Annotated in this window: 45 protein-coding genes and 2 pseudogenes (2 of these 47 cut by a window edge); 19 read left to right on the top strand and 28 right to left on the bottom strand. The window is 72.3% G+C overall.

What is annotated here, in order from left to right:
* From ACZ6WH_RS05965 to ACZ6WH_RS05945, 5 genes and pseudogenes are all read left to right on the top strand, one after another.
* Window positions 1-284, top strand: partial view of a GNAT family N-acetyltransferase gene (locus ACZ6WH_RS05965; protein ID WP_469726406.1) — the final stretch only. The gene continues 859 nt to the left of window position 1, outside the view; 284 of the gene's 1,143 nt are visible here — the last part of the coding sequence; its start codon lies beyond the left edge, outside the window; its stop codon occupies window positions 282-284.
* Between the two features lie 315 nt (window positions 285-599).
* The gene (locus tag ACZ6WH_RS05960; RefSeq protein WP_432852318.1) at window positions 600-1,421 is read left to right on the top strand and encodes a glycosyltransferase family 2 protein; all 822 of its coding nucleotides are present in this window, start codon (window positions 600-602) and stop codon (window positions 1,419-1,421) included.
* Window positions 1,418-2,389, top strand: a pseudogene (locus tag ACZ6WH_RS05955) (glycosyltransferase family 2 protein); the annotation flags it as partial. The gene ACZ6WH_RS05960 and the pseudogene ACZ6WH_RS05955, both read left to right, overlap by 4 nt.
* Window positions 2,390-2,706: 317 nt before the next feature.
* Entirely contained in the window at window positions 2,707-3,477 is a 771-nt protein-coding gene (locus ACZ6WH_RS05950; RefSeq protein ID WP_469727188.1) for a polysaccharide deacetylase family protein, read from the top strand.
* An 83-nt stretch (window positions 3,478-3,560) separates the two neighbouring features.
* Window positions 3,561-7,616 carry a lipopolysaccharide biosynthesis protein gene (locus ACZ6WH_RS05945; RefSeq protein WP_469726405.1) on the top strand — a complete coding sequence of 1,352 codons (4,056 nt, stop codon included), beginning with the start codon at window positions 3,561-3,563 and terminating at the stop codon, window positions 7,614-7,616.
* A 121-nt stretch (window positions 7,617-7,737) separates the two neighbouring features.
* Here ACZ6WH_RS05945 and ACZ6WH_RS05940 read toward each other — a convergent pair whose 3' ends face one another.
* Window positions 7,738-9,045, bottom strand: coding sequence for a GH39 family glycosyl hydrolase (locus ACZ6WH_RS05940; protein WP_469726403.1), 1,308 nt, complete (start codon window positions 9,043-9,045; stop codon window positions 7,738-7,740).
* Between the two features lie 262 nt (window positions 9,046-9,307).
* Here ACZ6WH_RS05940 and ACZ6WH_RS05935 point away from each other — a divergent pair, with 262 nt between their 5' ends.
* Window positions 9,308-10,420: a DUF5925 domain-containing protein gene (locus ACZ6WH_RS05935; protein ID WP_361563404.1), complete on the top strand. Its 1,113-nt coding sequence runs from the start codon at window positions 9,308-9,310 to the stop codon at window positions 10,418-10,420.
* 46 nt (window positions 10,421-10,466) lie between these two features.
* Here ACZ6WH_RS05935 and ACZ6WH_RS05930 read toward each other — a convergent pair whose 3' ends face one another.
* The 4 genes from ACZ6WH_RS05930 to ACZ6WH_RS05915 all read right to left on the bottom strand — a co-directional run bounded on the left by ACZ6WH_RS05930 (window position 10,467) and on the right by ACZ6WH_RS05915 (window position 14,060).
* Window positions 10,467-11,030 (bottom strand): MSMEG_1061 family FMN-dependent PPOX-type flavoprotein, encoded by a 564-nt coding sequence (locus ACZ6WH_RS05930; RefSeq protein ID WP_469726402.1) that lies wholly within the window; start codon window positions 11,028-11,030, stop codon window positions 10,467-10,469.
* 204 nt (window positions 11,031-11,234) lie between these two features.
* A complete protein-coding gene (locus ACZ6WH_RS05925) occupies window positions 11,235-12,215 on the bottom strand; it encodes a pirin family protein (protein ID WP_469726400.1) in 981 nt (326 codons plus the stop codon).
* 18 nt (window positions 12,216-12,233) lie between these two features.
* Complete coding sequence (gene ddaH / locus ACZ6WH_RS05920; protein WP_469727186.1) at window positions 12,234-13,016, bottom strand: dimethylargininase; 783 nt, start codon at window positions 13,014-13,016, stop codon at window positions 12,234-12,236.
* A 633-nt stretch (window positions 13,017-13,649) separates the two neighbouring features.
* A complete protein-coding gene (locus ACZ6WH_RS05915; protein ID WP_432852335.1) occupies window positions 13,650-14,060 on the bottom strand; it encodes a GntR family transcriptional regulator in 411 nt (136 codons plus the stop codon).
* 642 nt (window positions 14,061-14,702) lie between these two features.
* Between ACZ6WH_RS05915 and ACZ6WH_RS05910 the strand changes: the two genes are divergently transcribed.
* A complete protein-coding gene (locus tag ACZ6WH_RS05910; protein WP_469726399.1) occupies window positions 14,703-15,647 on the top strand; it encodes a GNAT family N-acetyltransferase in 945 nt (314 codons plus the stop codon).
* A gap of 51 nt (window positions 15,648-15,698) precedes the next feature.
* Here the strand turns inward: ACZ6WH_RS05910 and ACZ6WH_RS05905 are convergent, their stop codons facing one another.
* The 4 genes from ACZ6WH_RS05905 to ACZ6WH_RS05890 all read right to left on the bottom strand — a co-directional run bounded on the left by ACZ6WH_RS05905 (window position 15,699) and on the right by ACZ6WH_RS05890 (window position 20,079).
* Complete coding sequence (locus ACZ6WH_RS05905; protein WP_469726398.1) at window positions 15,699-16,919, bottom strand: methyltransferase domain-containing protein; 1,221 nt, start codon at window positions 16,917-16,919, stop codon at window positions 15,699-15,701.
* A 131-nt stretch (window positions 16,920-17,050) separates the two neighbouring features.
* On the bottom strand, window positions 17,051-18,553 hold the full coding sequence (locus ACZ6WH_RS05900; RefSeq protein ID WP_469726397.1) for a tripartite tricarboxylate transporter permease: 1,503 nt from the start codon (window positions 18,551-18,553) through the stop codon (window positions 17,051-17,053).
* A gap of 3 nt (window positions 18,554-18,556) precedes the next feature.
* A complete protein-coding gene (locus ACZ6WH_RS05895) occupies window positions 18,557-19,099 on the bottom strand; it encodes a tripartite tricarboxylate transporter TctB family protein (RefSeq protein ID WP_469726396.1) in 543 nt (180 codons plus the stop codon).
* Entirely contained in the window at window positions 19,096-20,079 is a 984-nt protein-coding gene (locus ACZ6WH_RS05890) for a Bug family tripartite tricarboxylate transporter substrate binding protein (RefSeq protein ID WP_361563607.1), read from the bottom strand. Before ACZ6WH_RS05890 ends, ACZ6WH_RS05895 begins: the two co-directional genes overlap by 4 nt.
* A gap of 154 nt (window positions 20,080-20,233) precedes the next feature.
* On the opposite strand from ACZ6WH_RS05890, the gene ACZ6WH_RS05885 reads away from it, so the two are divergent.
* Both ACZ6WH_RS05885 and ACZ6WH_RS05880 read left to right on the top strand, forming a co-directional pair.
* Window positions 20,234-20,908, top strand: coding sequence for a response regulator (locus ACZ6WH_RS05885; RefSeq protein WP_469726394.1), 675 nt, complete (start codon window positions 20,234-20,236; stop codon window positions 20,906-20,908).
* 314 nt (window positions 20,909-21,222) lie between these two features.
* Entirely contained in the window at window positions 21,223-22,263 is a 1,041-nt protein-coding gene (locus ACZ6WH_RS05880; RefSeq protein ID WP_469726393.1) for a lytic polysaccharide monooxygenase, read from the top strand.
* A 104-nt stretch (window positions 22,264-22,367) separates the two neighbouring features.
* Here ACZ6WH_RS05880 and ACZ6WH_RS05875 read toward each other — a convergent pair whose 3' ends face one another.
* The gene (locus ACZ6WH_RS05875; protein WP_469726391.1) at window positions 22,368-23,267 is read right to left on the bottom strand and encodes an esterase/lipase family protein; all 900 of its coding nucleotides are present in this window, start codon (window positions 23,265-23,267) and stop codon (window positions 22,368-22,370) included.
* 421 nt (window positions 23,268-23,688) lie between these two features.
* Between ACZ6WH_RS05875 and ACZ6WH_RS05870 the strand changes: the two genes are divergently transcribed.
* Complete coding sequence (locus tag ACZ6WH_RS05870) at window positions 23,689-24,303, top strand: pyridoxamine 5'-phosphate oxidase family protein (protein WP_469727184.1); 615 nt, start codon at window positions 23,689-23,691, stop codon at window positions 24,301-24,303.
* Here ACZ6WH_RS05870 and ACZ6WH_RS05865 read toward each other — a convergent pair.
* Window positions 24,267-25,250: a DNA polymerase Y family protein gene (locus tag ACZ6WH_RS05865; RefSeq protein ID WP_469727183.1), complete on the bottom strand. Its 984-nt coding sequence runs from the start codon at window positions 25,248-25,250 to the stop codon at window positions 24,267-24,269. The two genes, ACZ6WH_RS05870 and ACZ6WH_RS05865, sit on opposite strands and share 37 nt — an antisense overlap.
* 359 nt (window positions 25,251-25,609) lie before the next feature.
* Window positions 25,610-29,833, bottom strand: a complete 4,224-nt coding sequence (locus ACZ6WH_RS05860; protein ID WP_469726389.1) for a DNA polymerase III subunit alpha — start codon at window positions 29,831-29,833, stop codon at window positions 25,610-25,612.
* A 175-nt stretch (window positions 29,834-30,008) separates the two neighbouring features.
* Between ACZ6WH_RS05860 and ACZ6WH_RS05855 the strand changes: the two genes are divergently transcribed.
* Window positions 30,009-31,160 carry an ABC transporter permease gene (locus ACZ6WH_RS05855; protein ID WP_469726387.1) on the top strand — a complete coding sequence of 384 codons (1,152 nt, stop codon included), beginning with the start codon at window positions 30,009-30,011 and terminating at the stop codon, window positions 31,158-31,160.
* 45 nt (window positions 31,161-31,205) lie between these two features.
* Here the strand turns inward: ACZ6WH_RS05855 and ACZ6WH_RS05850 are convergent, their stop codons facing one another.
* The gene (locus ACZ6WH_RS05850; protein WP_469727181.1) at window positions 31,206-31,976 is read right to left on the bottom strand and encodes an SDR family NAD(P)-dependent oxidoreductase; all 771 of its coding nucleotides are present in this window, start codon (window positions 31,974-31,976) and stop codon (window positions 31,206-31,208) included.
* Window positions 31,977-32,112: 136 nt separating this feature from the next.
* On the opposite strand from ACZ6WH_RS05850, the gene ACZ6WH_RS05845 reads away from it, so the two are divergent.
* Window positions 32,113-32,760 (top strand): TetR family transcriptional regulator, encoded by a 648-nt coding sequence (locus tag ACZ6WH_RS05845; protein ID WP_469726386.1) that lies wholly within the window; start codon window positions 32,113-32,115, stop codon window positions 32,758-32,760.
* Between the two features lie 62 nt (window positions 32,761-32,822).
* On the opposite strand, the gene ACZ6WH_RS05840 is transcribed toward ACZ6WH_RS05845, so the two are convergent.
* Window positions 32,823-34,478, bottom strand: a complete 1,656-nt coding sequence (locus ACZ6WH_RS05840) for an amidohydrolase (protein ID WP_469726384.1) — start codon at window positions 34,476-34,478, stop codon at window positions 32,823-32,825.
* Window positions 34,479-34,572: 94 nt separating this feature from the next.
* Window positions 34,573-35,973 (bottom strand): purine-cytosine permease family protein, encoded by a 1,401-nt coding sequence (locus ACZ6WH_RS05835; protein ID WP_469726382.1) that lies wholly within the window; start codon window positions 35,971-35,973, stop codon window positions 34,573-34,575.
* Window positions 35,974-36,155: 182 nt separating this feature from the next.
* Here ACZ6WH_RS05835 and ACZ6WH_RS05830 point away from each other — a divergent pair, with 182 nt between their 5' ends.
* The gene (locus ACZ6WH_RS05830; RefSeq protein WP_399706189.1) at window positions 36,156-36,749 is read left to right on the top strand and encodes a TetR/AcrR family transcriptional regulator; all 594 of its coding nucleotides are present in this window, start codon (window positions 36,156-36,158) and stop codon (window positions 36,747-36,749) included.
* A 153-nt stretch (window positions 36,750-36,902) separates the two neighbouring features.
* Here the strand turns inward: ACZ6WH_RS05830 and ACZ6WH_RS05825 are convergent, their stop codons facing one another.
* Window positions 36,903-37,412, bottom strand: a complete 510-nt coding sequence (locus tag ACZ6WH_RS05825) for a hypothetical protein (protein ID WP_469726380.1) — start codon at window positions 37,410-37,412, stop codon at window positions 36,903-36,905.
* Window positions 37,413-37,653: 241 nt separating this feature from the next.
* Here ACZ6WH_RS05825 and ACZ6WH_RS05820 point away from each other — a divergent pair, with 241 nt between their 5' ends.
* Window positions 37,654-38,418: a metallophosphoesterase family protein gene (locus ACZ6WH_RS05820; protein ID WP_469726379.1), complete on the top strand. Its 765-nt coding sequence runs from the start codon at window positions 37,654-37,656 to the stop codon at window positions 38,416-38,418.
* A gap of 171 nt (window positions 38,419-38,589) precedes the next feature.
* Here ACZ6WH_RS05820 and ACZ6WH_RS05815 read toward each other — a convergent pair whose 3' ends face one another.
* The 10 genes and pseudogenes from ACZ6WH_RS05815 to ACZ6WH_RS05770 form a co-directional block, all read right to left on the bottom strand.
* Window positions 38,590-39,657, bottom strand: a complete 1,068-nt coding sequence (locus ACZ6WH_RS05815; RefSeq protein WP_469726377.1) for a S1 family peptidase — start codon at window positions 39,655-39,657, stop codon at window positions 38,590-38,592.
* Window positions 39,658-40,112: 455 nt separating this feature from the next.
* Window positions 40,113-41,168, bottom strand: coding sequence for a slipin family protein (locus tag ACZ6WH_RS05810; RefSeq protein ID WP_469726376.1), 1,056 nt, complete (start codon window positions 41,166-41,168; stop codon window positions 40,113-40,115).
* Between the two features lie 284 nt (window positions 41,169-41,452).
* Window positions 41,453-42,352, bottom strand: a complete 900-nt coding sequence (locus ACZ6WH_RS05805) for a S1 family peptidase (RefSeq protein ID WP_361563343.1) — start codon at window positions 42,350-42,352, stop codon at window positions 41,453-41,455.
* Between the two features lie 272 nt (window positions 42,353-42,624).
* Window positions 42,625-43,413: a DUF1684 domain-containing protein gene (locus ACZ6WH_RS05800; RefSeq protein ID WP_469726374.1), complete on the bottom strand. Its 789-nt coding sequence runs from the start codon at window positions 43,411-43,413 to the stop codon at window positions 42,625-42,627.
* Between the two features lie 149 nt (window positions 43,414-43,562).
* Window positions 43,563-43,955: pseudogene (locus ACZ6WH_RS05795) on the bottom strand (LLM class flavin-dependent oxidoreductase); the annotation flags it as partial.
* 122 nt (window positions 43,956-44,077) lie between these two features.
* A complete protein-coding gene (locus ACZ6WH_RS05790) occupies window positions 44,078-45,055 on the bottom strand; it encodes an ABC transporter substrate-binding protein (RefSeq protein ID WP_469726372.1) in 978 nt (325 codons plus the stop codon).
* A 28-nt stretch (window positions 45,056-45,083) separates the two neighbouring features.
* A complete protein-coding gene (locus ACZ6WH_RS05785) occupies window positions 45,084-45,845 on the bottom strand; it encodes an amino acid ABC transporter ATP-binding protein (RefSeq protein ID WP_469726370.1) in 762 nt (253 codons plus the stop codon).
* Window positions 45,842-46,735 (bottom strand): amino acid ABC transporter permease, encoded by an 894-nt coding sequence (locus ACZ6WH_RS05780; RefSeq protein ID WP_469726368.1) that lies wholly within the window; start codon window positions 46,733-46,735, stop codon window positions 45,842-45,844. Before ACZ6WH_RS05780 ends, ACZ6WH_RS05785 begins: the two co-directional genes overlap by 4 nt.
* Window positions 46,719-48,575 carry an FAD/NAD(P)-binding protein gene (locus ACZ6WH_RS05775; RefSeq protein ID WP_469726367.1) on the bottom strand — a complete coding sequence of 619 codons (1,857 nt, stop codon included), beginning with the start codon at window positions 48,573-48,575 and terminating at the stop codon, window positions 46,719-46,721. Before ACZ6WH_RS05775 ends, ACZ6WH_RS05780 begins: the two co-directional genes overlap by 17 nt.
* Window positions 48,572-49,450, bottom strand: coding sequence for an amino acid ABC transporter permease (locus ACZ6WH_RS05770; protein WP_469726365.1), 879 nt, complete (start codon window positions 49,448-49,450; stop codon window positions 48,572-48,574). Before ACZ6WH_RS05770 ends, ACZ6WH_RS05775 begins: the two co-directional genes overlap by 4 nt.
* Window positions 49,451-50,013: 563 nt before the next feature.
* Here ACZ6WH_RS05770 and ACZ6WH_RS05765 point away from each other — a divergent pair.
* The 3 genes from ACZ6WH_RS05765 (at window position 50,014) to ACZ6WH_RS05755 (ending at window position 52,225) form a co-directional block, all read left to right on the top strand.
* Entirely contained in the window at window positions 50,014-50,532 is a 519-nt protein-coding gene (locus ACZ6WH_RS05765; protein WP_469726363.1) for a GNAT family N-acetyltransferase, read from the top strand.
* The gene (locus ACZ6WH_RS05760) at window positions 50,529-51,500 is read left to right on the top strand and encodes an ABC transporter substrate-binding protein (RefSeq protein ID WP_469726362.1); all 972 of its coding nucleotides are present in this window, start codon (window positions 50,529-50,531) and stop codon (window positions 51,498-51,500) included. The genes ACZ6WH_RS05765 and ACZ6WH_RS05760 overlap by 4 nt, the downstream gene beginning before the upstream one ends.
* A 269-nt stretch (window positions 51,501-51,769) precedes the next feature.
* Window positions 51,770-52,225 (top strand): cell division protein SepF, encoded by a 456-nt coding sequence (locus ACZ6WH_RS05755; protein WP_361563313.1) that lies wholly within the window; start codon window positions 51,770-51,772, stop codon window positions 52,223-52,225.
* A gap of 52 nt (window positions 52,226-52,277) precedes the next feature.
* Here the strand turns inward: ACZ6WH_RS05755 and ACZ6WH_RS05750 are convergent, their stop codons facing one another.
* Entirely contained in the window at window positions 52,278-53,465 is a 1,188-nt protein-coding gene (locus ACZ6WH_RS05750; protein WP_469726359.1) for an acyl-CoA dehydrogenase family protein, read from the bottom strand.
* Between the two features lie 122 nt (window positions 53,466-53,587).
* The gene (locus tag ACZ6WH_RS05745) at window positions 53,588-55,213 is read right to left on the bottom strand and encodes an MFS transporter (RefSeq protein WP_432852406.1); all 1,626 of its coding nucleotides are present in this window, start codon (window positions 55,211-55,213) and stop codon (window positions 53,588-53,590) included.
* 318 nt (window positions 55,214-55,531) lie between these two features.
* Here ACZ6WH_RS05745 and ACZ6WH_RS05740 point away from each other — a divergent pair, with 318 nt between their 5' ends.
* On the top strand, window positions 55,532-56,716 hold the full coding sequence (locus ACZ6WH_RS05740; RefSeq protein ID WP_469726358.1) for a hypothetical protein: 1,185 nt from the start codon (window positions 55,532-55,534) through the stop codon (window positions 56,714-56,716).
* A 296-nt stretch (window positions 56,717-57,012) separates the two neighbouring features.
* Window positions 57,013-57,413: the 5' portion of a phosphatase PAP2 family protein gene (locus tag ACZ6WH_RS05735; protein ID WP_469726357.1), read on the top strand. It continues 625 nt past the right edge of the window; the window shows 401 of its 1,026 coding nt (coding positions 1-401); it begins with the start codon at window positions 57,013-57,015; the stop codon falls past the right edge of the window.

Here is a 57,413-nt window from a genome sequence, read left to right as displayed (position 1 = left end):
GGATGAGCCATCTCGACCTCGGGCGCGGCGAGAAGGAATACAAGGACTCCTTCAAGACACGCGAAATCCAGGTGTCGGAAGGGTGGGTGACCCGGCGCCATCCGGTGGCGATCGGGCACCGCGCGCGACGGGCCCCGGTGAAAGCACTGCGGAACACCGTGGTGACCCGGCCGGAATTATTCGAACCGGCCGACCGACTGCTCAAACGGATGGGCCGGATCCGTGCCGGAAACCACGGAGCGGCCCGCTCCATTTCCATCGGAAAGACAAAAGGGGATATGTAGTTCCAGCTCTTGCCATAGAGTGTCATTCATCAATACCGTCGTACAATCCATCCGCACCGGATCGTCACGCAGCGGCTCCAGGGGAGGGCTCAGAAGCCGCGACGAGGACCGGGGCGGAGCGCGGTAGGGGGGTGCCGTGCTCGACGCGCTTGCCGGCGTCGGGTGACGAGCCGCGGAATCACGCATGCCAGCTCGCTCTGTTCGTCCGGTGTTCCATGCCGCGCTGAACAGGGTGCGAACCCCCTTTTCGAACCGGATACACATCCGGGCCGCCCGGGGGTGGGCGGTCCACCGGACGAGAGGGAAAACAGACTCATGAGCGCGTTCCTTCGCCCTGCGAAAACGGAACCGGACCCGGAAACCGCCCTCGCGCGGATACCCGCACAGGCGCAGTACCGGCCCGTTTCATCACACCTGGCGATTGCCCCGCCGGTCAGCGTCGTCATTCCGGCGATGAACGAGGCGGAAAATCTCCCGTACGTATTCAAGACACTTCCGGACTGGATCCATGAAGTGGTCCTGGTGGACGGGAATTCCACCGACGACACGGTGCGGGTGGCCCAGGACCTGCGCCCCGACGTCACGGTCGTCAAGCAGCGCGGCAAGGGCAAGGGGGATGCCCTCATCAGCGGCTTCGCGGCGTGCACCGGCGAGATCATCGTCATGATCGACGCGGACGGCTCGGCCGACGGCGGCGAGATCGTCTCGTACGTCTCGGCGCTGGTCGGCGGCGCCGACTTCGCCAAGGGCTCCCGCTTCGCCAACGGCGGCGGCACCGACGACATGACGCCGGTACGCAAGCTCGGCAACCGCGTGCTGACCACCCTGGTCAACACCAAGTTCGGCGCCCGCTACACCGACCTGTGCTACGGCTACAACGCCTTCTGGCGGCACTGCCTGGACGAGATCGCGCTGGACTGCGCGGGCTTCGAGGTCGAGACGCTGATGAACATCCGCGTCGTCAAGGCCGGGTTACGCGTCCAGGAGATCCCCAGCCACGAGTACAACCGCATCCACGGCGTCAGCAACCTGCGCGCGGTCCGCGACGGCATCCGCGTCCTGAAGGTCATCCTGCGCGAACGGGGCACCCGCAAGCGCGCGGTGCGCCCCGCGATGATCACGGGAGAGGTGTCTTGAGCATCCGCGTCTCCGTGGTGATCTGCGTGTACACCGAGGACCGCTGGGGCGACATTCTCGCCGCGGCGGCCTCGGTGCGTGACCAGCTCCACCCGGCACACGAGATCCTGCTCGTCGTCGACCACAACCCGGCCCTGCTCGCACGGCTGCGCACGCAGTTCGCCGGGGCCACCGACATCAGCGTGCTGCCGAACGCCGGTCCAAGAGGCCTCTCGGCGGGCCGCAACACCGGCGTCGCGGAGTCCACCGGCGAGGTCATCGCCTTCCTCGACGACGACGCGGTCGCCGAACGCGAATGGCTGCTGCACTTCGCCGAGGGCTACGCCGACCCCGACGTGATGGCCATTGGCGGCCGTACCGAGCCGGTCTGGGCCTCCGGACGCCGCCCCGACTGGTTCCCCCGGGAGTTCGACTGGGTCGTCGGCTGCACGTACCAGGGCCTGCCGCCGGGCCGGACGCGGGTGCGCAACGTCCTCGGCGGCAACGCCTCGTTCCGCCGCGAGGCGTTCGAGATCGCCGGCGGGTTCGCCACCGGCATCGGCCGGGACGGCGACAAGCGGCCGCTGGGCTGCGAGGAGACCGAGATGTGCATCCGGCTCACCCGCGCCTGCCCGGACGCCGTCCTGCTCATCGACGACCGCTCGGTCATCCACCACCGGGTCCCGGCGGGGCGCGAGCGCTTCGCCTACTTCCGTACCCGCACGTACGCCGAGGGCCTGTCCAAGGCCCTGGTCGCGCGCAGCGTCGGCGCGCAGGAGGGGCTGGCCACGGAGCGCCGCTACACCACCCGCGTGCTGCCGGCGGGGGTGGCGCGCGGCCTGCGCGACGCGCTGCTGCGCAGGCCGGGCGGCGCGGGCCGCGCCGCCGCGATCGTGGCGGGCGTGGCGGCGGCGGCCGGCGGCTATCTGGTCGGCACGGCCCGTACCCGCCGCTCGGGCGGCACGTTCGTGATCGCCGCGGTGCCGGGGCCGACGGCCGTACCGGACGGCACCCCGGCACGGGGCACGGCCCCCGGGGCGGCGGAGCGCCCGCCCGTGGCACCCGTCCCCGCCGGCCGTCCTCCCGTGACACCCGTGGCCGGGGACCGTCCGCCTGTCGAGCCGGTGGCCGCCGAGCGTCCCCCGGTGGAGCCCGTACGGCTGGCCGCGCGGACCGAGAAGCCGGTGCGCGGCGACGGCGGCCTGCCCGGCGAGACGGTGCTGCACGGCAAAGACGTGCTGCACGGCGGCGAGGGGGCGGTCGCGTGAACACCGCCGCCTACCCCCCGGAGCCCGTGCCGATCCTGATGTACCACGCGGTGGCCCACAAGCCGGCCCCCGCGACGCACGGCCTGTCCGTCTCCCCCGGCGCGTTCGCCGAGCAGATGGCGGTCCTGCACGACGAGGGCTACCACCCGCTGACCACCGCGGCCCTGGCCGCAGCCTGGCGGGAGGGCGCCCCACTGCCCGGCCGCCCCGTCCTCATCACCTTCGACGACGGCTACGAGGGCGTGCACCGCTACGCCCTGCCCGTGCTGGCCAAGTACGCCTTCCCGGCCACCCTGTTCGTGTCGACCGGCTGGCTGCCCGGCCCGTACGACGCCGGCGGCGCGCTGGACACCATGCTCGGCTGGGACCAGGTACGGGAACTGGCCGCCGCCGGAGTGGAGATCGGCGGCCACAGCCACACCCACCCCGAGCTGGACCAGCTCGCCGACGACGCGCTCTGGTCCGAGGTGCTGCGCTGCAAGGGGATCGTCGCCGAGCAGCTGGGCGCGGCCCCGGTGTCCTTCGCCTACCCCTACGGCTACTCCGACCGCCGGGTGCGGCGGACGGTGCGCGCCGCCGGCTTCCGGCAGTCGCTGGCCGTCGGCAACGGCCTGGCCGGATTCCGGCAGGGCCCGTACGCGCTGCGCAGGCTGACCGTACGGCGCAGCACGGAACTTGCGGAGTTCCGGCGGATCGTCGCCGGTGAGGCCATCGGGCGCGCCTTCGCCAAGGACCGTGCCCTCACCAAGGGTTACGCCGTGCTCCGCAGATCGCGCCAGGCGATCAGGCGCTGCGCTCCGGGGGACTGACCCCGCGCGCGCAGCGCCGATGAAAGGCCGTCAGTGGGGCCCGGTGACACAGTGCCGGGCCTCAGGAAAGGGAACCCGAGCCAGTGTCTGACACGACCACCCGGACCGAGGAACGTACCCAGGACGAGCGGGCGACGGGCGGGCGCAAGCTGCGGTTCCCCGGAAGCGGGGACGGTGGCACGCCCCTCTTCCGCAACGCCTACGCCCTGATGCTCAACACGGGCATCTCCGGGCTGCTGGGCCTCGGATTCTGGCTGGTCGCCGCGCGGTACTACACCGAGTCCGCAGTCGGCCAGGGCTCGGCGGCGATCGCCGCGATGAAGCTGCTGGCAGGGCTGACCGCGGTGACCCTGACCGGTGCGCTGGCGCGCTTCATCCCGGTCGCCGGGAGACGCACCGGCCGGCTGGTGCTGCGCACGTACGCGGGCAGTTCGGTGATCGTCGCGCTGGCCGCGTGCGTGTTCCTGCTGACGCTGGACCTGTGGGGCCCGTCCTACCGTTTCCTGCACGGCACCCTCAACGGCCTGGGCTTCATCGTGGCGGTGATCGCGTGGTCGCTGCTGACGCTCCAGGACGGGGTGCTGACCGGGCTGCGCAGCGCGGTGTGGGTGCCGCTGGGCAACCTCGCCTTCTCCGCCGTGAAGCTGGGCCTCCTGATCGTCATGGCGGCGGCGATCCCCACCGCGGGCGTCTTCGTGTCCTGGGTCGCGGCCATCGCGGTGTCCGTGGTCCCGCTGGGGTGGCTGGTGTTCCGGCGGCTGGTGCCCCGGCACGAGGCGGCCACCGCGCACACCGCACGGCCGCCCTCCCTGCACGAGATGGGCCGCTTCCTGGCCGGCGACTACACCGGCTCGCTCTTCTCGCTCGCGGTGGTCTACCTCGTACCCGTACTGGTCGCCTCCCAGGTCAGCGCGGCAGACAACGCGTACTTCTACATCACCACCACGATCGGCGGCACGGTCAACCTGCTCGCCATCAACATGGGCGCCTCGCTGACCGTGGAGGGCTCGCACGACCCGGCCCGGCTGGCGGAGAACACCCGCGCCGCGCTGCGCCGGATGGCCCGCATCATGCTGCCGGTGTGTCTCTTCCTCTTCGTGTGCGCGCCGTACGTCCTCGGCGTCTTCGGCAAGGGGTACGCGGACGCCGCGACACCGCTGCTGCGCTGGTTCGCGGTCGGCGCCGCGCTGCGCGTGGTGATGGAGACCTACTTCGCGGTGCTGCGCGCGCAGAGCCGGACCTCGGGACTGGCGTACCTCCAGGGCCTGCTCTGCGTCCTCGTGCTGGGCCTGACGCTGCTCCTGCTGCCGCGGATGGGGCTGACCGGCGCGGGTGTCGCGGAGCTCTGCAGCCTGGCGGTGATCGCGTCGATCGCCACCGTCAAGCTGTACGGCGTGGTCCGGGGGCGGCCGGTGGCGCCGCTGGCCAAGGCGCCGGCCGACGGGGTCGCCCCGGACGGCGACCTGGCGGACCTGGCCGTCCACGGCGACCTGGGGGACGCCGTGCGCGCGCTCCCGGACGACCGGGCGGCGCCGGAGGGGGACGGCGCGCACCGGCCCACGTGGGCACAGCGGGCCCTCCTCGACGTGGACACGATGCCGCTGGGCGTGCACGTGGACTTCGACCACATGGAACGGCGGCCCGATGTGCGGCCGCCACTGACGGAGGAACAGGTGGCGGACGCGTACCGGGAACCGGAGGCGAAGGGCGGCGGTGCCGGCGCGGACGCGGCACCGCCCGCCGCCGGGAAGCCGTCCTGGGCGACGGATCGGCCGGCGACCGGGACGTCGGCACCCGGCCCGGCGCGCGACGGCGCGTCGGGCGCCGGGCCGGACGGCGCCGATCCGGCGGAGGCACACACCCTCCGGCTGCCGGCCGTCGCTCCGGCGGCCGCGCCGGAGGCGCACACGGTGCGGCTGCCGGCCGTCACGCCGTCGGACGCGCCGGAGGCACACACCGTGCGGCTGCCCGCCGTCACACCGTCGGACGCGCCGGACGCGCACACGGTACGGCTGCCGGTCGTCCCCGCGGCACCCGGCGGCACCGCGGCGGGCGGCGGAACGGCCTTCGGCGGTACGGCCGTCAAGGGCACGGCCGCCGGGGGCGCGGCCGGTGCCGCTCCGGGCCGCGGCAGAGCCGGCGCCTTCCTCGCCGGCCGTCCCGACATCGGCGTCTGGGCGCTGCTAGGCGTCGCGCTCGCGCTCTTCTGGCTGCCGCTGCGCGGGATGGGCGACGCCGATCTGGACCGGATGGGCGGGCTCGGCCTGATCTCCGTCCTGCCCGTCGCGACGCTGACCGGCGCCGCCCTCCTCGCCGTGGCCTTCGCCGCGGCGCTGTGGCTCTCCCGGCCGCGCCGGGTCCTGCTGGCGGTGACGCTGGTACTGACGGTCGTGGCGCTGCACTCGCTGCCCGCCCTGCTGGAGGCCGAGCCGCGTTTCGCCACCGCCTGGCAGCACCTGGGCTTCCTGGACTACATCGGCCGGACCGGCACCGCCGTACCGGACCTGGACGCGCGCTGGAGCTGGCCGGGCTTCTTCGCCGGGGCGCAGTTCCTCGCCGAGGCCTGCGGCCTCACCGACTTCGACACGCTGCTCCGCTGGTGGCCGCTGACCATCCAACTCCTCTACCTCGCACCGGTGTTCCTGCTGCTGCGCTCCGTACGCGCGGACTGGCGCGCGAAGTGGAGCGCGGCATGGCTGTTCGCGCTGTGCGGCTGGGTCGGCCAGGACTACTTCTCGCCGCAGGGCTTCACGTACCTGCTCTACCTGGCCTTCGTGGCGGTCCTGCTGGTGTGGTTCCGCGATCCGCGGGTGCTGCCCGGCAAGCTGCGCCCCGGCGAGACCGAGGTGCGGCCGGCGGACCGCAGGCAGCGCGCCGTCCTGCTCTGCGTGCTGATCGCGCTGTTCGCGGCGTCCGTGGCCGGCCACCAGCTCACGCCGTTCGTGATGCTCGGCGTACTGATCTTCCTGGTGCTGGTCCGCCGCTCGACGCTGCGTGGCCTGCCGCTGCTGCTCGGCATCATGGTCGTCTTCTGGATCGGCTTCCTCGCCGAGCCCTACTGGTCGGGCCACTTCGACGAGCTGTTCGGCGGCATCGGCGGCCTGGGCTCCAACGTCACCTCCTCCGTCTCGGGCCGTATCGAGGGCGGCAGCAGCACCCACAAGCTCGTCCTGTACACCCGGGTCCTGCTGGCCGGTTCGGTGCTCGCGCTCGCGTGCTGGGGCGTGCTGCGGCGCCGTAGGGCGGGCTTCGCCGAACGGTCCCTGCTCGTCCTCGCGTTCGTGCCGTTCCTCGCGTTCGGCATGCAGTCCTACGGGGGCGAGATGGCGCTGCGCGTCTTCATGTTCGCGCTGCCGGGCGCCTGCGTCCTCGGGGCGCTCGCGCTCTTCCCGCGCCCCGCCGGCGGGCGCCGCGGCTTCGGGCCGCTCGCCGCCCTGCTGGCGGGCCTGGTGCTGGTCTTCGGCTTCCTCGTGGCCCGCTGGGGCAATGAGCCGTTCGAGCGGACCCGGCCGGGCGAGGTCGCGGCGATGGAGTACGTCTACGCGCACGACCGGCCGACCGCGCGCCTGCTGTGGCTGACCGACGACCCGGTCGAGAACGTCACCCCGGACATGCCGTGGGGCGCCCGCGACATGGAACGCGTCCAGTACGAGCCGACGCTCGCACCGCGCGACCCGGCACGCGTCGGCCCGCTCGTGAAGGCGCTGGAGGAGGCCGGTCCGCAGTCGTACCTGATCGTCAACCGCGGCCAGTCCGAGGCGCTGCGGCTGGACGGCGGCTACCCGGACGGCTGGGAGCAGCGGCTGCGGGCCGCCCTGGACCGCCGTGCCGACCTGCGGCAGGTGCTCGTCAACGACGACGCCGTGCTGTACGCGCCGGCGGACCCGCCGGCGGGCGAGGTGCGGCGGCCGGCTCCGGGGCCGGCCGGCCCGCTGGTCACCTGGACGCCGTGGTCGGTGGCGGGCGGTCTGGCGGCGGTGGCGCTGCTCCTGCTGCTGGGCACCCGGGAGATCGTCCGGGTGGCGCTCCCGACGAGCGTCGGCAAGCAGCGCTGGGTGCAGGGCACGTTCTGGTTCGCGATGCCGTTCCTCGTGGTGTTCCTCGCGGCCCTGGTCCAGCGGTTCGTGACGATGTCGTAGGGCGTGGGGCGAGGGGCGAGGATTCGTGACGATGTCGTAGGGCGTGGGGCGGCGTCCCGGCAGAAGCGCGCAGTGCGCCCCCGGCCGCGCCCGGCCCGCCCGGCCGCGCCGGACCCTGCGGTCAGCCGCGCTCGAGCCAGCGCAGCCCGTAGGCCGGCAGGTCGAAGGTGCGGCCGTCGACCTTGGCCTGGATGGGCCTGCCGAGGGTGTTGACCACCAGTACGGCCGCGTCGTCGGCGAGCACCCGTACGTTCGGCCGGTCGTCCGGCGCGACGGAGACGGAACGGAATTCCGTGCCCGGCGGGAATTCCTTGCCGAACCGGGCGAGCAGCTTCATCATCGGCAGTTCCGCGCCGCCGTCGTCCAGTTCGGTGCTGCGCCACAGACAGCCGGGGCAGTCCGCGTCCTCGTTCTGCGGATTCCAGTACAGCGCGGTGGCGACGCCGGCCTCCGCCATTTCCATCATGGCGGTGGCCTGCACCGCGGTCCGGTGCGATTCGCTCCAGCCGTGCCGGTCGTCGTTCTCGTCGGCGACCTCGACGTACCACTCCGTCCACCACACCGGCAGCCCGGTCTCCTCGCGGAGCCATCGCGTGACGTCGCCGAATTTCTTCGTCGCCCCGAATTCGTCCGGCGCGTAGGAGTTGTCGCGGGTGTAGCTGGAGCCGTCGACGGCCAGGAAATCGGCCCCCGCCTTGTGCTCGTTCCAGTAGGAGATGGCGTCCAGAACCCGCTGGTCGACGGAGCCCCAGTCCCCCGCGAGATCGGACGCGTAGGAGTCCTCGCCCGGCCGGTAGCTGTCCATCACGATGTACGGGCCGCCGACCTGGATCGCCGGATCGACCTTCTTCAGCTCCTTGTAGACGAGGTTGTACAGCCGGGTGTAGCCCTCGTGGTCCCAGCGGTTCCGGTCCTCGTCGAAGAAACCCTTGAGTTCGTTCCAGACGATGAAGTGCCGGACCTCCGGATAGCGTTTCGCTATCTTTCCCGCCAGCTTCGCGAAGTCCTCGTAGTGGTCGGCGTCGGGCGCCTTCTCCAGCTCGCCCCAGTCGGTTTTGCCGGCCTTTCCGCCCTTCATCCAGTCCGGCGAACAGCACAGGGTGAGGACGGGTGTGCCGCCGGTGCTGCGCATGAGGGCCAGCCGCCGGTCCAGATCGTGGAAGTCGTATCTGCCGGGACTCGGTTCCGGATTGCGCGCGCCCCAGCCCATGATGTGCTGGTTCTGCGGCATCGGGTCGTCGGTGAGCAGCCGGTCGGCCGCCACCTCGGCGGCGGGCTCGCCACGGTCGGCGCTGAACTCGGTGTGCGTGAACCCCCAGCCCAGCTGCTCCATGGCCTCGGAGCCGCCGAGCGCCCCGTTGTCCGCTCCCCCGCCCCGCTGCCCGCCCGGCGACATCCCGCACATGACCAGCAGCAGCGCCAGAACCATCGCCCCCGTTCCGAGAAGCGCGGCGATCACCCACCGCGCTCGCCCCCGTATCGGCACCCGTAACCCCCCATGACGTCCCACAACGGGCAAGCCTAGCCACATTCCTGCCTGTTGAGCCGCAATCCCGTGTAACGGGTACGTCCTGGACACACCCCCGGCCGCCGCCTGTCAAGTGCCCGTCAAGAGCGTGTCCGGTTCCTGACCGGCCGGGCAATCGCGTAATTCCGTGTACGGCGTGCGGGTCATGCCCGATCATGGCCCCATGTGTGCCGATCACCTTCCGCCGGCCGCCGCCGAGGAGTCGCTGCCGATCCGTCTGACGATGGACGACAGCGACTCTCCGTCCGATGTGGTGGACGCCCTGTTCCTGGGGCGGTTCGCCAACGGACGGCAGCCGTACGCCCGCAGCCGCTCCGTGGAGCGGGTCAAGCCGGGCCTGACGCTGCTGCCGCCCGGCGCCGAGGTGCTGCGCTCGGCCCGTGACGACGACCGCAGCGCCACCCTCGCCGAGGGCGACGGCTGGACGCTGCTGATCTCGCGCTGGAGCCGCGGCGCCGACATCACGGTCACGGCCGTCAGCGACGAGCTGGCGGAGAAGGTGCTGGAGCAGTCCGCCGACGGCGCCGAGGACGAGCCGGAGCCGCAGCCCGCCAACGTCTCGATGGGCTTCTGGTACTACTCCCCGCGCCGCGGTCCGTACCGCACCACCCGGCAGATCTCCGCCGGCACCTGGGACGAGATCCGGCCCAACTACACCGCGCCGGTCGCCGAGGCGCTGGACGGCCTGATGAAGGTCACCCCCGAGGAGATCGCCGGCCGGCTGCTGCTCCTGCACGGCCCGCCCGGCACCGGCAAGACCTCGGCGCTGCGCACCCTCGCCCGGTCCTGGCGCGACTGGTGCCAGGTGGACTGCGTCCTGGACCCGGAGCGGCTCTTCAACGACGTCGGCTATCTGATGGACATCGCCATCGGCGAGGACGACGCGTCGGGCCGGGGCCGCTGGCGGCTGCTGCTCCTGGAGGACTGCGACGAGCTGATCCGCGGCGAGGCCCGGCACACCGCCGGACAGGCCCTCTCCCGGCTGCTGAACCTCACGGACGGCCTCCTGGGCCAGGGCCGCAACGTCCTCGTCGGCGTCACGACCAACGAGGACCTGGAGCGGATGCACCCGGCGGTGGTCCGGCCGGGCCGCTGCCTGGCCCGTATCGAGGTCGGCCCGCTCACCCGTACCGAAGCGGTCGGCTGGCTGGGCACGGACGAGGGCGTCGGCCGCGAGGGCGCGAGCCTCGCCGAGCTGTACGCGCTCCGCCGGGGCACCCGCCCCGCCGCCGTCCCCGCCCAGGACACGGGCGCCGACGCGGGGCTGTACCTGTGACCCGCGCCGCCGCCGTCAGCCGCGCGGTATCCATGAACCACTGAGGTCAGGTCAGTTCGGGCCAGGTCTCCGGTTCCCATATGCCGGCCCGGCGCAGCGACTGGGGGCAGTGCCGGAACACCTCGTCGATCTCGACCAGCAGCGCCAGCCGCGGCCGCTGCCCCATGACCGTCATCCGGTCGAAGAACGGCGCGTCGGTCAGGACGCGGGCCCGCCCGTTGATCCGCAGGATCTCCTTGCTGCCGGGGACGAAGTGGACGAGGCCGACGTGCGGGTTCTCCAGGATGTTGAGGAAGCTGTCCGCGCGCCGGTTCCCCGGCCGGTCCGGCAGGGCGATCGTCGCCTCGTCCAGTACGTGGATGAAGCCCGGCCCGTCGCCGCGCGGCGAGGCGTCGCAGTTGCCCGCCGCGTCGGCCGTGGCGAGCAGGCAGAACGGGGAGCGCGCCAGCAGCTCCCGATCCTCGGGCGAGAGCCTCGGCTTGACCTTCTCGATCACCACCGGGTGCGGGGTACCGAGCAGTTCGCGCAGCTCCTCGGCGGACCGCAGCTCGGTGTGGCCCGCTCTGCCGCGGAGCGGCCTCTCGGGGGCGGACGACGTGCTGTGCGGCATGTGTACTCCAGGGCGGAGGTGGCGGAGGCGGCGGCCGACGCCGGGCTGAACGGGCACGCCGGACCGACCCTTCCGGAGATCGAGTAAGGTAAGACTTACCTTACTAATCGGGTTGCCGCGCCGACGAAAAGAAGGCCGGCGCAGGCTCTCCGGCTCTCCGCCTCGGTCCGCCCTCGCGGCTCTCCGGCTCTCCCGCTCTCCGGCTTACCTCCGCGGGCTGGGCGACCGCTGCCGTCCGCGCGGCTTGAGCGGTACCGGCGGCAGGGGCGGCGCCGGCAGCGGCGGTCCGTCGTAACCGTGCACCGTCCCGAACCGCTCCCCCGCCATCCACGCCTCCCGCGCCGCGGCCACCTCGTCACCACTGCGCGCGACGAAGTTCCACCACATGACGATCTGCTCCTCGAACGGTTCGCCGCCCAGCAGCATCAGGCTGCTGTCGACATCTGCCCGCACCGGCAGCTCACCCCGCCCGCACCCCAGGTACAGCAGCGAACCGGGCGCCAGCCGTACCCCGTCCACCTCGCTCTCGCCCTCGATCGTCAGCACGGCGTACTCGAAGTCGCTCTCCAGCGGCAGCCGTACGTACGTCCCCGCGCGGCACGTGATGTCCGCACCGACCAGCGGCGAGTAGGTCGTACCGGGCGACCGCGCGCCCGCCAGCTCCCCGAGGATCACGGTCGCGCTCAGCCCGCCGCCCCCCGTGATCACCGGCAGGTCGGAGTGGTGCTCGAACGCCGGTACCTTCCCCCGGTGCTCGTTCGGCAGCGCGACCCACAGCTGCGCGCCGTGCAGCACCCGGCCGTGGTCGCGCGGCGACTCCTCCGAGTGCGCGATCGCCCGCCCCGAAGTCATCAGTCCCAGCTCGCGCGGCCGTACGGTCTGCAGCGAACCGAGGCTGTCGCGGTGCAGCACCTCGCCCTCACGCAGCCAACTGACGGTCTGCAGGCCCATGTGCGGGTGCGGCGGCACCTGCATCCCGGGCTCCCCCGCGATGTCGTCGGGACCGTAGTGGTCCACGAAGCACCAGGCCCCGACCATCCTGCGGCCGAGGTTCGGCAGCAGTCTGCGGACCAGTGTGGACTCCCCCAGCGGCACCTGCTTGCCCGGCTGGACGTCCCGGACCGGTCCGGTCCGGCCGCCACCCCCGCAGAGACTGGCCGCGGGCTTGAGATCGAGGTTGCTCATACCGTCACGATATGGCGGTCATGCGGGCAGCTCCCGCAGGCGTACGGACAGACACGTCACGCACCCCTCCAGCTTCTCGAACTCTCCGATGTCGACGGGCACGGGCATGTACCCGAGATCGGCGAACAGCTCGGCGCTCTTGGGCGCACTGGCCGCCATCAGCAGTTTTCCCCCGCCCAGCAGGACGACGTGAGAGCCGGACTCCTCCGGGACGGCCAGGAAGCGGGGGAAGAGCGCCCGCGCCTCGTCGTCGACGAGCGGGGGGTATCCGATGACGGTGCCGTCGGGAAGTGCGGTAACGGCCGACTTCAGGTGCAGGACCCTGCTGACCGGCACGGCGACGACCCGCGCCCCCAATGGCTCGAATGCTGCACGGATTTGGCGCACTCCATCGGCATTGGTGCGGCCGCCCCGGCCCACGTACACCGTGTCGCCGGTTTTCAGTACGTCCCCGCCGTCCAGCGTCCCCGGCTCACGCACCCGGCCCACGAAGCAGCCGAGGGCCGCCACGGTCTCGGCGGCCGCCGCGGTCTCCGGCTTCCGCTCGTCCGCGCCGGGCCGCGAGATCAGCGCGGCGTTGCGGTACACCACCATGGTGTCCTCGACGAAGACGCCGTCCGGGCAGTCGTCGGCGGGCGGCACCTCGACCGTCTCCCAGCCGTGCGCCCGCAACGTCCCGACGTACGTCTCCCACTGCCGCACCGCGAGCCCGGCATCGACCGGCTGCCGGTCGATGTGTGTGACCAGCCCGTCGGCGAGCCCCGGGCTCGGCCGACGCACAAGGGCCTTCTTGCTGGTCATCACGCGGGCCGTCCTGCTGGTCATATCGCCTCCGCCTTCCTGCGGCCCGAGCCGCACGGCACGGCCCGCCGACCGTTACTGAACGACGAGTTAGCAGAGGCACCCTACGCGCCCCACCCCCCACCGAAAACCCACCTCACCCCGCTCACCCCACTACCGCCACACGACCCAACTTCCCCTGTCTCCCGGAGACTCGGGGTGCAGTTCCCCCCCCGCCTTCCAGAGGCTCAGGGTGCAGTTCCCGGTCCGACTTCCAGAGGCCCGGGGTGCAGTTCCCGGCCCGACTTCCAGAGGCCCGGGGTACAGTTCCCGGCCCGTCCTCCAGAGGCCCGGGGTACAGTTCCCGGCCCGTCCTCCAGAAGCCCGGGGTACAGTTCCCGGCCCGTCCTCCAGAAGCCCGGGGTACAGTTCCCGGCCCGTCCTCCAGAAGCCCGGGGTGCAGTTCCCCGGCGCCTCTTCCGGAGATCTCGGGGGTGGCAGCCCGGTGGCAGCCCCTCCCTCTTCCGGAGAGCTTGGGGGGACGGCTCCCGCTCCCCCTTCCGGAGACCTTGGGGGAGGTGCGGCTCCCGCACCCCTTCCGGACTTGGAGAGGTGCGGCTCCCGCTCCCCCTTCCGGAACCCGGGGAGGTGCGGCTACCGCCCGCCTCCCGCCCCCTTCTCAGGGTCGCCGTAGGTGGCGCGCAGGGCGGTCACCGCGGCGGACAACGCGGCCTGATGATCGAGCCCGAGGCGCTGGGCCCGCTGCGCAAACGCCAGGGCGGCCTCGGCGGCCTGCTGGGCCCCCGCGTCCCCGGCAGCCGCGACGAACGTACCGTTGCGGCCGCGCGTCTCGATCACACCGTCACTCTCCAGCGCCCGGTACGCCTTGGCCACGGTGTTCGCCGCCAGCCCCAGCTCCCCCGCCAGCCCGCGCACCGTCGGCAGCCGGAACCCGGCGGGCAACCGCCCACTCCGCGCCTGTTCGGCGATCTGGGTGCGGACCTGCTCGTACGGCGCATCCGCCGCATCCTGATCGACAACGAGCTGCAGCGGGTCCAGGACCACAGTGACACTCCCAATAGGCCGAGGCGACAGAACCTTTGTCCCACCCATTGTGCTCCGCCTCCACCCCAATCCAACGCCACCACACCCAAAGCCCGGCGCCGCGAACCGCCCACCCCGGCTTTCCTCATGGAACCGAGCACCCCGGCTTCCCTCATGGAACCGAGCACCCCGGCTTCCCTCATGGAACCGAGCACCCCGACTTCCCCAGGGACCACGCACCCCGGCTTCCCCAGGGACCGAGCACCCCGGCTTCCCCTTCGGGAGGCACACCCCGACTTCGTACCTCGCCGGGCGCCCACCCCGGCCCGCACTCGTCGAGGCGCGTACCCCGGCCCCTCACTCCACGAGGCGCGTACCCCGGCCTCTCGGCCCACGAGGCGCGTAACCCGGCTCCCCTCATCCAAGGGCACGTGCCCCTGCCTCTCGCCGCCGGGGCGCATACCCCTGTCGCCTCGCCCGCCTGCCCGCCTGCCCGCCTGCCCGCCTGCCCGCCTGCCCGCCTGCCCGCCTGCCGGGGGCCTCCCCCCCCCCCCGCCCCTCCGCCCTCCCCTCCCGCCTCCCATCTCGCGCCTCCCTCCGTCCTCCTCCTTCCGCCCGTTATTCGGAGGCGCGTGGGGCAGGCGCGGCGTAGCGTCCGGCGGCATGTCGCTTTCCGTTCGCGCGTTCCGTCCCTCCGACGCCAAGGCCGTCGCCGACGTACGGCGGGCCGTTGCCTCCTTCCTCGTCTGCACTCCGCAGTCCGTGGCCTGGGAGGCCGCCAACGCCCCGGCTGCCCAGCACTTCCGGATCCTCGTCGCCGAGCTGGACGGACGGCTCGTCGGCGCCGCCAAGACCGGCCTGATGCACGACAGCACCGTCCCCGGCCAAGCGGTCGCGAACCCGATGGTCCACCCCGCACACCGCGGCCACGGTGCCGGCCGCGCCCTGCTCACCGCCGCCGAGGAACGCCTGGCCGCCCTCGGCGCCGCCCGAGTCTTCGCCTACGTTCACGAGGACGACCGCTCAATGGGGTTCGCCGAGCGCAACGGCTATCACCGCAGCCGCACGTCCCGCTATCTCCGCCTCGACCTGGCCCGTACTCCCCTGCCGGCGCTCCCCGATCACCTCCCTTCCGGTGTGGAGCTGCGTACCGCCGCCGACTTCGGCGCCGATCCCTATCCGCTGTATCTGTTGGATGCGGAGGCCTCCTGTGACGAGCCGGGCGACGTACCGGCCGACGCCATGTCGTACGAGAGCTGGCTGAACCACACGTGGGAGCACCCGGACATCGATCTCGGCCTCACCACCGTCGCCACCGTCAACGGTGAACCGGCCGCGTTCAGCGCGGTGGCCGCCGACGGCCTCGGTCGTTGCTTGTCCGCGATGACCGGTGCCAGGCGCGCCTTCCGCGGCCGTGGCCTGGCGAAGCTCGCCAAGCTGCGGGCGCTGCACGAGGCCCGGGCGACCGGCTGTAACGAGGCGTTCACGGGCAACGACGCCACCAACGCGCCGATGCTCGCCATCAACCGGGCCTTCGGCTACGAGCCGTACGCCACCGAGTGGCGCTGTCTCCGGGAGCTCGACGCCGCGCATGGCCGAGCCGGGTGAAACGCCGGGGGATTCGTGACCCGGTCTGCTCCGCTGCCGTCGTCGCCGATGTCATCGTGCGTCTCCTCCTCGCCGCTCGTTAGCTTCGTGCGTGCCGTTCGTGGTGGTGGCGCTTGCGCCGGCGTTGTCCGCGTTTTCGGCTGAGCCGCTGTCGGCGGGGCTCGGTGGCAGGGCCACCGCGCGGTGCGGGCCCGCCGGGTCGTAGGCGATGGTGTCGCCGGGCCGGTGCCAGTGCAGGACGAAGCGCTCCCCCGCGCGGTACGCGTCCAGGCCCGCTCTGCAGTACGCGACCATGTCGTCCGGCAGTGCGGCCAGCGGGAACCAGTCCAGCTCGGAGCACTTGTGCGGCTCGCGGTTCTCCGGCTCGCCGCCCGCGCCGTACGTCGCCTCGAAGAACCAGCCGATCCGGGGTCTCCCCTCAGGGCTGCGGTGTTGCATGACCAGTGCGACGCGCAAGTCGGACGGGGTCAGGAGAAGTCCGAGCTCCTCGGCGGCTTCTCTGGCCATCGCTTCCCGGACGTCCTCGCCGTCCTCGGCGTGTCCACTGGGTGCGTGCAGCAGTCCGTCGGCGTACCCGGTGTTCGCGCGCCGGGCGAGGAGTACCTCGTCCCCGCGGCGCAGGATCAGATGGACATCGATCACCTCCGTATGGCGGGCGGGGGGCGCGGGGTGGACCACGAGGGCGTATCGCTCGTCCCGCACTTCCCTGCCCCACAGTGCGGCGTCCTCCGTGAGCCGCTCCAGGTGCGTACGGCGGGCCAGGGGCGCGGTCAGCCGTTCCAGGTCGGTGGCGGTGAAGCCGATCGGGGCCGCCTCGCCCCACCGGCCCTCGATCAGGACCAGGCGGCCTCCGGGGCGCAGCAACCGCACCCAGTTCCTCAGCACTGCCTCCTGGTCGGGCAGCGCCCACAGCACGTGGCGGACCAGGACCACGTCGAACTGCCGCGCTGTCACCGGTGGTCGGGCGGCGTCGCCGACCATCAGCCGGGCGTCCCGTCCCGCGAGTTTGGCGCGGGCTGCCTCGGCCATGCGCGGTGAGCGGTCGACGCCGGTGATGCGGTGGCCCTGCTCGGCGGCGAGCAGGGCCATGCTGCCCGTGCCGCAGCCGAGGTCGAGGACGTCGGACGGTTCGGCGGGCAGCCAGGCTCGCAGTCGGTGCGCCCACGCGGCCCGTACCGCCGGATCACGCAGTCCGTGATCCGGCTCGTCGTCGAACCGCTCGGCGGCGGAATCCCAGTATCCGGCTTCGGTGACCGGTGTGTCGGTAGCCATGTACGGATAGTGACAGGCCCCACTGACATTCGCTTTTGCCTGTGGATAACCCAATCGTCGGCCGGTACCGGACAGGGCCGGGGCCGCCGCGTCGGCCGGGGACGGCGCCCCGGCCGACGTCTCGCCGGTTCTCAGTCCTCCGCGCGCGCGGTGCGCGCGCGGGAGAACGCCCGCTTGATCCACGGCCATGCCAGCAGCACCAGGATCACTGCGTACACCGTGACGGAGAACGGGGTGTTGACCAGGCCGGTGACGCTGCCGTCGCTGATCTGCAGCGCGCGCCGGAGTTGCTGTTCCGCGGCCGGGCCGAGGATGACGCCGATGACGGCGGGCAGCACCGGCAGGCCGTACCGCCGCATGCCCAGCCCGATGAGCCCGATGATCAGCAGGATGACCAGGTCCAGCGGCTCCCCGCCGACCGCGTACGCGCCGACCGCCGCGAAGAAGAGGATTCCCGCGTAGAGGTACGGGCGCGGGATGCGCAGCAGCTTCGCCCAGACCGGAGCCAGTGGCAGGTTGAGGACGAGCAGCAGCACCATGCCGACGAACAGCGAGGCGATCAGGCCCCAGACCAGGTCCGGTTCGCGTTCGAAGAGGAGGGGGCCGGGCTGGATGCCGTACTGCTGGAAGGCGGCGAGCATGACGGCGGCGACGGCGGTCGTCGGCAGGCCGAGGGTCAGCATCGACACGAGCGTCCCGGCGGCCGAGGCGGAGGACGCGGACTCGGGCCCGGCGACGCCTTCGATGGCGCCGCGGCCGAATTCGTCGCGGTGCTTCGAGAGTCGCTTCTCGGTGACGTACGAGAGGAAGGTGGGGATTTCGGCGCCGCCGGCCGGGATCGCGCCGAAGGGGAACCCGATGAGCGGTCCGCGCAGCCACGGCTTCCAGGTGCGCCGCAGCTCGGCCTTGCCCAGCCAGGGGCGTCCGACGGGGATGGACTCGCCCGACGTGCGCCGGAGGTGGGCCGCCACCCACAGTGCCTCGCCGATGGCGAACAGTCCGACGGCGACGATGACGACGTCGATGCCGTCTGCGAGTTCGAGCGATCCGAATGTCAGCCGCTGCTGTCCGGTCATCTGGTCCAAGCCGACGAGGCCGAGGGTGAGGCCGATGAGCAGGGAGGCGAAGCCGCGGATCCGGGAGCTGCCGAGTACCGAGGTGACGGCGATGAAGGCGAGCACCATGATGGCGAAGTAGTCGGGCGCCCCGATGTCCACGGCGAGCGAGGCGACCGTGGGGGCGAGGACGACCAGCAGGATCGTGCCGATCATGCCGCCGGCGAAGTGCCCGCAGGCGGCGGCCGCGAGGGCCTGCGCGCCGCGTCCGGCGCGGGCCATGGGGTTGCCTTCGATGGCCGCGACCACCGCGGCGCTCTCGCCGGGGGTGTTGAGCAGGATGGAGGTGGTGGAGCCGCCGAACATGCCCCCGTAGTAGATCCCGGCGAACATGATGAACGCGCCCGTCGGGTCGAGCCCGTAGGTGACGGGGAGGAGCAGGGCCACGGCCATGGCGGGGCCGATGCCCGGCAGGACTCCGATGGCGGTGCCGAGCAGTACTCCGATGGCGGCCCACAGGAGGTTGAGCGGGGTGAGCGCCGTACCGAAGCCGTCGATGAGTGAGGACAGGGAGTCCATCGTCTACAGCACCCCCATGAGCGGTCCGCCGGGCAGCGGCACGCCCAGCAGGTTGTTGAACACGACGTAGGTCACCAGGGACAGGACGGCCGCGATGAGCGGGTCGCGGGTGAGGTTGCGGCTGCCCAGTGCGTACGCGGAGCCCCAGAAGAGCAGCGCGCCGGAGATCGGGAAGCCGAGGGGCTTGATGAGGACGGCGTTGGCGAGGAAGACGCCGGCCAGGAGGGCGACGGTGCGCCAGTCGCCGGGTTCGGTGAGGTCTATGTCCTCGCCGCCCTCCGCCTCGCCGCGGCCGCCCCGCAGGACGTCGACGGCGAGGAGGACGGCGACGACCAGGAGGAGCACGCCGACGACGATCGGGACGGTGGTGGGCCCGATGGGGCCGCGCTGGGTGATGTCGGTGTCCATCGTGATCGCGTCGGTGAGCACGAGGACGCCGAGGACCAGGAGGATGAGGCAGACGCCCAGTTCGGAACGGCCGCGCAGTCGTGCGCGCAGACCGCTGTCTCTCGATGGAGCGGCGGGATCGGTACCTGTGGTGCTCACAGCCCCAGCTCCTTCAGTACGGTGTCGACGCGCCGGTCCTGGGCGGCGAGGAAGCTGCCGAACTTGTCGCCGGTCAGGAAGGCGTCGCTCCATCCGTTGCGCTTGAGTGCGTCCTTCCACTCCTTGGAGCGGTGCAGCTCGGTGAAGAGGCCGGTCAGCTTCTCGCGTTCGACGTCGTTGAGCCCTGGAGGCGCCACGATGCCGCGCCAGTTCGTGAACTCGGTGTCGACGCCGGCTTCCTTGAGGGTGGGCGCGTCGAGGCCCTTGACGCGCTTTGGGCCGGTGACGGCCAGGAGGCGCAGCTCGCCGGACTTGATCTGGTCGAGGTACTCGCCGACGCCGGAGACCCCGAAGGCCACCTTGCCGCCCAGCACGGAGGCGAGTAGTTCGCCGCCACCGTCGAAGGGCACGTAGTTGACGGACTTGGGGGTGATGCCGGCGGCCTTGGCCATGAGCATCGGTGCGAGGTGGTCGGGGCCGCCGGCCGAGGAGCCGCCGCCGACCGGCATCTTGCGGGGGTTCTTCTTCCAGTCGGCGAGGAGCTGTTCGAACGTCTTGTACTTGGAGTCCTTGGCGACGACCACGATGTCCGGCTCCTCGGTGAGGCGCGCGATGGGGGTCGTGTCGCCGAGCCCGGAGGGCGAGTGGTTGGTGTGGACGGCGCCGACGACGCCGAGGCCCATGGACATCGCGAGCTTGCCGTTGCCGTGCTCGTTGACCATGCGGCTGAGGCCGACCGTGCCGCCCGCGCCGGGGAGGTTGAAGACCTCGACGTTGTGGTTGAGGCCGGCGTCCTCGATGCTCTTCGCCGCCGTTCGGGCGGTGATGTCGTAACCGCCGCCCGGCGTGTTGGGCACCATGAACTGCAGTCCCGGGATGCTGGTACCGGTGTCGGTGCCGCTGCCCGATGTCAGCAGGGGCGGCCCCAGGAGGACGATCAGAACCGCCCCCAAGAGGGCGAGGGGTGTGCGCGCACGCACAGATGACACCACCCTTCTCTTGCGTGTGGCTTCGTGGCTCTGTGGGGGGGGGGAGATCGTGGTGAGGGCACATGTTGCCCGGGGGTTAACTCCGCGTCTCGCTTCCGGTATTAAGGGTCGTTGTGAACGTTGTGGTCATGGGAGGGATCGTTCGATGACCAAGGTGCTGGTCGTCGACGACGACTTCATGGTGGCCAAGCTGCACAGCCACTACGTGAACGCCACGGAGGGCTTCACGGTGGCCGGGGTGGCGCATACGGGAGCCGAGGCGCTGCGCGCGGCCGAGCGGCTCCGTCCCGACCTCCTCCTGCTGGACGTCTACCTGCCGGACATGGACGGCATCAGTGTGCTGCGGCAGCTGCGGGCCCTGGAGGGTGGCACGCACGCCGACGCGCTGTTCATCACGGCGGCGCGCGACGCGCACGTCATACGGGACGCCCTGCGGGCCGGTGCGCTGCACTACCTCATCAAGCCGTTCGACCGTGCCTCCCTTCAGGAGCAGCTGCGGCACGTGGCTTCGGTGCGCGCACGGCTGGAGCGGCTGGGCGAGGCCAGCCAGGAGGACGTGGACCAGATCTTCGGCACCCGTCCGCGCGCCTCCAGAGGTCTGCCCAAGGGGCTCGCCGCCCATACGGCGGAGCTGATCGAGCGGACGCTGCGGCAGCACGAGGACGGGCTCTCGGCTTCGGAGTGCGCCGCGGCGGGCGCGCTGTCGCGGGTGAGCGCGCGGCGCTACCTGGAGTACTTCACGGGCACCGGGCAGGCGGAGGTCTCACTGCGCTACGGGGGCACGGGTCGCCCCGAACGCCGTTACCGGTGGATCGTCTGACCCGCCGCCTCTCGGATGCGCCGCCGCTCACCCCTGAGGGCCGCAGAAGACGGCGCCGGGACCGTAGCCGGAATCGGCGCCGAAGTCGGCGTCACTGCCTCGGGACTTAATCACCGCTGAGCGGTTCCTTAAGCCACCCCTAAAGATCGCCGTAGTGCCGCTCCGGACGGCGAATTCGCTGGTCGGCGCGGCTAGCGTGCTGCCCGCCGGGCGGAGCCGCCGCACGCCGGTGCCGCTTCCCGGGGGACGGCACAGGCGTACGACGGCGGCTCCGCCACGCGCACCTCCCCGTACGTGATGAAGGAGCCCCCACGATGACCGTTCTCCGCAAGGCCACAGGGATCGCCGTCGCCGGCGTCGCCCCGCTCGCCCTCACCATGTTCGCCGCGCACCCGGCGGCCGCGCACGGCTCGATGACGGACCCGGTGAGCCGGATCTCCGCGTGCTACGCCGAAGGCCCGGAGTCCCCGGACTCCGCCGCCTGCAAGGCAATGGTCGCGGCGGGCGGCGTGCAGGCCCTGTACGACTGGAACGGCGTACGGGACGGTGCGGCGGGCGGCCAGTCCAGGTCACGCATCCCGGACGGCAAGCTGTGCAGCGCGAACAGCGAGGAGTACAAGGGCCTGGACCTGGCGCGTGCCGACTGGCCGGCCAGCAAGATGGCGGCGGGTGCGCACTCCTTCCGGTACAAGGCCACCGCGCCGCACAAGGGAACGTTCGAGCTGTACATCACGAAGGACAGCTACGACCCGAGCAAGCCACTGAAGTGGTCGGACCTGGAGGAGAAGCCGTTCGCGAAGGTCACCGACCCCGAGCTGACCAACGGTGACTACGTCTTCGAGGGCAAGGTCCCGGCTCGCTCCGGCCGCCACCTGATCTACAGCATCTGGCAGCGCTCGGACAGCCCCGAAGCCTTCTACACCTGCTCGGACGTGGTCTTCGGCAAGGACGGTGGCAGCTCGGGCGCCGCGGCGGGGAACGGCGAGGAGACGCGCTCGGAGGCCGCTTCGGCGCCTGCCGCCACCGCCCCGACCGAGCAACAGCTCGCGGCCGGCGCGGACAAGTCGTCCATGACCCACATGCACCACGGGAGCGCGAACGAGGGCACGCACGCGGACGGCGGCGCGCACCCGGACGCGGGCGGCCCCGCGCACTCGGGCGAGGACACCCGGGCGGCCACGGAGGGCGCGCGCCCCGCCGGTGCTTCGGGCAAGGAGGTGACCACGGAGCTCGCGGAGACCGGTGGTGACAGCTCGACCGGGCCGCTGGCCATCGGCGGAGCGGCCGTGCTGGCGCTGGGCGCCTCGGTGCTCTTCGCCGTCGCCCGCCGCAAGGCCGCCCGCAACGGCGGCTGAGGCCGGCCGGCGCCAACAGCCCAACGGTGCGCTGCTCCACGAGGAGCAGCGCACCGTCAGTGGTACCGGATTGGTACCGGTATGGGTCCGAGCAGTGCTGCCGGTCAGCGTGACAAGCAGGTGGTCGGTGTCGCGTGGGCCGGGTCCAGGGCGTTGGCCGCCTCGTGGAAAGCGACCCGGTCGGCCAGGCCGATGATCACGTGCTCGGAGAAGTCGGTCGGGCACAGGTCCTGGACCAGCACGTTCCGTACATTCGGGCCGTTCAGGAACTGGCTCTTGTACGGGGTGACGACCTCGTCGTACTTGGTCGCGATGACCGTGTAGCGCACGCCGGGCACGGTGTCGCCGCCCTCGTTGAGGCGGTTGAGGAAGTCCGAGCCCACGATCTGGTCGTTGAGGCCCGGCGCGAACGATTCGAGGTACTTCTTGGCGCCCGGGACCTGGTCCAGGAGCCGGGTCAGCCCGTTCACGTCGGTGCCGTGATTGTCGGGCGCGATGCCGACCAGGGCGTTCACCTTCGCCGCGCCGCCGAGGAACTTGAGGTAGTAGCGCGGCATCATGCCGCCCTGCGAGTGGCCCACGAGGTCGGTCTTCTCCGCACCCGTCGCGGCCAGCACCCGGTCGACGTACGCGGAGAGCTGCTCGGCCGACTTGTCGACCGGGCCGAGGCCGTGGAAGAGGGGGACGCCGGGCAACTGGCCGTAGTCGAGGGAGAAGACGCAGTAGCCGCGGGCGACGAGGTAGGGCGCCAGGCCGAGCCAGTTGTCCACGGAATTGCCGAGGGTGCCGTGGACGAGGACGACGGGGCGGGGGTGGGCGGCGGACGGCTTGCAGGAGTAGTCGTTCCAGCCTGCGGAGACGGCGTCGGTCGCGGTGGCGTCCGGCCGGCCGGCGGCTGCCGCTGTGGGGGTGGCCGCCGTGGCGGCGCCGAGGGCGAGAGCGAGGGCGGAGACGGCGGTGGCCGCACGTCTCCAGGACGGCGGTCGGTGCGTGGACGTGTTCATGCGATGCTCCTTGCGGGAGGTGAGGGGACTCCGAAGTGCTCGCCGAGTCATCACCTGCGATCCGGATCGCATGGCTCAACGCTGTGATTGACCGTCAAGTTACGGCCGGGTAGATCCGAGGGTCCAGTCGTGTGACGGTGAAAGAAGTGCCACACGATTCTCACCGGACGTACGGGTTATCCACAGGCTCCGACCGCTGTCGGCGACCCGGCGTAAAGTCATTTCCGTGCCGCCCGCGAGCCGCGCGGGCCCGCTGTGACAGGGGGATACAGCAGTGGACACAACGTCGGTCGAACCGGAGTCAATCGGCATCGCGCCCGCACCCGCGGCCGCGGTCGCAACGCCCACGTGCGCGCCCTCCGCGGGCACAACACCGGCCGGGACAGCGGAACGGGCAGGCGAAAGCCGACCGCTGAAGGGCCTGGTAGAGGTCACTTCCGTAGCGGAACTGCGCGACCTTGTCGGCAAGCCGAACGACCGCGTGGCCAACAAAACCCGCCGCGCGCTGCACGAGCTGGACCGGCAGTGGCTGGCCAACTCCCCGTTCTGCCTGGTCGCCACGGCCGACGCGGAGGGACGGTGCGACGTCTCCCCCAAGGGCGACCCCGCGGGCTTCACCCTCGTACTGGACGACACCACGATCGTCATCCCCGACCGCCCCGGCAACAAGCGCGTCGACGGCTTCCTCAACGTCCTGGCCAACCCGCACGTGGGGCTGGCGTACGTCGTCCCCGGCCGCAACGACACTCTCCGCATCAACGGACGCGCCCGACTGCTGCGCGACGCCCCCTTCTTCGACGACCTGGTCGTCAACGGCCACCGCCCGGCGCTCGCACTGCTCGTGGAGATCGAAGAGGTCTTCCACCACTGCCCGAAGGCGTTCCTCCGCTCCGCCCTGTGGCGTGCGGAGACCTGGCATCCCGAAGCACTCCCCTCCCGGGCCCGAATATGCAAGGCCCTGGAGGCCCCGGACCTTTCGCTCGAAGCCCTGGAGGCCCACTACGGCCCGCGGTACGCCGAGCGGCTGTACGGCTGACCGTAGAGCCGGCGACTCCCGGCACGCGCGGGGGCGGCCGACGCGGCGGCGGGACGAGCGGCCTGCGGACCGAACCGGGTACGGGCGCGGTCGACAGCGGCTTCGATGCGGCGGGCCTTGTCGTCCGCCGGGTCGAACGACAGCTGACGAGCGGCGCGTTCGGCGCGGCAGAGGTCCTCGGCCCGCAGCGCCACCGCCCGGACGCGCGCGCGTTGCAGACCGAGCGCGGCATGCAACGCGTAGGCGACCTCGGTCAGCGCGGGCCCGTGCGCGGTCGGCTCGGCCAGCCGGCGGGTGCGGGTCGTGGTGGAACGGTCGGCATAGCGGACGGTGAGCGTGAGCGCGCCCGCCACCTGGCCGCCGCTGCGCATCCGGGAGCCGAGTTCGTCCGCGAGCGAGAGCAGCGCCCTGCGGCGCCGCGCCTCGTCCAGCTCGTCGTGGGCGAAGCGGTGTTCGGCGGCCATCGAGCGGGCCGGGGCGTTCGGGGTCACCGGCGTCGGATCGACCCCGCGAGCCCGCTCGTACACCCGACGGCCGGCCTTCGAGCCGAGGATGCGCTGCAGGGTGGCGGGCGGTGCCGCGGCGATCCGCCCGACGCTGTCGAGTCCGTACGAGCACAGGGCACGGGCTGCCGCGGGGCCGATGCCGTACAGAGCGGAGGCGGGCCTGCGGTCCAGGAAGGCCGCGACGCCCTCGGGGTCACCGGGGACGACGTGGATCTCCCCTGGTGCCGCGTCCTGGGCAGCCATCCGAGCGAGCAGGGGGTTACCGGCGATACCGATGGCGCACTCGACGTCGTACCAGGCCAGGGCGCGCAACCGGAGCAGCTCGGCGATGCCGGCAGCGTCCCGGCCGAAGTACCGCTGCGCACCGCGTACGTCGGCGAGCGCGGCGTCGGGCGGCAGTGCCTCGACCACGGGGGTGAACTCCCCCAGCAGCGAGAGCAGCCGCTCGTACGTCTCCTCTCCGAGGGGAGGGACGGCCGACTTTCCCCCACGGGGAGAGGCAGCGGCCGCTCCGGAAGCGGCGCCCGGAGCGGGGGCAGGGGCAGGGGCGGCCGGAGACGCCGGTTCGCCCGGAGCGGCAGCGCCGCCCGAACCAGCGGGAGCGGCAGGACCGGCAGCACCGGCAGGAGCGGCAGCACCGGCAGGAACGGCAGGAACGGCAGGGAGGAAACGTACGTACAGCGCGGCGGCTCCGGGCCGGGTGGGACGGCCCGCGTGGGACGGAGCGCCGGCGACATCCGCCGGAGCGTTCGTGGAAGAACCAACGGAAGGAGGTGAGGGAGGGAGGCGTCGGTAGATGGTCATCCTGCGCTCCCTGGGCTGGCGTGCCAGAGCTTGCGGCCGGTGGCGGCGCGTTCGCCCGCGGGCTGGAGGTCGGCCCACGGATGCAGGGTGTAACCGGTGGGCAGGCGGATGACCCGCTCGTCGTCCGGGGACGGGGAGCCATCTGATGCCGCTGCCGCCGCCGGGGCGAAGGTGGCCGGGACCCCTCCGGGGGCGGCCGGAGCACCTCGGGGGTCGGCCGGGGCACCTTCGGGGGCATCCGGGGCACCACCGGGGACAGCCGGGGCGCCACCGGGGGCGGCCGGAGCGGGGCCGGCTTCGGCGGCGTACAGCTCACGGTCGGCGGAGCCGCTCCGGCTGTGGGGGTGACCGGTGACGCGCGCACCGGGGTCGCCCCCGGCGGCGACATACGCCGGAGCGGACGCGGAGGCCGGGGCGGAGGTGGGGACCGGGGCGGGTCCGGGGGGTGGGGTGGGCGTGGGGGCTGGGGTGGGGGTGGAGGGTGGGCCGGGGGTGGGGGTGGTGGGGGGCGGGGGGAGGGAGGGGTGGGAAGCCAGATGAGCCGTGACCGCCCGGAGCCCGCCCCGCCCCCGCAGTTCCGCCAGTTCCGCCAGGTTCCAGACCGCCGTGCCGACCACGCTGAGGCTGCGCGGGCCGCGGCGCTGGACCGTGCCGCGTACCAGCAGCAGCCAGGAGTGGAAGACGGTGTGGGCGCACGTCTCGTGGCTGTCGTCGAAGAAGGCGCAGTCGACCAGCCCCGTGCTGTCGTCGAGGGTGGTGAAGATGACCCGCCGCCCGGAGCGGATCGGGGGTGTCTGGGTGGCCGCCTTGGCCCCGGCGACCAGGACCGTGTCGCCGTGCCGGGCTTCGCGCAGCCGCTTGGCGGGGAGTACTCCCAGCTCGTTCAGGAACTGGATGTGGTCCCCCATCAGGTGCCGGGAGGCGTCCATGCCCAGTACGCCCAGCTCGGCGCTGAGGCGTTCGGCGTCGCTCAGGTCCGGGAGCCCGGCCGGTGCCGACGCTGCCGCGGACAGCGGGAGTTGGGTGTCGGCCGGTGCGCCCCGCTGCTGGCGGTGCAGTTCGGCGATGTGCAGCAGCAGGTCACGGCGGTTGGCGCCGAAGGAGTCCAGCGCGCCGACCCTGGCGAGGCGTTCGAGTACCGGGCGGCCGGGGCGAGCGCGACGCCAGAGGTCCTGGAGGGAGGTGTAGGGGCGGCCGGCGGCGATCCGTTCGGCCTCCGCCTCGCTGATGCCGTGCACTTCGGAGAGCGCGAGGCGCAGCCCCCACGGGCCGGTCACGCCGGAGGCGGCCGCCACGCGCTCCCCGGGCATGCGCGATCCGGTGCGAGCGGTGCGTGCGGGGCGTGCGGGGCTCAATCCGGTGCGAGCGGTACGCGATTCGGCGCCCGCGACGCGCGAGTCAGCACGCGAGGCACGTACCCCACTGCCCGCAACGAGCGATTCGACATGCGGTTCAACGTGCGGTTCGACGAGTGCTTCAACGTGCGGTTCGACGAACGACTCAACAAGCGGTTCAACGTGCGTTTCAACGAACGGCTCAGCGAGCGATCCGACGTGCGGTTCAACGTGCGACCCGACGTGCGGTTCCGTCACACTTGGGCGAGATTCACCAGACACCAGTTCGATTCGATAGGCGACATCGGAGTGGTTCACGTCCAACGGGAGGATCGGGACGCCGCGGCGGCGGGCGTCGGCGAGGAGGAGGCGCTTGGGGTACATGCCGGGGTCGTGGGTGAGCAGCCCGGCGTAGAAGGCGGCCGGGTGGTGGGCCTTGAGCCAGGCGGACTGGTAGGTCGGTACGGCGAAGGCCACCGCGTGCGCCTTGCAGAAGCCGTACGAACCGAACGCCTCGATGATCTCCCAGGTGCGGGCGATGTCCTCGGCGGAGTAGCCGTGCTGTGCGGCCTGTTCGGCGAACCAGACGCGGATGCGGCCCTGCGATTCGGGGTCGGACAGGCCACGGCGTATCCGGTCGGCCTCGTCGAGGCCGCAGTCGGTCATGCGGTCGATGATGCGGATGACCTGTTCGTGGAAGACCACGACTCCGTAGGTCTCGCGCAGGGCTTCTTCCAGGTCGGGGTGGGGGTAGCGGAGGGGCTTGCGGCCGTGCCGGGATTCGATGAAGGGGCGCACCATGTCGGCGGCGACGGGTCCGGGGCGGAAGAGGGAGATGTCGACGACCAGGTCGTGGAAGGTGGCGGGCTGGAGCCTGCCGATCAGGTCGCGCTGGCCCGGCGATTCGATCTGGAAGCAGCCGAGGGTTTCGGTGGAGCGGATCAGGCCGTACGTGGCGGGGTCGCCGGGCGGTACCTGTGCCGGGTCGTCGAGGTCGGGTGCCGGGCGGCCGGTGGCGCGGCCGATCTCGGCGGTGGCGTGGGCCATCGCGGACTGCATCCGTACGCCGAGTACGTCGAGTTTGAGCAGGCCGAGGTCTTCGGCGTCCTCCTTGTCGAACTGGGACATGGGGAAGCCTTCGCCGCCGGTGGGGACCACGGGGGTGCGCGCGGTCAGCGTGGCGTCGGAGAGGAGGACGCCGCAGGGGTGCATGGCCATGCCCCGCGGCAGCGCGTCCAGGCCTTCCACCAGGTCCCAGAAGGGCGGGGGCGGCGGGTTCTCGCGGAGGTCGCGCAGTTCGGGCAGTTCTTCCAGGGCGGCCCGCGCATCGCGGGCGCGGATGTGCGGGAAGGCCTTGGCGATCCGGTCCACTTCGGCGGGGTCCATGCCGAGCGCCGCGCCGACGTCGCGTACGGCGTGCCGTACGCGGTAGGTCTCGGGCATGGCGACGGTGGCGACGCGTTCGGCGCCGAAGCGGTCGAAGATCGCGCGGTAGACCTCCAGCCGGCGCGCTGATTCCACGTCGATGTCGATGTCGGGGAGGACGGCGCGGCGCTTGGAGAGGAAGCGTTCCATGAGGAGGCCGTGCTCGACGGGGTCGGCGTGTGCGATGTCGAGCAGGTGGTTGACGAGGGAGCCGGCGCCGGAGCCGCGGGCGGTGACGCGGATGCCGAGGCGCCGGGTGTCCTCGACGACCTGGGCGACGGTGAGGAAGTACGACGCGAAGCCGTGGTGGTCGATGATGTCCAGTTCGCGGTGGAGGCGTTCCCAGTAGGTGCGGGCCGCCGGGCCGCGGTCGTGGCCGCGGCGGACCATTCCGGCGGCGCAGCGTGAGCGGAGTACGCGTGCGGCGGTGCGGTGTGCGGCGCCGACGAGGCGGGGTTCGGGGAAGTGGACGGTGCCGAGGCCGATGTCGTCCTGGGGGTCGACGAGGCAGCCGGCGGCGGTCTCTTCGGTCATGGTGAGCAGTCGGTGGGCGGTGTCGCGGCGGTGGCCGGCGGCTTCGGCGACACGTTCGGCGGTGCGGGCCATGGTGCCGGTGTCCTTGAGCCAGCGTTCGCCGCTGTCCCGGGCTTCGGGGCGGTGGCGGTCGATGGGTACGAGGCGGCGGGCGGAGTCGAGGACGTCGGCGACGGGGCCCTGGCCGGGGTCGGCGTAGCGGACGGCGTTGCTCAGGACGGCGCGGATGCCCTGGTCGACGGCGAAGCCGAGGGTGCGCGCCGCGAGCCGGAGGGAGCCGGGTCCGGTGCCGGTGCGGCCGTGGTGGACGACTTCGAGGCGGAGTGCGTCGCCGTAGAGGTCGCGCCAGGGGGCGAGGAGGCGGGCGGCGCGGTCGGGGCGGCCGGCGGCCAGGGCGCGGCCGATTTCGGAGTCGGGTCCGAGGAGGACGAGGACGCCGTCGGTGGGGTCGCCGAGGTGGGCTGCGGCGCGGCGGATGTCGTCGGTGGTGCCGGTGGTGCGTCCGTCCGTTCCGCCGGTGAGGGCTTCCCAGGGGAGGAGGGGGCGTTCGCGGTCGGTGGCGTGTGCGGCGGAGACGAGGCGGCAGAGGGTGGCCCAGCCGCGGGCGCCGTCGCGGGCGAGGAAGACGGCGCGGGGGGCTGATTCGTCGATGAAGGCTCCGCCGCGTACGGGGGTGCGGCGGCGGGTCGTGGGGGTGGGTTCCGGCTGGGGTGCGCCGATCGCCAGTTCGGTGCCGAAGAGGGGGCGGATGCCGGCTTCGGCGGCGGCTTTGGCGAAGCGTACGGCGCCGGAGAGGGAGTCCCGGTCGGTGAGGGCGAGGGCGTCCATGCCGCGTTCGGCGGCGCGCTCGGCGAGCCGTTCGGGGTGTGAGGCGCCGTACCGCACGGAGAATCCCGATGCGGTGTGCAGGTGCGTGAACCGGGACATTCGCACCTCCTACCGCGTGAGCACCCCCTGACTTCCATTACATCCCCCGTCTCACTTCCACCATAACGCGTTCTTCGAACGTTCGTACGAACGCGCTCGCACGCAGGCACCCGCGCGACGCGCCGGGACACCCCCTCTCGGCCGCATATCTCCCCCTCAAAACGGAAGATATGTGATGAATCGCTACGAATACGAGGAGCGGCACATGGCCACAGCGGACGGCGGCACCGGCACCGGGGCCGATGGCGGTACCGGCAGCGGGGCCGATGGCGAGGCCGGCACCGGAGGCGACGGCACCCGCGGGACCTTTGCCGGAGAGCTGCGGGACGCGGTGTCGGCGCGGGCCGCGCTGCTGATCATCGGGGTGCTGGCGCTGACGGCCGCGTTCATCGCCTCGTACGCGGGCGCCTTCCACTCCCCCAAGCCCAGGGACGTGGCCTTCGCGGTCGTCGCGCCCCCGCAGGCGCGCGGGCAGCTGGTCGCGAAGCTGGACCGGCTGGCGGGATCGCCGCTCGACGCGCGGCCGGCCGGGTCCCGGGGCGAGGCCGTGCGACAGCTGAAGGACCGGGAGATCGACGGGGCGCTGGTGTACGACCCGCGCGGCAAGCAGGACGAGCTGCTGGTCGCCGGCGGCAGCGGCAGCGCGCTCTCCGACGCGGTCCAGAAGGTTCTCACCAAGGCGGAGCAGGCGGAGGGGCGGACGGTCCGGACGACCGACGTGGCCCCGGCGGACCCGCAGGACGCCCGCGGGCTGTCGTCGTTCTACCTGGTGGTGGGGTGGTGCGTGGGCGGCTACCTGTGCGCAGCGATCCTCGCGATCAGCTACGGGGCGCGGCCCACCAACGGCCGGCGGGCCGTCATCCGGCTCGGCACGCTACTGCTGTACTCGGTGCTGGCGGGGCTGGCCGGGGCGCTCGTCATCGGTCCGGTGCTCGGGGCGCTGCCCGGCAGCCTGGTGGCGCTGTGGGGGCTGGGCGCGCTGATCGTGTTCGCGGTGGGCGCGGCGACCCTGGCGTTCCAGGGCATCGCCGGGATCGTGGGGATCGGGCTGACGATCCTCGTGGTCGTGATCGGCGGCAATCCCAGTGCGGGCGGCGCGTACCCGTATCCGCTGCTGCCGCCCTTCTGGCACGCCATCGGCCCCGCGCTGCCGCCGGGCGCGGGCACCTGGGCGGCGCGTTCGATCGCGTACTTCGACGGACAGGCGCTGACCGGGCCGCTGCTGGTGCTCGCGGCCTGGGCGGTGGTCGCCGCGGCGCTGACGCTGCTCTTCGCGGCGCTCTCGGTGGGCCGGGGCACGGTCGACCGGAGCGAGGCGCGGCAGTAGGCGCGTACCGGGGCGAGCCACGCCGGTACGCGCCTCCCCGCTGGCTCACATGTGCGTGCCGCCGTCGATCCGGAGTTCCGTGCCCGTGACGAAGGCGCCGTCTTCGGAGGCCAGCATCGCGATGACGCCCGCGACCGTCTCCGGGCCCGCGAAGCCCTCGCCGATGGCCGGGGCCAGCTTCACGAACAGGCTCATGTCGGCGTCCTCCGGCAGTCCGGGGCCCCGGCCGGTCGTCATGCCGCTGGCGATGGAGCCGGGTGCGACGCACACCGCGCGCAGCCCCTGCTTGCCGTACTCACTGGCGATGGCGTGGGTCATCGACTGGATGCCGCCCTTGCTCGCCGCGTACGCCGCCATGTACGGGTGCGCGAACGAGGCGGAGGTGGAGCTGAAGTTGACGATCACCGGCTTCTCACCCGCGAGCAGGGCGGGCAGCGCTTCGCGGATCATGAGGAACGTGCCGGTCAGGTTGGTCGTGATGATCCTGTTCCAGAAGTCCAGGGTGGTCTTGTGGGTGTGCTCGGAGCGCAGGATGCCGGCCGCGTTGACGAGCACGTCCAGGCCGCCCAGCGTCTCCACGGCGGACGCCACGCCCGCGGCGACCTCGGCCTCGTCGGATATGTCCAGGACCGTGGTGGTGAGCCGGTCGGCCGCGCCGTCGGCGGCGGCACGCTCGGCGGTGGCCTTCAGGCCCTCCGCGCTCACGTCAGCGGCCACGACCCGGCCGCCCTCCGCGAGGACCCGGTGGACGGTGGCCCGGCCGATGCCCGACCCACCGCCGGTGATCAGTACACGGCGGCCCTCGAAGCGGTTCAGGGCGTGCATGGGCGTTCTCCTTCTCGTTCACTCGCGGCTCACCGTCGAGCCGGACTTTCACAGTACGCCTACATGGCACACTGTGCCACTACTGCATATGACGCCACTTTGACGTACGGGTACGTAGACTCGGCCCATGCCCACCGCACCCACCGCCCGCCCGTCCCTCACCGAGCGCCGCAAGGCCGCGACCGAGCTGGAGATCGCCCGTACCGCGGCGGCGCTCTTCGCCGAGCGCGGCGCCGCCGTCACCGCCGAGGACATCGCGCGTGCGGCGGGGGTCGCGCCGCGCACCTTCTACCGCTACTTCCGGACGAAGGAGGACGCGGTCGCGCCGATGCTGACCGGTGGCGTACGGGACTGGGCCGAGGGGCTGGCGGAGCTGGCCGCGCGGGAGCCGGAGCTGCCGCTGGGCGAGGTGCTGGAGCGGGCGGCCCGGGCGGCGCTGACGCCCGTCGGCGCGCGGGCCGAGGAGGCGCTGGAGTGGACGCGGGGGCTGCTGCACGCGATGCAGGACAATCCGGCGCTGCGTGCGGTGTGGCACCGCGCGCACCACGAATCGGAGCTGGCGCTGATCGAGGTGCTGGCCCGGACGACCACGGCGGGGCCGCTGGAGGTACGCCTGACCTCGGCCGCGGCGGACGGTGCGCTGCGGGCCGCGGTCGAGGTGTGGGCTGCGGGTGAGAGCGAGGAGGCACCGGCCGAGCTGGCGGTGCGGGGCATCCGGACGGTGGCGGCGGGGTTCCCGTGGCTGTCGGAGCGGCGGGCCTCCGAGGGCGGGTGAGGCGTGGGTGAGGCAGCCGGGACGGCGGGGCCGGCGGGGCCGGCGGCCTCACCGGTAAGGGCTCAGGCGGCCGAGTGGGCCACCTTTCCCCCGACCACAACGGTCTCCGCCACCGTCCCCGGGATGTCCTCCGGAGCGGCACCGAGGATGTCCCGGGAGAGGACGACGAAGTCGGCGAGCTTGCCGACGGTGAGTGAACCGCGTTCGTTCTCCAGGAAGTTGGCGTACGCCGAGCCCATCGTGTAGCCGTGGACGGCGGTCTCGACGTCGATGGTCTCCTGCGGGCCCCAGGGCTCGCCGCCGCCGAGCGGGCGGCGGGTGACGGCGGTGTAGATGCCGATCATCGGGTCCATCTCGGCGACGTTCCAGTCGCTGGAGAAGGCGAGGACCGCGCCCGCCTCCTGCAGGCTGCGCAGCGGCCAGGCCTTGTGCCAGCGGTCGGCGCCGACGTTCTCGGCCCAGTCCTGGCCCGGTCCGGCGATCTCGGGCGCGGCGTGCCGGGGCTGCATGCAGGCGACCACGCCCAGTTCGGCGAAGCGCGGGGTGTCGGCCGGGTCCAGGCATTCGACGTGGACGACCTGGTGGCGGGCGTCCCGCGGCCCGTTGGCCGCGCGGGCCCGCTCCACCGCGTCCAGCACCGTGCGGATGCCGCGGTCCCCGGTGGCGTGCACGAAGCACTGGAAGCCGAGGGAGTCCAGTTCGGTCAGCAGCTCGCCGAACTCCTCCGGCGGGTAGAAGGTCTCGCCGCGGTGGTGCCGGCAGCCCGCGTACGGTTCGAGGAGCGCGGCGGTGCGCGGTTCGACGACGTCGTCGATGTAGAGCTTCAGGGGGCCGACGTTCAGCCGGTCGTCGTCGAACTTCTCGGCGGCGGCGGCGAAATCGACGAGGTCGGCGCCGGTCGTGCCGCGCGGGTGGAAGAGGGCGGCGACGATGCGCGAGCGCAGTCGGCCCTCCGCGCGGGCCCGCTCGAAGAGCGCCAGGTCGTCCAGGGAGTTCTGCGGCTCGACCACCGTCGTGATCCCAAAGCGGATCGCGTCGTCCAGGCTGCGGGCGAGGCGGCGGTACTGGCGGTCGGGCGACGCCCACGGCACACCGAGGTCGCGCAGGGCGCGGTGGCCGTCCCGGGAGAGGCCGCGGACGGCGAAGTCCTTGAGGAATCCGGTGGGTTCGCCGGTCTCCGGGTCGGTCTCGGCGCGCCCGTACGGCAGGTCGGTGCGGTCCTTGGTGATGCCGAGGCGGCGCAGGGCCGCGGTGTTGAGCCAGGCGGTGTGCACGTCGTAGCTCAGGACGAAGGCGGGGGTGTCGCCGGTGACCGGGTCGAGGTCGGCGGCGCGCGGCATGCGGCCGCCGGGGAGCGCGGAGTAGTCCAGTGCCTCTGCCTCGATCCACTCGGCGTCGGGGTGCGCGTCCCGCCAGCTGCGGATGCGGTGGTGGACCTCGTCCAGGGTGCGGGCGCCGGCGAGCTGGACGCAGGCGTCGTCGGAGCCGAGGCGTACGTGGTTGTGCGCGTCGATGAAGCCGGGCAGCACCAGCTTGCCCCGGGCGTCGAGGACTTCGGTACGGCCGGAGATCCACTCCGCGGCCTCGGCGTCGGGGCCGAGCCAGCTGATCCGGCCGTCGCGTACGGCCAGTGCCTCGGCCTCGGGCAGCGCGGGGTCCACGGTGTGGATGCGGGCGTTGCGCAGCACGAGGTCGGCGGCGGGGTGGTGCGGGGACATGTCCAACTCCTGGGGTGACGCGAGTGGTTGTGGTGCGTGGTGACGATGTGTGGTGGTGCGCGCGGTGGCGGTGCGGTGTGCCGTGGCCGGTCGGTCAGGGGGCGGCGGGGAGCGGTGTCACGGCCTTGCGCCGTGCGAGCGCCCAGTACGTGAGGCCGGCGACCACCGATCCGAGGAGGGTGAGGTCGCCGCCGCCGAGCGGGGCGACGAGCGGGCCGGTCCACAGTTCGGAGTCGCAGGTCAGCGCGGCGAAGAGCATGCCGGCGAGGAGTGCTGCCAGCCCTTCGGTGTGCCAGCCGGCGCGGTACCAGTAGCGGCCGGCCGGGCCGGCGTGGAGTGCGTCGGCGTCGTACCGGCAGCGGCGCAGCAGCATGTCGGCGAGGAAGACGCCGCCCCAGGGCGCGAAGACGATGACCATCAGGGAGAGGAAGGAGAGCAGCGACTCGGTGAAGTCGGCGAGGAAGAGGGCGTAGAGGGAGCCGGCGACGGTGACGGCGGCGCTGATGACGATGGTCCGGGCGCGGGTCCAGGGGATGCCGAGGACCTGGAGGTTGAGGCTGGAGGAGTACAGGGTGAGGATCGAGTTGGTGACCGAGCCGCCCAGTACGAGCAGCAGGAACAGCGGTTTGAACCAGCCGGGCAGCAGTCCTTCGACGCCCGCGACGGGGTCGGTCATGTCGGCGCGGGTGGCGGCGGCGACGCCCGCGACGCCGAGGCCGACGGAGGAGAGGAAGCCGCCGAGGGCACCGCTCCAGGTGATCGCGCGCAGTGAGGTGTCCTTGGGGAGGTAGCGGGTGTAGTCGGCGGGCATCGGGAGGTAGGAGACCGGTCCGGAGAGCATGACGACGAGGGCGAGGGTCCAGGCGCTGAAGCCGCCGGCGGTGCCCTGTGCGGCGGGGGCGTGCGGGTCGAGGCCGGGCAGCAGGAGGACGAGCAGGACGGCGAAGCCGGCGCCGAGGACGTACGCCATCCAGCGTTCGGCGGCCTGCACGGTGGCGTGGCCCCACATCGCGACGGTGAAGGTGAGGGCGAGGGTGACCAGCAGGGCGACAGCGCGGGCCGGGGCACCGTCGAGCAGGTGCGCGCCGGTGAGCAGGGCTTCGAGGGCGAGGGCGCCGACGACCGTGTTGACGATGGTGTAGCCGATGCTGACGATCCAGTTCAGCATGCCGGCGGGCCAGTTGCCGCGGTGGCCGAAGGCGGCGCGGGAGATGACGAGGGTGGCGGTGCCGGTACGGATGCCGCTGAGGCCGGCGGCGCTGACGGCGAAGAAGGCGAGGCCGCCGAGGACGACGACGGCGGTGGCCGACCAGAAGGAGAGGCCGAAGGCGACGGCGAGGGTGCCGTTGATGACGTAGGTGAAGGTGAGGTTGGAGCCGAACCAGAGCCAGAAGAGGTCCTTGGCTCCGCCGTGCCGGTCCTCGTCGGGGATGGGGTCGATGCCGTGTGTCTCGACTCTGAAGACTTCGTCGTCGGCTACTCCGGTGGACGTCATGCGGTTGCCTCGCTCCGGCTCGGGAGGCCCCGACTACGGGCCCGACTTTGAATGGTGTTCAATCTTCTTGAACGTCATTCAAAATGCCTGCCCCTCCCCCACCCGTCAAGGGTCCGCGGCGGATCCGCCGGGATAAGGTCGGGCGGAAGAGGCGGTGTACGGGACGAGAGGCGGGCCGGGCGGTGGCACGACGGCGGGACGGGCAGGTCGCTGCCGACCGGATCCTGGAAGAGGCGATGGTGGCCATCGCCGAGGGCGGCCTCGCGGCGCTCACCATGTCGGCGCTGGCCAAGCGGCTCGGCACCAGCGGCGGCCACATCCTGTACTACTTCGGCAGCAAGGACATGCTGCTGCTGGAGGCGCTGCGCTTCAGCGAGGCGAAGCTCGCCGAGGAGCGGCGGGCGCTGCTCGCGCGCCGGCTCGGCGCGGTACGGATGCTGGACGCCTTCGTCGATCTCTACCTGCCGCGCGGACCGCGGGACCCGCGGTGGATGCTGTGGATCGAGCTGTGGGCCCGTACGGCCGTCAACGAACCCTTGCGAGAGGCGCAGGAGGAGCTGGACCGGAGCTGGCGCGAGGATCTGGCGGGGCTGCTGGCGAAGGGCGTCGCGCAGGGCCGGTTCGCCGCGGCGGACTGCGCGGGCCGCGCCTCCGAACTGCTCGCCCTGCTGGACGGGCTCAGCACGCGCGTGGTCCTGGGCCAGCCGGGCGCGGACCGGGCCACCGCCCTGGCCACGGCGAGGTCTGCGGCGGCGCGGCTGGTGGAGCGGCTCTGAGGGGGCCGTCCCGCGGCCGCGGGGGGGCCGTCCCGCGGCCGCGGGCGCAGGCCCCCGGCCGCCCCGAAACGTCCGCCGTCCCGGTCCGCTGGTGCGGGCCGGGACGGCGGGGCTCAGTGCCTGCTCAGCAGGGACTCACTTCTCAGCAGGCACTCACTTCTGGACGGGCGGGCAGTAGCCGGTCTTGTCGCCGATCGTGTTGATGACGGCGTTGGAGCGGGCGTCCGCCGCGTAGTTGATCTGGTCGGTGCAGCTCACACCGTCCTTCTTGGGGGTGCCCACGGGCGGGTCCGTCTGCTCGCCGCCCTTCTGCGGCGCCGGGCAGTGGCCGGTCTCCTCGCCGATCGAGTTGATCTCGGCGTTGGACCGGGAGTCGCCCGCGTAGTCGAGCTGGTCGGTGCAGCGCTCGTCGGACTTCTTGGGCGTGGCCGCCGGCGTGCCGTTGGCGGAGCCCTGATCGGACGCGCCCTGGTCGCTCCCGCCCTGGTCGCTGCCGGCCGAGGAACCGGCGGACTGCGAGGGGGCGGCGGCGGACGAGCTGCCGGCGGGCGACGGCGTGTCGGTACCGGAGCCGTCGCAGGCCGTCAGCCCGAACGCGGCGACAGCGATCACCATGGCGGCGGCGGCATTGCGGGCGTGGCGCAGAACGGTACGGTTCGACACGTTTTTCCTCGTTCTCTCGTCGTGGTGTTCCGGTGTTCCCGGTGCGGTCTTCCGGGCCGGTGAGATCAAGACTGTCGGCCGCCGCTGATGATCCACAGCTGTCCGGCTAACGCCTCACTAACGCGGCCCGTAGGCGCATCGACCCGTCGACCCGTCGACGCGTCGGCCCGTCGGCCCGTCGGCGCATCGGCCGAGAGCGGAATCACCGCCCGCGCCGCCGGGGCCCTGCCAGGCTCGCGCCATGACCGACACCGCCGCGGTAGCCGTCCTGTCCGACATCCACGGAGTCGCCCCCGCCCTGGAGGCCGTGCTCGCCGAGCCCGACGTCCGGGCCGCGCGGACCGTCGTCCTCACCGGCGACCTGCTCTCCGGGCCGCTCCCCCGGGAAACCCTCGCGCTGCTGCGCGGCCTCGGCGACCGGGCCGTATGGCTCCGCGGCAACGGCGAACGCGAACTGGCCGCCTGCCACGGGAACCGGGACGCCCCGGCGCCCGACACCGTCACGCCCTGGGCGGCCCGGCAGCTCACCGCCGCGGACGTCGCGGAGCTCGCCGCGCTGCCCACGGCCGTGACGCTGGACGTGTCCGGCCTCGGCCCCGTCCTCTTCTGCCACGCCACCCCGCGCGACGACGCCGAGGTGGTCCTCGCCGACTCACGCGCCGAGCGCTTCGCCGAGGTGCTGGCCGGGGTGCCGGAGGCGGTGCGGACGGTGGTGTGCGGCCACACGCACATGCCGTTCGTCCGGATCGCGCAGGGGCGCCTGGTGGTGAACCCGGGCAGCGTCGGAATGCCGTACGGACGGGACGGTGCGCACTGGGCGCTGCTCGGGCCGGGCGGCGGCGCGGTCGCGCTGCGGCGCACGCCGTACGACCGGGCGGCGGCCTGCGCCCGGATCGTGGCGGAGTCCGGCTTCCCGGAGGCGGCCGCGTGGGCGGAGGAGTACGTGCGGCACACGTACGCCGCCGAGGAGGCACTGGCCGCGTTCGGGCCGCTGGACGGACGCTGAGCCCGGCCCGGGAGGGGCCACCGGAGCCGTGCGCGTACAGCGACCGGGGACCGTGCACGTACAGCGACCGGAGCCGTGGACGTACGGCGCAGCCGGCACCGTGCACCGACGCGGCCCGGCCCCCGTACGCGGTGTGCGTACGGGGGCCGGGCCGTGGAGCCGGTGTGCGGGTCAGCCGATCTGTGCTCCGTAGGCCTCCAGGGCCTCGGTGACCGGCTGGAAGAAGGTTTCGCCGCCTCCGGAGCAGTCGCCGCTGCCGCCCGAGGTCAGGCCGAGTGCCTTGTCGCCGTCGAACAGCGCGCCGCCGCTGTCGCCGGGCTCGGCGCAGACGTCGGTCTGGATCAGGCCGTCGACGGTGCCTTCCTGGTAGTTGACGCTGGCGTTCAGGGCCTTGACGGTGCCGTCGTGGACCTGGGTGGTGGAGCCGCTGCGCTGGACCTTCTCGCCGACGGTGGCCTCGGCCGCGCCGCTGATCTCCTGGCTGCTGCCGTTGTAGAGGTCGACGGCGCTGGGGTGGTCGGTGTCGGCGGTGTACTTCACCAGCGCGTAGTCGTTGCCGGGGAAGCTGGACTCCTCGGTGGCGCCGATCTCGCCGCCGCCCTGGGAGTCCGACCAGCTCTTGACCGCGTTGCCGCAGTGGCCCGCGGTGAGGAAGTAGGGCTGGCCGTCCTTGACGACGTTGAAGCCGAGCGAGCAGCGCGAGCCGCTCCCCCAGATCGCGTCGCCGCCCGCGATGAAGGGCTTGAACTCTCCCTTGCTGCGGTTGAGCTGCACCTTGCTGCCGAGGCCGTCGACGACCTTGGTGAGCTTCGCCAGCTTCGCGCCCTTGACGGTGCGGTCGGCGGTGACGACGACCTTGTTGGTCCGGGGGTCGACGCCCCAGGACGTGCCGGGAATGGTGGCCTTGGTCTTCAGGGTCTGCCGGGCGCCGTTCAGCTGGGCGAGCGTGTGCTGGACGATTCTGGGCTCGGCTCCCTTGGCGCGTACGGCGTCGGCGGCGGCCTCGTCCACCACGTTGACGACCAGCTTCTTGGCCTTGGCGTCGCAGTACGAGCCGGCCGTGCCGTCGGTGAGCTGCGCGGCGAGCTTGCCGGCCGCGGTCGGTGTCAGCGACAGAAGCTCGGCCGTGGGGGCCGGGCTGGCATTGGCACTGAGCGCGAAGGTGGCGCTGGCGGCCAGGGCGAGGGCGCCGGCGCCGGCCAGGGCGGCGCGTCGCTTGGGTATGCGGCGGTGCTTCAACTCAAAACCTCCCGTGGGGGGAAGGGCCCGCCGGGTGGGGGAAGTGCGGGCCCTGAGGGGTGGAGATCGAGACACGGACGTGAACGGGCCATCCGTCGCGGACGGTCATCGCGCCCGCCGTACGGCCGGGTGCCGTAGGCGTGCGCGGCCCGCATGTGCTGCCCACCATCAGAAGCCGCGTCCGGCTCGACAGTCGCGTCCATGCCAATGCGCGTCGCCGAGTATTCCCACCCCCCAAGGGCGCGCACAAGACCGAGTTCCGGTCTTGCGTACGACGATTCACCGATCGTCCACGGGTCCTGCACACCGATAACCGCGCATGTCCCTCCCCTTTCCGGTGTCCGGTGAACACGGTGAGCGGCCGGTGGCCACCCCAGGGTGAGGACTACACCTGTCCGGAAACAGACGATCCGCTTCCGCTCACCCGCCACTCGGCGCCCCGGGCCCCCGCCCGGTCACTTCGTGGTGCCGCTCCGGGGCGTCTCCTCGTCGCCGGGCGCCGTCAGCCCCGGGATCTCGGCGCCGGGGACCTCGACCCCCGGCAGTTCGACGCCCGGCAGGTCCTCCGCCGCGTCGAGCGCCACCTCTTCGCGCCGTACATCCTCCGGACCCGCGCCGCCCCGGTCCTCGCGGCGCAGCTCGGCACGGCCCACGTCCTCGGTGCCGTCGTCGCCGTGGTCCCCCGCGTCCCTGTTGCCGGCGCCGCTCGCGGGCCGGGTCCGCTCGTACGCCTCCGTCTGCGCCTGGGCCTGGAGGCCGGAGCGTTCCAGGAAGCGGAGCAGCTCGACGGGGAAGGGCAGGACGAGGGTGGAGTTCTTCTCGGCGGCGACCGCCACGACGGTCTGCAGCAGGCGCAGTTGCAGGGCGGCGGGCTGGTCGGACATCTGCTGGGCCGCCTCGGCCAGTTTCTTGGAGGCCTGCAGCTCGGCGTCAGCGTTGATCACCCGGGCCCGCCGGTCGCGGGCCGCCTCCGCCTGCCGGGCCATCGACCGCTTCATGGTCTCCGGCAGCGAGACGTCCTTGATCTCCACCCGGTCGATCTGCACGCCCCAGCCCAGCGCGGGGCTGTCGATCATGACTTCGAGGCCCTGGTTGAGCTTCTCCCGGTTGGAGAGCAGGTCGTCCAGGTCGCTCTTGCCGATGATGGAGCGCAGCGAGGTCTGGGCGACCTGGGAGACGGCGAAGCGGTAGTCCTCGACCTGGACGACCGCGTCGGCGGCGTCCACGACCTTGAAGTAGACCACCGCGTCCACCCGGACCGTGACGTTGTCGTGGGTGATGCCTTCCTGGGCCGGCACGGGCATCGTCACGATCTGCATGTTGACCCGGCGCATCCGGTCCACGAACGGGATGATCATGGTGAAGCCGGGCCCGCGGACCGGCGCGGTGAGGCGCCCGAGCCGCAGGACGACGCCGCGTTCGTACTGTTTGATGACCCGGGCCGCGGCCGCCGCGTACACGGCACCCGCCGAGGCCAGCGCCACCCCGGTCGCCACCAGTTCCTCGACCATCACGACCCCCTAGCACAGGCTGCCGGCCGTCCGAGTCGCACGTAGTTACACCGTATGCCCGGTTGCCGCAAGGGTCGAGTGCGGATAGGCACCCCGTCTTCTCCGGCAGGGAAATAACGGAGCCCCGTCCGCGGGGGGGCCGCACATCAAGGGGCCCCCGCTCGCCGCGGCGAGCGGGGGCCTACTGCTGCTGGCTGCAGTCCAGTGGCGCAGTATTCCTCAGTACGTGCCCGGGGCCGGGAACACTCATCCGGCCAGGGGGAAGTGCCAGGGCGTACTCAGGGTCAGTACACGCTCACGCCGTAGGCGCTCAGCGCCTCCGTGACGGGCTGGAAGAACGTGGTGCCGCCGGAGGAGCAGTTGCCGCTGCCGCCGGAGGTCAGGCCCAGCGCCTTGGTGCCGGAGTACAGCGGGCCGCCGCTGTCGCCGGGCTCGGCGCAGACCGTGGTCTGGATCATGCCGTAGACGACGTCGCCGCCGCCGTAGTTCACGGTCGCGTTCAGGGCGGTGACGCGGCCGCTGTGGGTGCCGGTGGTGGAGCCGCGGCGGGTGACGGTCTGGCCGACGGTGGGCGTGCCGGCGCTGGTGATGTCCTGGCCGCCGACGGTGCCCTCATGGGACACGGAGCCGGTGTACTTGATGATGCCGTAGTCGTTGGTCGGGAAGCTGGAGCCGGCGGTCGGGCCGATCAGCGCGCCGCTGCCGGTGGTCCATGACGAGCCGCCCTCGGTGCAGTGACCGGCGGTCAGGGCGTAGTAGGCACCGCTGCTGTTGCGCACGTTGAAGCCCAGCGAGCAGCGCGAACCGGACGTGTAGATCGCGTCGCCGCCCGATATGTACTTCTGGAACTTTCCGGTGGTGCGCTCGAAGCTGAGGGCGCCGGCGTTGACGCCCGCCGCCTTCTTGATCTTCGCTATCTCGGCCTGGGAAACCGTTTTGTCCACCGTGACGACGACGGTGTTCGTCGCCTTGTCGACCCGCCATGCGGTACCCGCGACATCCGCCGCGCGGACCGAGTCATCGGCCGCGGAGAGCTGAGTCGCACTGAACGTGCTCGCCGGCCGCACGTCGGCGCTGGCACTCGGGATGGCAACGGCTCCCGCGACAATCAGGCCGGACGCCACGGCGATCAGCCGGGTGCGTCTGACGACGCCGCTGCGGGGGGTGATGCGCTCGTTCCTCACTTCTTCCTCCGAGGGGAATCGGGGGTCGCCTGTGGGCGGCCCGTGAGGCGCAGTCAGGCAGCACGGGTTCCGTTTTCCGCGTGCCCCTGACAAGCGCTGGACGGGAGTCTGGAGTGTCCGCGCCCGGTGCGCAAGAGGCTGTTTCCGGTCCGGCGCATGCCACATGGCCCCGGCAGCGGGGGTTTTGGCTGCCGGGGCGGTGGGTCCGGTCCCCTCGGTCGGATCTTCGACGCGCAGCGGTCCGGGACGGTTCCCGCGGACCGGTTTGCGGCTCAGTGACCGGCGCTGAGCTGCCGTTCTCCGGCGCGCAGGGCGAACGGGAGGGTGTTGCCGGGCGGCGGGAAGGGGCAGATGAAGTGGTCGGCGAAGGCGCAGGGCGGCAGCAGGGTGCGGTTCAGGTCGACGGTCACGGTGCCGTCGGCGGCGGGCGCGGGCGGCCGCAGGAACCGGAAGCGGTAGCTGTCGGTCCCGCTGGTGGCGTCCGCGAGCACGGCCCACAGCGAGCCGTCTGCCTCCACCGCGACCTGGAGGGTGTGTTCCGCCCCGTCGACCGTGAAGGCCAGTTCGCCGCCGAGGCCCAGGCCCCGGTCCCGGCCGTCGGCGTTCGGCACCTGGACGCTGCGCGCCTGCGCGTACGGGCGGAACCGGCCGGTCAGCCGCCACCGCTCGTCGTACGGGAACGCGTCGATGCCGGTGAAGGCGCGCAGCGCGGCGGAGTCCGGGTCGAAGACCCGCACGGCCCCCTGGCCCTCGCGCCGCAGGACGACCAGGCGCCGGTCGCCGTGCGCGACGCGGGCCTCCTCCGGCGCGGGGTCCGGGCCGAGCCGTACCTCGCCGGTGAACGGGGCGCCGTCCAGCGTCAGCCCGTCCCCGGCGCCGGCGGTCAGCCGGACCGCCCCGCCGTCCTCGGCCCAGTGGCCGGGGACGCCCTCGATCCGGCCGTCGGGGTGGTCGGCGAGCCAGTGCGTACCGGTCAGCGCCAGCGGCCCGTACGGCCCCGCGACGGTCCGTTCGCGCAGCTCGCGCCAGGTCCGCCAGTCCTTCTCCGCTTCCGTGCTCATGGCGGTCAACCCTTCCATACCGGGCCGCGCGCGGGCTCCGGGAGGCCCGGGTGCGAACGGAGTGTGTTCCCCTCGTACTCGGTACGGAACGCGCCTCGTTCCTGCAGCAGCGGTACGACCCGGTCCACGAAGTCGTCCAGGCCGCGGGGGGTGAGATGCGGTACGAGGATGAAGCGCTGCCCCCGGTGCGCGAACGGCCGCGGCGTCCCGTCGTCGGACCAGGAGTCCCACAGTCCGCGCGCGGTGGCGACGCACTCGGCGGCGCGGGGGTACCTGCCCGCGTGGTCGGGACAGCCGCCGCGCCGGAGGTTCTCACCAGTGAACGCGTCGGAGGAGGTGACGGCGTTCCAGGCGGCGCGCCCCGCGCTGAGGTGGACCAGGGTGGCCGGCCGCCGGGCCGGTTCGTCGCGCAGCCGCAGCCCCTCGGTGAGGAAGAAGAAGTCGAAGCGGCCGCGCTCGGCGGTGCGGGTGGCCGGGCCGGCGGGCGGGGCCGGCCAGACCGTTGTGTTGTTCACACCCGGGAAGTGTGCGGCCAGGTGCAGCTGTTGCGTGCGGTGGTCACCAGGGGGCCTCTCCGGTGCGGACGGCGGCGTAGCGGCCGGCCGGGCGCTCCACTCCGAGGTGGTCGCGGAGGGTGCCTTCGGTGCGAAGGGCGGAATACGGGTCATCGCGCGGTCCTGGGCAGTCCGCGCGGGTTGATCTCCGACGTCCGCACGGCCTCGTTCGCCAGGCCCCAGCGGGCGAGCACCTTCTTGTAGGCGCCGTTGTCAATGACGTGCTGGAGGGCCGCCGCGTAGGGCTTCACCAGCCCGTTGCCCTTCTTCGTGGTGGCGGCGATCTTGTCCTGTACCTGGTCGCCGCCGCCGGAGAAGGTGCCGGCGATCTCGGTCTGCCCGGCGGTGGCCACGTGGTACGCGGAGGTCGGGTGGGGCCCGAAGTAGGCGTCGATGCGGCCGGACTGGAGGGCGAGGTAGTAGTCGGAGGTGTTCTGGTAGTACGCGATGTCGACCGGCTTGCGGCCCGCCTTCTCGTTCTCCTCGCTCCAGTCCACGAGGATCTTCTCCTGGTTGGTGCCGGAGCCGACGGCGATCTTCTTGCCCGCGACGTCCTTCGCGCCGCGCACCTTCCAGTGGCTGCCCTTGCGGGCCTCCATGGCCAGTTCGTCCAGCCGGTAGGTGGCGAAGTCGTACTTCTCCTTGCGTTCCTCGGTGACGGTGACGTTGGAGAGGACGCCGTCGAGCTTGCCGCTGTCCAGGCCGACGAAGAGGTTCTCCCAGGACAGCGCGTGGAAGCGGGGTTTCAGGCCGAGGGTGTCGGCGATGAGGGTGGCGAGGTCCCGTTCGACGCCGATCAGGGTGCGGTCGTCGGTGGCGTAGAAGCCCAGCGGCGGGTTGCTGCCGGTGCTCAGGCCGAACTGGAGGGTGCCGCGCGCACGGACCCCGGCGGGTACCTGTGCGGCGATCTCCGGGGCCTTCTCGACGTGGATGCGGTGCTGGTCGGGGCCGGTGTTGATCCTCGGCTTGGCGCCGCCGCCCCCGGGCGGGGCGTCCAACGGCGCCGCCTCGCCCTTGCCGCAGGCGCTCAGCAGCAGCGATCCGGCGGTGAGCGCGAGGGCGGTGGTCAGGGCGCGGCGGCGGTGCACGGGCGTGCTCCTTCTGGTGCGTGGCATGTCAGAGGACCTTGGAGAGGAAGGCTTTGGTGCGCTCGTGGCGCGGTGCGTCGAGCACCTGGGAGGGCGGGCCCTGTTCGACGATGCGGCCGTCGTCCATGAAGACGACGGTGTCGGCGACCTCGCGGGCGAAGCCGATCTCATGGGTGACGACGATCATGGTGGTGCCCTGGTGCGCCAGATCCTTGATGACGTCGAGGACCTCGCCGACCAGTTCGGGGTCGAGGGCGGAGGTCGGCTCGTCGAAGAGGAGCAGCTTCGGTTCCAGGGCGAGCGCGCGGGCGATGGCGACGCGCTGCTGCTGGCCGCCGGAGAGCTGCTTGGGGTACGCACCGGCCTTTTCGGTGAGGCCGACGCGTTCGAGCAGCCGGTGGGCGGTGGCCTCGGCGTCCTTCCGGGACCTCTTGAGGGCCGAGACGGGGGCCTCGGTGATGTTCTCCACCACGGTGAGGTGCGGGAAGAGGTGGAAGTTCTGGAAGACGAAGCCGATCTGGGTGCGCTGCTTGAGGATCTCGCGTTCGCGCAGCTCGTACAGCTTGTTCCCGGACCGGCGGTATCCGACCAGCACCCCGTCGACGCTGACCTGGCCGCTGTCCACCTTCTCCAGGTGGTTGACGGTCCGCAGCAGTGTGGACTTGCCGGACCCGGACGGGCCGAGTACGACGGTGACCTCGCCGGTCCGGACCGTGAGGTCGATGCCGCGCAGCACCTCCACCGGTCCGAAGCTCTTGGTCACGGACCTGATGTCGACCATGGCGCTCATCGCGAGGCCCCCTTTGCGAAGTGTCGTTCGATGTAGTGCTGGAGTACGGAGAGGGCGCCGGTGAGCAGGACGTACCAGACGGTGGCGACCATCAGCAGGGGCACGACCCGGCCGTTGCGGCCGTAGACGACCTGGACCTGGTAGAAGAGTTCGCCGATCGCCATGACGGAGACGATCGAGGTGCCCTTGAAGAGGGAGATGACCTCGTTGGCGGCGTTCGGCAGGATCGCGCGCATGGCCTGCGGCAGCACGATGCGCCGCAGTTGGCGCAGCCGGGGGATGCCGAGCGCGGCGGCGGCCGCGAGCTGGCCGCCGTCCACGGCGAGGACGCCGCCGCGCACGATCTCCGCCGCGTAGGCGGCCTGGTGCAGGGCGAGTCCGAGGACCGCCGCGCTCATGGCGCCGACCAGGTTGACCGTCTCGAAGGAGAGGAAGCCGGGGCCGAACGGGATGCCGAGGTCGATCCGCTTGTAGAGGTAGGCGAGGTTGAACCAGAACAACAGCTGGACGATGAGCGGGACCGCGCGGAACACCCAGATGTAGCCGGCCGCCACCACCTTCAGGAACGGGCTGTCCGACAGCCGCATGAAGGCCAGGACCAGGCCGAGGAGGAAGCCCAGCGCGGTGCCGTAGAGGGTCAGTTGGAGGGTGGTGCCCACCGCGCGCAGGATCGTCCCCGTGGTGAAGAACTGCGCGAACACCCCCCACTCCCAGCCGGGGTTGGTGACCAGTCCGTGGACGAACTGGGCGAGCAGTACGGCGGTGAGGGCGACGGCCGCCCAGCGCGCCGGGTGGCGTACCGGTACCACCTTCAGGGCAGGGGGGTCGGCGCTCCGCGGCGCGGCGCGCTCCGGGGCGTCGGCGGCGGGTGCGTCACTGGTCAGCGGCATGGTGTTCCTTGGGAATGCGGGCGGCGAGGAAGGCGAGCAGGGTGCGGGCCGTCGCGTCGTTCTGGCGGAAGGAGGGGGCGTTGGTCCCGGGCCGGGTGAAGGCGCCGGAGGCACGGGCGTCGGTGTGCGGGCCGAGCGCGAAGCGGCGCGGGTGGGCCCGGCCCGCGCGGTCCAGGACCCGGCCGTCCGCGGCGTCGACGCGCAGCAGCCCGCCGGGCGTGGCGGCGGCGCCGTCGGCGTACAGGTCGCGCAGGAGCGCGTCCCGGCTGTGCGTGACGGAGGGCGCGGGGAGCCGGGCCTCCACCAGTGCGCGGGCGGTGACCCCGGTGCCGGGCAGGCTCGCGCTGCCCGCGCGGAAGAGGCCGGCCTCCTCGTCGGCGGTGACGGTGATGTCGGCGCCGAGGAACTTCACGACACCGGCCCGGGAGAGGGCGAGCAGCTGCCGCAGCCGGGGGCCCGGCGGGCCGGAGGCGAGGTAGCTGAAGAAGCCGTGCCACCACGGGCCGAGGTCGCCGAACCGGGTCAGCTGCCCGTAGACGGACAGCAGCGCGAGGAACACGGCCTGGTCGGGGCTGTACGCCGGGTCGTGGCGGCGGTCCAGGTCGGCCTGGATGTACGCGCGCAGGCCGTCCTGCAGCGCCGCCTCGCTCGCGAAGCGCACTCCGGTCAGCGGGCGGTCGAGCGTGTCGAGGTCGAGGCGGTCGGCGGGATCGGGCACGGAGGCGGCGACGAGGGCGTGGAGTGCGGCGCTGCCGGGGTCGGCGGCGGCGTACTTCTCCTCGAAGTCGGTCCAGTGGACGGCGGTGCGCTCGGGGTGGGCGGTGAACAGCCGGTGGTAGTGGGCGAACCCCAGCTCCTTGGCGATGAGCGGCCGGACGTCGCGGGTGAAGTCGGGGCCGCCGGGACGGGCGAGCAGCTCCTCCACCTCGGCGGGCCCCAAGAACCGCGGCAGTGGCGGCCGTTCGCCCGGCCAGCCGTAACCGATCTTGGAGTGGTACGGGACGCCGCGGCGCGACCCGACGTGCAGCACCGGCTCCTCCCCCGACGGCAGGTACGCGAGCTGTCCGTCGGGCCGGGTCAGGTAGCGGCCGCCGCGGCCCTCGGTGAGCAGGATCGTCAGGTCGACGAAGGCCAGACCCATGCCCCGGACCAGGACCGGCTCACCGGCCCGCAGCCCGGACAGGTCGCTGTCGGCGGTGAAGTCCGGCGGCAGGTAGGTGAGTCCGTGGGTGGCGGCGAAGGAGGCCAGCGCCCGCTGTTCGGGCGGGGGTTCGGAGCCGAGGTGGCCGAGGGTGAGGACGACGAGGTCGGCGACGAGCGGGGTGGGGCGGCCGGCGAGCCATACCTGCTGGCGGCCGTCGCGCGGTCCGGCGACGCGGACGGCGCGGTGCCGGTGCTCGTGCACGGTGACCCGGGGCGGCAGGGCCTCGACCGTGCGGTCGTAGACCCAGCCGAGGTAGTCGCCCTGGAGCCGGCGGTCGGCGAAGTCGCGCGGCCCCAGCGCGCCGGCCGCTTCGGCGGTTCCGGGCGGCACGGTGCCGGTGGCGGTGCCGTCCCCGGCCCGCCGGGCCCAGGCGGCGAGGGTGGGTCCCGCGCGGACCGGGCCGGCCATCTCCACCGACTCGTCGGTGAACATGGTGACGTCCTCGGCGGTGGAGTTCATCCACAGCAGCGGGGACTGGTCGTGCCGCCAGATCCGGCCGCCGCCGGGCGGGTGCGGATCGACGAGGTGGATGTCCAGCGGCCGGTCGCCGTACAGCTCGGCGGCGTTGGCGGCGATGCGTTCCAGCAGCCCGGTCCCCCGCGGCCCGGCTCCCACGATCACCACCGACGGCCTCATCGGGCGCGCTCCGCACCGCGTGCGTAGTGCCGCTCCACGTAGAACTGGCCGACGCTCAGCACCGAGGTGACGACGACGTACCAGATGGTGGCGACCAGCAGCAGCGGGATGACCTGGTAGGTGCGGTGGTAGACCAGCTGCACGGAGTACAGCAGGTCCTGGACCGCGATCACGGAGACGATCGAGGTGCCCTTGAGCGTGCCGATCAGCATGTTCCCGGCGGGCGGCACGATCGCGCGCATGGCCTGCGGCAGCACGACCCGCCGGCCGCGCCGCCACCGGCTCAGGCCGAGGGACTGCGCGGCCTCCAGCTGGCCGCGGTCGACGGAGAGGATGCCGCCGCGCACGACCTCGGCGGCGTACGCGGCCTCGTGCAGGGTGAGGCCGATGAGGGCGACGGTGATCGGGCCGAAGAGGTTCACCGTCTTCACACCGAGGATGTGCGGGTACAGCGCCCCGATGTTGAACCAGAACAGCAGCTGCACCAGGACCGGCATCGAGCGGAACAGCCAGACGTAGCCCCAACCGACGCCTCTGAGCACGGGGTTGGCGGAGAGCCGCATCGCGGCGAGCAGGGTGCCCAGCGCGAAGCCGAGCACCATGACCAGTGCGGTGAGCCAGAGCGTGAGCCACAGGCCGCGCAGGACGGCGGTGGTGAAGAAGTAGCCGGCGACCACGTCCCACTGGAAGGCGTCGTTGCGGACGACCGAGGTGGCGGCGAGCGCGAGGAGGGCCAGGACGAGGGCTGCGGCGGCCCGTTGGCCGGTACGGCGGCGCGGGACGATGCGGGGCGCCTCGTCGGCACCGGTTTTCGGGGGCTGCGGTGCCGGGGCAAGGGTGTCGAGGGTGCCGGAGACCGGCTGGGCGGAAGGCATGCGAAGGCTCCGTGGATGCAGAGATCGAACACGGGAGTGGTGCGCCTTCACACAGGCTCAAGAAGCGGTCGTGCCCCTCAGCACGGCCGTCCTTGAGGCTATGGCGACGCCACGGCGCACTGTCAAGCCCGTCCGCATCCTGAGATTTGAGTCTCGGTCACAGTTGACGCGGAAACGGATGCCTGTTCCACTTAGCGGCATGTACTCATGGCAGCGGCTGGTCACCCGCGACCACATCGACTTCGGTCGAGTGTGGTCGTCGTCCTGTTGAGCTGACCCCCTGCACCATGCCCGCCGCCCTCTTCGGCCGGGCCGTTTCGCGGTTTTGATCGCCTTTCCCCGATCCCGCCGCGCCTTCACACACTTCCGCGCCTCCCTCGGCGCACCCTCCCCTCGCTCTTCCCCGTTCCTTCGGCCCGCTCGAAGAAGGGCGCGAACACCATGCGCTTCGGCGTCATGACATTGATCGACAACATCCCGGACGCGGTGTGGCGACCGGCCACCGGCCTGGTCCTGCCGGTACTGCGCAAGGAGGCGCCCGACACGCTGCCCCGGGACCGCCCGTGACCGCGCCGGCACCGCACCCCACCGAACTGACGGTGCATCACACCACGGTGACCGACCCACTGGCCCGCCCGCTGCTCGCGGAGCTGACGCATGAGTACAGCACCCGCTACGAGAAGCCGGTGGACCTGGACCGGGAGTACCCGCCCGAGGAGTTCGGCCCGCCCGGCGGCGCCTTCCTGCTGCTCCTGGAGGACGGGGCGCCGGTGGCCGGGGGCGCGTACCGGCGGTACGACACCGCGACCGCGGAACTGAAACGGATCTGGACGCACTCGGCGCACCGCCGCCGCGGACTGGCCCGCCGCGCCCTGCGGGTGCTGGAGCAGGACGCCGCGCGGCGCGGCTACACCCGCCTCTACCTGACCACCGGGCCCCGCCAGCCGGAGGCCAAGGGCCTGTACCTGGCCGCCGGTTACCGCCCGCTCTTCGACCTCACCGCCGACCCGGAGTCGATCGGCCCGCTGCCGTTCGAGAAGGACCTGCCGGCCGGCCACCACCTGGAGACCCCGACGCCATGAAGCCGCACAGAATCCGCGCCGCCGCCCTGCTCACCGCAGCCGCCCTCGCCCTGACCGCCGCCTGCGCCACCCCCGACGGCGGCGGCGCCCGGCCGGCGGCGGCCGGGGGCGGGACCGAACCGAGGATCCCGACCACCGATGTCACCACGGACGTGAAGAAGGACCCGGCCGCAGCGGAACTGCTCCCGGCCGAGGTACGCACACGCGGCACCCTCACCCTCGCGGCCAGCGTCGGCGGCTCCCCGCCCGGCGCGGCCTACCTGCCGGACGGGAAGACCGTGGCGGGGCAGGACATCGACTTCGCCAACGCCGTGGGCAAGGTGCTCGGGCTGCGCCTCAAGCGCGAGGTGGCGAGCTTTGAAGCGATCCTGCCCGCCCTGGGGAGCGGCAAGTACGACCTGGGGACCGGCAATTTCGGTGTCACCCGGGAGCGCAAGCGGACCATCGACTTCGTCACCTACATCAATGACGGCCAGGGGTTCGCGGTCCGCGAGGACAGCCCGCTGAAGAAGGTCACCGACCTGAGGCAGCTGTGCGGAAGGACGGTGGCGACCTCGGCGGGCACCACCTTCGAGGCCACCCTGGAGCGCCACCGCCCCCACTGCGCGGCGGCCGGGAAGAAGCCGTACGAGGTCAAGACGTACGCCGATCAGGGCGCACTGTGGATCTCCCTCCGGCAGGGCCGCAGCGACGTGGTGATGAGCACCATCAACGGGCTGCGTTATGCGGTGCGGCAGCAGGAGGGGCTGCGGTTCCTCAACGAGTACCAGCGGCTCGACGTGGGATTCGCCTTCAAGAAGGGCAGCGATCTCACCCCCGCCTTCCGGGCCGCGGTGAACCGGCTGCAGAAGGACGGCACGTACGACCGCATCCTGAAGAAGTGGGGCACCGAGGGCTCCGCGATCGACGCCTCCCGCATCAACCCGCCGGCCCAGGGACAAGAGGCGGCACGGCACCGCCCGGCATGACATATGCCCAGGTCCCATCCGTGCGGATGCATTCTTGCCGTTATCTTTCGATCTGTCCTGCCGGGCGGGTCCGAGGGGGCGCGCACGCCGTGTGACACCCTTCGCACAGTCAGTTCGCGGTCATCGCCTTGGAGCTGACGCTGTGCCATCCTCATTGCACCAGATGTGTCACGAACCCCCCATGCGGCGGCTATCCACTTGGCACATCATCCGCGTCATGGCCGACCATAGAGGGGCGGACAGCACACCGCGGGAGAGAGGAGGCGTCCATGGGATCGGTGCGCAAGGCGAGTGCGTGGCTTGGCCTCGTCGACGACAACGATGACGAGCGTTACTACGACGACGACTACGCCGAGGGGTCCGAGCCCGAACAGACGGGCGGCAACTCCTGGGTGACCGACCCTCGGGTGCGGGTGGCCGACCAGTCGGCACAGGAGCAGGGCACCCGGATCGCCACGGTCACCCCGGACGGCTTCCGGGACGCCCGTGGGATCGGTGAGCTCTTCCGGTCCGGTGTGCCGGTCATCGTCAACCTCACGGCGATGGATTCCGCCGACGCCAAGCGGGTCGTGGACTTCGCGGCGGGGCTGACCTTCGGACTGCGCGGCTCGATCGAGCGCGTGGCGACCCGGGTCTTCCTCCTCACACCGCCCGACTACCGGGTCGTGAGCGGCGGCGACGTCACGGGCCGCCGGCGCGAGGGCGGTTTTTTCAACCAGAGCTGAGTGTGCCCTTGCGGATCGGCGGCCGCCGGTCCGCAAGAGCACACCGGCCCGCTCACCGGAAGGCGTCGAGCCCGGTGAGCGCCTTGCCCAGCACCAGCTGGTGCATTTCCACGGTGCCCTCGTAGGTGAGCACCGATTCCAGGTTCGTCGCGTGCCGCATGACCGGGTACTCCAGCGAGATCCCGTTGGCGCCCATGATGGTGCGCGAGGTACGGCAGATCTCGATCGCCTCCCGCACGTTGTTGAGCTTGCCGAAGCTGACCTGCTCCGGGCGGAGCCGCCCCGCGTCCAGCCGGCTCCCCAGGTGGTGCGCGAGCAGGACGCCCTTGTGCAGCTCCACGGCCATGTCGGCGAGCTTGGCCTGGGTGAGCTGGAAGCCGCCGATCGGCTTGCCGAACTGCTCGCGGCTCTTCGCGTAGTCCAGTGCCGCGTCGAAGCTGGCGCGAGCCGCGCCCATCGCGCCCCAGACGATGCCGTAGCGGGCGTGGCTGAGGCAGCTGAGGGGGCCGCGCAGGCCGGTGACCTCGGGCAGTACGGCGTCGGCGGGCAGCCGGACGTCGTCCAGGACCAGCTCGCTGGTGACCGAGGCGCGCAGCGACCACTTGTGCTTGATCTCGGGGGCCGAGAAGCCGGGTGCGTCGGTGGGCACGACGAAGCCGCGGATGCCGTCGTCGGTGCGGGCCCAGACCACCGCGACGCCGGCCACCGAGCCATTGGTGATCCACATCTTGCGGCCGTTGAGGATCCAGTCCGAGCCGTCGCGCTTGGCATGGGTCCGCATGTTCGCGGGGTCGGAGCCGTGGTCCGGCTCGGTGAGGCCGAAGCAGCCGATGACCTCGCCGGCGGCCATCTTCGGCAGCCACTGCTGCTTCTGCTCCTCGGAGCCGAACTTCCAGATCGCGTACATGGCGAGCGAGCCCTGCACGGAGACCAGCGAGCGGATGCCGGAGTCGGCGGCCTCCAGTTCCAGGCAGGCCAGGCCGTACTGGACGGCGGTGGCGCCGGCGCAGCCGTAGCCGGTGAGGGACATGCCGAGGGCGCCGATCGAGCCCAGCTCACGGGCCAGCTCGCGGATGCCGGGCAGCTCGCCGGCCTCGTACCACTCGGCGATGTGCGGCAGCACCCGGTCGGCGGCCCACTGCCGGACGGTGCCACGGACGGCCTTGTCCTCGTCGGAGAGGAGGTCGTCGATGCCCAGCGGGTCGGCCGGGTCGAAGGGCGGCAGGGTGGATGCGGACATGGCGAGGGCCTCCTGCGGCTGCGCGAAAAACTAGCAGTGGTAGTTATTGCTTACGGCAGACGTTACGACGCGCGCGGACGCGCCACAAGAGGGCCCGGGTCCGGGCCCGGGAGAACGGCGGCTCAGCGCCCGGAGGAGGCGGTGGCCCGCTCGGACTCGTGACCGGGGCCCGCGGCGTCGCCGTCGGCACGCTCCGAAGGGTCGGCGGCACGCCGGGGCAGCCGCAGCGCTATCGCCGCGCCCACCAGCAGCAGCACCGCACTGGCCACGAGGGTGACGTGCAGGCCGTGCACGAAGGACGCGCGGGCCGCCTCGCGCAGCGCGCGGCGCGCGTGTCCGCCGAGGTCACCGGCCACCTGGTACGCCTCGCCGAGGGAGTGCCCCGCGGCGCGGCTCGCCCGGTGCGGCACCCCGGCGACGTGGTGCAGGCCGGGCGCGTAGACGGCGTTCATCACGCTGCCGAGCAGGGCCACGCCGATGCCGGCGCCGAGCTGGTAGGAGGTCTCGCCGATGGCGGCCGCTCCCCCGGACGCCTCGGCGGGCGCCTCACTGAGCATCGACTCGTACGCCCCGAAGAGCGTGGCCTGGAAGCCGAAGCCGAGCAGGACGAAGCCGGCGGACAGCTGCCAGGGCCGGTCGTCCGTACCCATCGTGGTCAGGCAGAGCACCGCGACGGCGGTGAGCACGAAGCCCGCCGAGACCATCACCCGCGGGCCGAGCCGCGTCAGCATCCGGGAGCCGGTGAGCCCGGCCGCCATCGCGGCGAAGACCAGGGGCAGCATCCGCAGGCCGGTCTCCAGCGGGCTCATGCCCAGTACGAGCTGGAGGTACTGCACGGCTATGAGCTGGAGGCCGACCAGCGCCAGCATGGCCAGCACGATGCAGCCGACGGACGTGCCGAACGCCGGGCGGGCGAAGAGCCGCATGTCGATCAGCGGGTGCTCGCGGCGCCGCTGGCGGCGGACGAAGAGGGCGAGCAGCAGCGCCCCGACGAGGATCGGGCAGAGCGTGGTCCAGCCCACGACGGGCGCCCCGCTGCCGATCTGCTTCACGCCGAAGACCAGGCCGAGCACGCCGAGCGCCGCGACGACCGCGCCGAGCACGTCCCACGGACCGTTGCGCTCGCCCCGGGACTCCGGCAGCATCCAGCGGCCGACCAGCAGCATCACGGCCATCATCGGGATGTTGATGAGGAAGACCGAGCCCCACCAGAAGTTCTCGACCAGGAAGCCGCCGAGCACCGGGCCGACGGCAGCGCCGACCGCGGCGACCGCGCTCCACACGCCGATGGCCACGGCCCGCTCACGCCGGTCGGGGAAGACCTGGCGCAGGATCGACAGCGTCGCCGGCATGATCATCGCGCCGCCGACGCCGAGCAGCGCCCGCGCCACGATGAGGATCTGCGGGTTGGGCGCCAGCGCGGCACCGGCCGAGGCGATCGCGAAGAGTCCGTAGCCGAAGAGCAGTATCCGGCGTCTGCCGACCCTGTCGCCCAGCGTCCCGAAGAGGATGAGCAGGGACGCCGCGATGAGCGGATAGACGTCGACGACCCAGAGCAGTTCGACCGGCCCCGGCCGCAGGTCCTCGGTGACGGCCGGCACGGCGACGTACAGGATCGTCGTGTCGAGGGCGACGAACAGCAGGCTGACGCAGAGCACGATCAGCACGGTCCAGCGGTTCGCGCCGCCGCCGCGATGCCGGGTGACACCAGCCGTCCGCTCTTTGCCGGACGTGGTCGTCCCGGACATGTACGCACCTCCTGTCGAGCACTCGCAGCCGCGCACGACGGCACGACGAACACCCCGGGGGAACCGGCGGCACGGGCGAGTTGTGAAGAAAGCCTACGCGAGTCGCCGGGCGGGACACATGGCTCACCTCACGATGAGATGCTCATCGCAAGGACCGGTGGGTGTCATACCCATTGCGCAGGGCACTCGCTACCATTCGCCGCCGACTCCTTCGGGTGACCCCCGCATCGCCCGGCACGGCCCGCCACCCGCAGCGCGCCCGCCCCGTTCCGGCCATCGTGACCACGCGACCCCCGGGCCACCTGGATAATCGGATTGATGACCGATCTCGCTTTCTCCGCCACCGCGGGTCCGGCTGCGGCAGGCAGAGGTGCCGGGGCCGCGCTGCGCCGCGCCGCGCCCGCCCTGGTGGCGTACGCGGCGATCCGACTACTGGGCCTCGTGGTCCTCGCCGCCTGGTCGGCAGCGGCCGGCAAGGACTGGCAGACCCTGCTCGCCGCCCGCTGGGACTCCCTCTGGTACACCCGCGTCGCCGAGCACGACTACGGCTACGCCGTCCAGCTGCCCGGCGGCGAGGTCCACTCCAACCTCGCCTTCTTCCCCCTGCTGCCCTGGCTGGAGCGGGGCCTGTCGGGGCTGCTGCCGCTCTCCGCGGCCGGCGCCGGGCTGCTGGTGAGCTGGACCGCCTCGCTGGCCGCCGCCTGGGCGCTGTACGCCACGGGTGAGCGGCTGCACGGCCCGCGCGGCGGGATCACGCTGGCGGCGCTGTGGGCCGCGGTCCCGATAGGCATCGTGCAGTCCATGGCGTACTCGGAGGCGCTGTTCACCGCGCTCGCGGCCTGGGCGCTGTACGCCGTGCTGTCCGGCCGGTGGGTGTGGGCCGGCGTGCTGACCTCGCTGGCCGGGCTGACCCGGCCGGTGGGTGCCGCGGTCGTCGCGGCCGTCTGGGCCGCCGCCGCGCTCGCCCTGTGGCGCGAGCGGGCCCGCGACGGGCGGGTGACCTGGCCCCGGCACGGCAGGCTGCTCGCCGGCGTGGCGCTCGCCCCGCTCGGCTGGTGCGGCTTCTTCCTGTGGGTGGGGGCCCGGCAGGGCAGCCTCACCGGCTACCTCGACGTCCAGGCGGGCTGGGACAACGGCTTCGACGGCGGCCTGGCGTTCGCCGCCTTCACCTGGCGGCTGCTGACGGGGCCTGCCTTCCCCGCCGGGCTCGCGCTGGTCGCCGGGGTCCTCGCGGTCGTCTGGCTGTACGTGCTCGGCGTGCGGCAGGGCCGGCCGGTGCCGCTGCTGGTCTACGGCGGCCTCGTGCTGGCGCTGGCGCTGACCGCCAAGGGGTACTTCGGCTCCAAGCCGCGGCTGATGCTGCCGGCGTACCCGCTGCTGCTGCCGCCCGCCGCCGCGCTGGCCCGGTGGCGCCCCCGGTACGCGGCGGCCGTCCTCGGCGTGCTCGCGGCCGGCTCCGCGGTGTACGGCGCGTACTGGCTGAACGGCTCGGGTCCGCCGTGACCCCCCGCACGGGCCTTCCGCCGGGTGACCGGGGAACTTCCCTCCGTGACCCCGGTGCACCGGCAAACGTTCCGTGACGCCCGGGGAAATCCGCGATAAACACCGCCACGGGGAAATGCATTAGATCTGCGGACCGGCGGCCACTCGGATGCCGCGCGAGAGAAAGAGCGATTTAGTGAATTCTCTTGGCAGGGCCCTGGCGAATGGCTTGTTTGAGACGCATTCCACATCACATCGTCATTACAAAGCCCACGGTTTGACCAGGCACCTACATCACACGCGGTAACGTCGATTGAGTGCGTACCGATGAGAAGCCCGACCAGAGGGAAGGGCGCTGGAGCGAGCTGGCCCGGCCGTATATGACACGAACACGCCACTGGCTGTTCGGCGGCACCGTGGCCGTCTACGCGGCGATCGTGCTGGGCGTGCTGACGACTTCCTGGCTGGTCACCCTCGACTGGCAGATCATGCTCTTCCGGCCGTACAAGCAGTGGCCGGACATCCACGCCTTCCTCGACTACTTCGTGGTGCTGGGCCAGCGCGGCCCCACCGCGGTCGCGGTGGCCGCGTGGCTGGTCTGGCGCTGCTGGCGGCAGCGGAACCTGCACCCGCTGCTGGTGCTCGGCGTCGCCCTGCTGATGCTCAACGTCACCGTGGGCGCCGCGAAGATCGGCATGGGCCGGCTCGGACCGCACTA

The sequence above is a fragment of the Streptomyces sp. NPDC050806 genome, assembly GCF_055586425.1.
The sequence above is the reverse complement of the archived record's forward strand: the minus strand, read 5'-3'. Positions and strand labels throughout refer to the sequence as shown.

Bases quoted from the DNA above. Each gene is read 5' to 3' on its own strand.
- ACZ6WH_RS05960 (WP_432852318.1), top strand. From the start codon at position 600: ATGAGCGCGTTCCTTCGCCCTGCGAAAACGGAACCGGACCCGGAAACC.
- ACZ6WH_RS05950 (WP_469727188.1), top strand. From the start codon at position 2,707: ATGTACCACGCGGTGGCCCACAAGCCGGCCCCCGCGACGCACGGCCTG.
- ACZ6WH_RS05940 (WP_469726403.1), bottom strand. From the start codon at position 9,045: ATGGTTCTGGCGCTGCTGCTGGTCATGTGCGGGATGTCGCCGGGCGGG.
- ACZ6WH_RS05935 (WP_361563404.1), top strand. From the start codon at position 9,308: ATGTGTGCCGATCACCTTCCGCCGGCCGCCGCCGAGGAGTCGCTGCCG.
- ACZ6WH_RS05930 (WP_469726402.1), bottom strand. From the start codon at position 11,030: ATGCCGCACAGCACGTCGTCCGCCCCCGAGAGGCCGCTCCGCGGCAGA.
- ACZ6WH_RS05925 (WP_469726400.1), bottom strand. From the start codon at position 12,215: ATGAGCAACCTCGATCTCAAGCCCGCGGCCAGTCTCTGCGGGGGTGGC.
- ddaH (WP_469727186.1), bottom strand. From the start codon at position 13,016: ATGACCAGCAAGAAGGCCCTTGTGCGTCGGCCGAGCCCGGGGCTCGCC.
- ACZ6WH_RS05910 (WP_469726399.1), top strand. From the start codon at position 14,703: ATGTCGCTTTCCGTTCGCGCGTTCCGTCCCTCCGACGCCAAGGCCGTC.
- ACZ6WH_RS05905 (WP_469726398.1), bottom strand. From the start codon at position 16,919: ATGGCTACCGACACACCGGTCACCGAAGCCGGATACTGGGATTCCGCC.
- ACZ6WH_RS05900 (WP_469726397.1), bottom strand. From the start codon at position 18,553: ATGGACTCCCTGTCCTCACTCATCGACGGCTTCGGTACGGCGCTCACC.
- ACZ6WH_RS05885 (WP_469726394.1), top strand. From the start codon at position 20,234: ATGACCAAGGTGCTGGTCGTCGACGACGACTTCATGGTGGCCAAGCTG.
- ACZ6WH_RS05880 (WP_469726393.1), top strand. From the start codon at position 21,223: ATGACCGTTCTCCGCAAGGCCACAGGGATCGCCGTCGCCGGCGTCGCC.
- ACZ6WH_RS05875 (WP_469726391.1), bottom strand. From the start codon at position 23,267: ATGAACACGTCCACGCACCGACCGCCGTCCTGGAGACGTGCGGCCACC.
- ACZ6WH_RS05860 (WP_469726389.1), bottom strand. From the start codon at position 29,833: ATGTCCCGGTTCACGCACCTGCACACCGCATCGGGATTCTCCGTGCGG.
- ACZ6WH_RS05855 (WP_469726387.1), top strand. From the start codon at position 30,009: ATGAATCGCTACGAATACGAGGAGCGGCACATGGCCACAGCGGACGGC.
- ACZ6WH_RS05845 (WP_469726386.1), top strand. From the start codon at position 32,113: ATGCCCACCGCACCCACCGCCCGCCCGTCCCTCACCGAGCGCCGCAAG.
- ACZ6WH_RS05840 (WP_469726384.1), bottom strand. From the start codon at position 34,478: ATGTCCCCGCACCACCCCGCCGCCGACCTCGTGCTGCGCAACGCCCGC.
- ACZ6WH_RS05835 (WP_469726382.1), bottom strand. From the start codon at position 35,973: ATGACGTCCACCGGAGTAGCCGACGACGAAGTCTTCAGAGTCGAGACA.
- ACZ6WH_RS05820 (WP_469726379.1), top strand. From the start codon at position 37,654: ATGACCGACACCGCCGCGGTAGCCGTCCTGTCCGACATCCACGGAGTC.
- ACZ6WH_RS05810 (WP_469726376.1), bottom strand. From the start codon at position 41,168: ATGGTCGAGGAACTGGTGGCGACCGGGGTGGCGCTGGCCTCGGCGGGT.
- ACZ6WH_RS05800 (WP_469726374.1), bottom strand. From the start codon at position 43,413: ATGAGCACGGAAGCGGAGAAGGACTGGCGGACCTGGCGCGAGCTGCGC.
- ACZ6WH_RS05785 (WP_469726370.1), bottom strand. From the start codon at position 45,845: ATGAGCGCCATGGTCGACATCAGGTCCGTGACCAAGAGCTTCGGACCG.
- ACZ6WH_RS05780 (WP_469726368.1), bottom strand. From the start codon at position 46,735: ATGCCGCTGACCAGTGACGCACCCGCCGCCGACGCCCCGGAGCGCGCC.
- ACZ6WH_RS05775 (WP_469726367.1), bottom strand. From the start codon at position 48,575: ATGAGGCCGTCGGTGGTGATCGTGGGAGCCGGGCCGCGGGGGACCGGG.
- ACZ6WH_RS05770 (WP_469726365.1), bottom strand. From the start codon at position 49,450: ATGCCTTCCGCCCAGCCGGTCTCCGGCACCCTCGACACCCTTGCCCCG.
- ACZ6WH_RS05760 (WP_469726362.1), top strand. From the start codon at position 50,529: ATGAAGCCGCACAGAATCCGCGCCGCCGCCCTGCTCACCGCAGCCGCC.
- ACZ6WH_RS05755 (WP_361563313.1), top strand. From the start codon at position 51,770: ATGGGATCGGTGCGCAAGGCGAGTGCGTGGCTTGGCCTCGTCGACGAC.
- ACZ6WH_RS05750 (WP_469726359.1), bottom strand. From the start codon at position 53,465: ATGTCCGCATCCACCCTGCCGCCCTTCGACCCGGCCGACCCGCTGGGC.
- ACZ6WH_RS05745 (WP_432852406.1), bottom strand. From the start codon at position 55,213: ATGTCCGGGACGACCACGTCCGGCAAAGAGCGGACGGCTGGTGTCACC.
- ACZ6WH_RS05740 (WP_469726358.1), top strand. From the start codon at position 55,532: ATGACCGATCTCGCTTTCTCCGCCACCGCGGGTCCGGCTGCGGCAGGC.